The sequence below is a fragment of the Pelatocladus sp. genome (genome assembly GCF_059505505.1).
Map to the genome: position 1 here is coordinate 1 of NZ_JCACKS010000224.1, position 43,344 is coordinate 43,344.

The window sequence follows — 43,344 nt, forward strand, 5'->3', positions numbered from 1 at the left end:
CCTCGTAACATCATTTGAGAATCCCTGCGGCTTTAGTCCAGGGAGTACGTCAATACCTGAAATACTTCAGGAGAACTAGGTTGAGATAACTGGCTAACGGTGTCTGGAGTTAATGATTTAACATAATGCCAGAGAAAGTTTTCGGTTTCTGACTCACCGTTAAAAAATTCTGAGACTTTATTAGATGGGTTATTCACGTTTTTCCTCCTGTACTACCACAACAGCAGGCAAACTGAATTTCTATCAAACTTTAATCACAGATTATGAATTATCTGTTTAACTTTAACTATTGCTGTTGTGTGCTTCTGCAAACTAATGTAACAGGCTGAAGTTGTGTTGACAGTGGGTGTAACCGTACCAAAGAAAGCGGAAAATATCACCATATTCCTTAGTAGGAGCAAAAGAAAAGGCCGTTCGCTCTCAATACTGCTCGGATAAGACAAATCGATTGGCATTTAAACCCACCAGAGACGTTGCAGTGCAACGGCTCTACATACCCAAAATTATGACGAAAATCCTATCCCTTGCAGTATTGCATTCGCTCCTATTAACTTGCTAAATATTCATTGATACTGAGTTTAGATTTGCGAAGTTTACTTAGGGCTTCCCGTTCGATTTGTCGCACTCGTTCGCGGCTGATGTTTAGTATTTCGCCGATCTTAGCTAGAGTCAGGGCGTGTCCATCATTTAAACCAAAGCGTAAGGATATCACTTCCCGTTGTTGTGGTGTGAGATCTGCCATGAGAGCTTCTAAGTCACCAGATAATGAAGACTGGGTGACGAAATCTTCTGGAGATGCTCCTGGATCTTCTAGCATTTCTCCTAGTTCAGTATCATAATTATCTCCCAAGCGTATATCTAGAGATAGAGGAACACGTGCTTTTTCTAGATACTCTCGTACTTGTTTGGGGGTTAATTCTAATTCTTGTGCTAATTCTGAAACTGAAGGAGCGCGTCCTAATTTTTGGGATAATTGGCGTTGTGCTTTTTTGATTTTATTTAGTTTTTCGGTAATGTGAATCGGCAGGCGAATAGTCCGGCCTTTTTCGGCGATCGCACGAGTGATGGCTTGACGTATCCACCAATAAGCATAGGTAGAAAATCTGTAGCCTTTGGTAGGGTCAAATTTCTCTACACCGCGCTGCATCCCAATGCTACCTTCTTGGATTAAGTCCAGCAAATCGACGTTGCGCTTAATATACTTTTTCGCCACAGAAACCACCAGTCGCAGATTAGCTTCAACCATCCTGCGTTTAGCAATTTCAGCCTCAGCGATCGCTTTATCTAATTCTGTGAGTTCTAAATGCGTCGCTGTCGCCCATTCTGCTAGCGTTGGTTCACGACCTAACTGGTGCTGAAGTAACTCTCTAACCTCACGTAGAGCTGCTGCTCGCTGCACCTGTTTGCCATAAAAAATCTCTTCCTCGTGTGTTAACAGTGGTACGCGACCAATTTCACGTAGGTAAGTCCGCACTAGGTCTGTAGCTGTCTGAGCGGTCTTCATGGCACTACTCTTTAGTAATTCTTAGTTTGGAAGTGGTGTATTTGATAGATGTCAGTGGTTGGGTGTTTACCCAATCAATCGATTTTGGATTTACGCTGCTATTGACACGCCCGGTAAGATGAGGACGACTGGTAGTTTTGATTGTTCTGAGTTATTAAAGGCTACAATCACTTTATTTTTATGCACAAGTATCCACAGTCATAAAGATGGTGTTCTGTAAAACATTTTGCGACTGTTACATTATTAAGCATTGTAACATTTATGATAATTTTTTGACTATAGTACAGAATAGAATTGTGTGTTATTTTTATTAACTTTAGCTAAGTGATTTTTTTGAAATCGTATCTAGAAGCTTATTCCATAACTTTAGCAAGGGCAAGAAATTTTTCTAATCTTTCTTAATAAAACTCAATAATAACTAATAAATTTGTACTTCTTTGTACTTAGTTGGGTAAAGTTTGGGCTTTTAAAGCCCCCACTACATCTGTACCGAGTATCTCAACAAAGTTAAAAACAGAGCGATCGCACTTGTTGATACAAGAGTGCGATCGCTCTTTCTCTTTCTATACTGTCAAAAGCTAATCATAAATCGCAAAAGAACAGTTAATCGCACCTCGATTTTGAGAAGTGCGATCGCCTTTCCATAACTTTAATTCAAACTTTCATCTGCTTGACAATCAAACATAACCATAAGGTTACTTTCAGGTGAGATCTGGCGCAAACGTTGCATGTGTCCGTCAGCGTCAGAGCGACTACGGAAGCGAGCAATAATCTGACGCTCTGTATCAGGGAGTAAACGGGCAATTACCCAGGAATTTAGACGATTTTTGTAGGCAACAGTCTGGGTACTGGTCTTCGGCTCGTTGTATTGTGTATTTTGTGTCATGATTAAGTTATCGATAAAGTGTTTAACAAAGGGCGTTAGTGACTCTCTTGGCGGGGATGCACCGGCGCCTTACTTCTTTGAAGAATTTAACCCCATATCACAAGAATTGTCAATTGTCAATTATCACCATCAACTTAGGCAGTGCGTACAGTCAGAGAAAACGCGCAGGAGTTGTGAAATATTAAAGTAGCAGTTAGACTAAGCACACCTGATATTAAAAATAGGGTTTAGGTGGTCAAGGCTTACAGACTAAGTATGAGAGATTTCATACAGTCTGTTTGTGATGTATCACATTAGTTGTTCGTCTTTAAAATACATAACCAAGATATAATAAGCACACGGAAAAAGAGGAATAAAATTCCATCTCTATTCTGTGAGCCTAATTTATGGGCGTCCATTTTTATATTCCTAGTCGGGAAAAAGATTCAGGAACACCCAAGCAGAAAATTTGGTTCGTATTTCCGCTTACGTGATTTGTATCAAAGCACAGAATTTGGACTAGTGCAAGTAGTTCCTAAGTTATTATGAACTAGAAATATGCCACTTTATAAACTGCCCTTTTTTGTCTGAGTGTATGGGCGTCTCTAAAAAACTATCATTAAAGTTTCTACGAAAATCGCAGAAAACTTAAGGTTATGATAGCTTTTCATGATTTTTTAAAAGCATAAACTCATAAAGTTTCTCATCAAACAAGCTTTTTAAGCTCCTAAAGCAATTATTGCAAATATCTCTACAATCCAAATCATAACCTTCATATCCACAGTTTTGGCAAAATGGCAACTCAAGTAATTTAATGCCACTTATGATGTAATGAAGCTTTCCAGTGAAATGGCAGCGCAGGCTCAAACAAACTTCCACAAGCATGATTTTTCATGCTGTGGAATTTTTCAGAATTTAAAGCAAAAATATGGGAGAAGAAATAGCAATTTCCCTAAAAAATATCTCAAAGTGCTTTAAATGCTATATTCATCCTGTAGATAGGCTCAAAGAAATTTTTCTATCTGGTAAAAGCAGAGCTAGTGAATTTTGGGCATTACGAGATATTAATTTAGAGATTCCGAAAGGTGAAACAGTAGGAATTATTGGTAAAAATGGCTCTGGGAAGAGTACTTTACTACAAATTATTGCTGGCACTTTGACACCAACAACAGGTGAAGTGATAGTGAATGGTCGTGTATCGGCGTTATTAGAATTAGGTAGTGGATTTAATCCTGAATTTACTGGAAGACAAAATGTATTTTTTAATGGCAGATTATTAGGATTAAATCAGAAACAAATTGAAGATAAATTTGACGCGATCGCCAGTTTTGCTGATATTGGAGATTTTATTGATCAACCAGTTAAAACTTATTCTAGTGGGATGTTTGTTCGCTTGGCTTTTGCGGTAGCAGTAAATGTCGATCCAGAAATTTTAATTGTTGATGAAGCGCTAGCAGTGGGAGATATAGTTTTTCAACATCGCTGTATGCGCCGGATGCGAAGTTTAATGGATTCTGGAGTTACCACATTGTTTGTATCTCATGATTCTGGAGCAGTTAAAACATTATGTAATTCAGCAGTAATGATTCATGAAGGTCAAAATTACTTTTCGGGAACGCCTAATGCTGTCATTATTAAGTACATGAAGCTGGTTACAGAAACAGAATTAGGAATAGGCACTAAAAAAGAAGAAAATTCATCTCATAACCAGCACCATTCTCAGCAATCTTTAGTAAAGTCCCAGCCTACTCGCAGAGGTAATCGGAAAGCATTAATCAAAAATATTCAATTACTTAACAAAATTGGAGAAAAATTAGGAGAAACACCGACTATAGGATTTAATGAACAAGTTAAACTAATTGTCGAACTCGATGTCTATGAAACTTTAAAAGCATGTATAGTTGGTTTTTTTATTTGTGACAAAAATGGAAATGAATTAGTTGGTAGTAATACATTTGAAGAAAATTATCCGATTGATAAATTAGAGCCAGGAGAACAGTTAAAAATAGAATTTATATTTCATTTACCATTACGCCCAGGCTCTTATAGTTTGACTGTAGCGGGTGCAGAAAACTATACAGCAATGACATTTGACTGGATTGACAATGCAATGGTATTCCAAGTACTTCCCCCTGATACAGGTAAGCGTATCCATGCTTGGGTAGATCTGCCAATAAGTGTTCAGGTTGAGGTGTCACCTCAGAAATTACCAATGATCAAATAAGAATAGTGTGTTTGTATGATTATTACATCAGAAAAAGATTATCCTTTATTGCCAAGTATAACTATAGAAGAATTAGATGAAAATAGTAGTTTAAAAAAAATGCTCCATTGGATAGGAGAAAATAAACGTGTCATTGATTTTGGCTGCGCTACAGGTTATTTTGCTAGGTTATTAAGTAGCAAAGGTTGTCAAGTTACTGGAATTGAAATTAATCCCAAGGCTGCCAAAATCGCTGAAGAATATTGCGAAGAAGTAATTGTTGCTGACTTAGATTTTGTGACTTTAAGGGATATTTTATCAGGACAAACTTTTGATGTAGCTGTATTTGGAGATATTTTAGAACATCTGCGAAATCCTTGGAGAATACTAGAAGAAATTAAGCAAATATTGCAGCCAGGAGGATACGTAGTTGCTTCTATTCCTAACATTGCTCATGGAGCAATTCGACTAGCTTTATTGCAAGGAAAATTTGAATATACAGAACTAGGTATTTTAGACAATACACATTTAAGATTTTTTACTCGTCAAACAGTTACACAATTATTTGAGCGTTCTGGATATTTTGTTGATACGTATGAACAAATAAAATTACCAATTTTTTCTGGCTCAGACTGGATACCTTATATAGATAAAAATAAAATTGATATTAATATCATTAATACTATTGAACAAGATGAAGATGCTGATACATTGCAGTTTGTCCTGCGAGCATTTCCATTAAGTTTGGAGGGTAAATATTCATCTTTATATCAACAATATTCTCAACTGTCTGAGGAATATAATTATTGCCAAAATCAGCTAAAAGAAATATATGCTGAATTTAAGCGATCGCAGTTTGATTTAGAAGATAAACAAATTCAGTTAGAAAAAACTCAAACTCAATTAGAACAATCTCAATCTCAACTACAAGAAATTCAGCAGCAATGGCAAAATACACAAACCCAGTTACATCAAGCTCATACAGCCTGGGAGCATTGTCAAAACATAATCAAAGCAATGGAAAGTAGTAAATTTTGGAAACTTCGTCAAGCTTGGTTTAAACTCAAAAAAGCTTTTATTTTGCAAAGAGGAAGTCAGCAATGATTAAAGCAAAAGAACACTCTCAATTAATATTGAATCAAAGCAAACTTAACTCTCGCCACTCAGAATTATTAGCAAATCAAACAGACTTAAATACTGAATATATACAAACACAACTAATTTTAAAGTATCATCATATTCATCCTGAAAAAACTTTTTATAAATCCACACAATTAGAACCACAACCCGTCAAAATAAAAGAATCAAATTTAACTATAGATGAAAAAAGACTATTATATATATCTCGCTTAAAAGCCGCAAACTTATGTGAAAAAATGGGTAGTTCTCCGTGGAATTTGAAATCAAATTCTGCATATGATAGGTGTAATAAACCATGTATCTCGGTGATCATTACACTTTATAACTACTCAGAGTATATTTATGAATGTTTAGAAAGTGTTGCGAAAACAGACTTAGCTAACATACCAGGAGGTATTGAAGTCTTAGTTATTAATGACTCTTCAACAGATAACTCAGCTAATTTAGTCGCAGAATATTTGCAACAATCTCAAATACCAATCTGTTTAGTTAGTAAGTGGTTTAATACTGGTTTAGCAGATGCTAGAAACGTAGGATTGAGACTTTCTCGTTCTCCCTATGTTTTTATATTAGACGCAGATAATTGGATTTACCCAAATTGTTTACCTGTTCTTTATGAAACGATTAAATCTTCTCGATGTGCTGCGGTATATGGTGAAATACAAAGATTTGATAACCAAACTAGACAAGAAATTAATCGTATCTCTTGCTATGACTGGGATGTACATAAGTTAGTTAAACAGCCATATATAGATGCTATGGCTCTGTTTAATAAAAATATATTACTCAAACTAGGTGGATATTCTACAGAATTAATTGAATATGGTTGGTTTGGATGGGATGACTACGATCTCTGGTTAAAAATTGCTCAGTCAAACTATTCTTGTAAACTTGTCCCAACAGTACTTAGTTACTATAGAGTGCATTCAGAATCCATGATTCATACTACAAATAAATATGCGCTTAATATAGCTAAATATTTTTGTCACAAATTTAGAAAATTAGCTAATAAATATTATAGCTCAGATATGTGGTTTGGATTTCCTAAGAGTGAAATTTATCTCGAACTAAACCTATCTAGTCAACCAAATCAAAATAATTTAATATTGCAAGAACTGCAATATGCTTATGCTCAAATTGCAGCAATGGAATCAAGTAAGTTTTGGAAATTGAGAAATCAGTGGTTGAAAGTGAAAAAAATGTTAGGTTTAGCAAAAAACATTGAGATTAATTAGTTCTTTGTAATGAGTGCTTTAGTACTATAAATTTAAATGAAAAACTATAAAATTGCAGTTTACATAACCGCTTATCAAGAAAAAGAAGCTCTTCAGAAAACTATTACAGCTATAACAAAACAGTCATCCCCAATTGAAAAAATATTTATAGTTGATAATTCTAAAAGTCAAATAATCGCCAATAATCATCAGGAAAACATAATTGTAGATTTTCATCCCGAAAATATTGGAGTTGCTGGAGGGTTAAAAATTGCTGTTAGTTGGGCTATCCAAAAAGGCTATGATTTTCTTTGGCTGTTTGATCAAGATAGTGAACCGGATGATGATGTTTTAGAAAAACTATTAACTAATTATCAAGATTTATCTCAAAATCAAAACATAGGGATAATTGCTCCTGCAATATTCGATATTAATACAAAACAAGAATTTCCTGGTTATATTTTTTCAGATTATAAGCTTGCGCCTATACCAGGGCTTGCTAAAATTAAAAATATTTATCAATGTGATGCTGTTATTACATCGGGATCTCTAATCAACATCAATGCAGCCAAATATGTCGAACTACCAAGAGTAGATTTATTTTTAGACGCTGTAGATTATGCTTACTGCATGAATTTCCGAAAAAAAGAATATAAAATTATTGTTATTAAAAATGCGATGATGAAACATCGTATCGGAAATTATTCTCAAGTGAAAGATAGATTTAAAAAATATACAAACACATTTAGTACTTTTATTTGTTCTCCTTCTCGCTATTACTATGCTTGTAGAAATCATACTTTTTTTGAAACCAGACTTGTACAAAAAAAATTCTTATATCGTTCAATAGCTTACAGAATCAAAATTTTACTGACGATGATGGAGAGAATTATTCGTTACGAACCAGATTCCGTATTAATAAAATTATGGGCTTGTATCGTGGGAACTTTTGATGGTTTTCGTGGCAAGCTGGGTAAGACTTGGTAAATAATATTTATAGTAAATACTCTAGATGACAAACTAAAGTTACAAGAATGTTTGTAAAATTAATACAGCGATCGCACTTAATCGTAAGCGATCGCTAAAATTCCTCCGTTGTTAAGTAAAGCCAGCAGCACGATCATAATCGCTGTCATCAGATAGAAATGAAAAATTTGAAAAATTTTGATTTACTCATTCCACAACCAGCAACATTGCATGTCCATCAGGGTCTTTAACTAAACAACCCTGCCTGTAAGTAAATGGGCTATCTGCAAGCTGTACAATTCTTGGTGACACAAACTGAACCCCGTTTTGCCGTAGCTTATCCACTAGCTGCTCAAGATTATTTACAACTAGCTCAATTTGCATGTGTGAAATATCGGAACTTTTCCAATCACTCGGTATTGGGCGACCTTTTCCAGGCAAAATATAGTCCAGCATTTCAATTCCTACACCATCTTGAGTTGGTCGCAGATCTGTAATTCGGACTTCGGCTCCTGGTAAATTATCCAGGCGAGTTTGGGTAGGACGCCAGTTGAAACTGCGGCTATCAATTTGCATTCCCAGGAGATCGCGGTAAAAATGTAGACTCTGGTCGGTTTGAAAAACTGCGATCGCACTATGATCAATTCCCAAAAACAAGCGATTCGTGTTTTGATGCCATTTATCTTGTCCTTTATCAGGCGGAAACCAAATTAACTCTAAATCATGACCGTCAGGATCTTTAAACTTGAAGGCGCGGACACCAGCAGATGCTTCATTCCCAGATGATATTGTCTGTGGTTCAACCGATATGGATTCAATTGGAAATGAATGCAAATGAGCATAGGCGCGATCCATATCACTAACCACAATTGCCAAATGTTGAAACCACAGGTCATTACTTTGTGAATCACTGGGGATGGGTTTTCCCTCTACATTGAGATACTCCATTAACTCGATGAGTTCATCTTGTAATCGCAAGCTGACAATGCGAATTTTTGTCCCAGTTACGCCTTCCAAGTCGCTGTAATCCTGTCCTTCAACAGTGATGTCGGAAACGAACTCAAAACTAAGCGCTTGTGTATAAAAATCCAAAGAGCGATCGCAATTTGTGACTGTTAAGCCAATAGCTCTAATTCTTTGTACCTGTACATTGGTTTGACTAGCCATATTAGACACCCTTTGTACTTACTATTTTGATAATAATATTCCCTTGTGGAATCTGGGCGCTTGTACCATCAAAGAAGTATCGGTCAATCCAAAATCGCAAATCGAAACTTCCTACCTATGGCTCGTACAGGTTACACTCTACCAGTATTTGCAGTGGCTGCTGCTAAGGCTGCTTTGCTACATCTAAGTAGCAAGATAAACTCACAGGTATCCGTTGAGATTGATCTGCTACCCACAAAAGCAGAAATTCCCATCTCTCAAGTAGCAATGCTAGAACTGCATAGCGCCCTAGCCATAACACACAGTGATCCTGGTGATAATTTAGACCTAACAAGAAATACACCTATTTGGGCTTGGGTGAGATTGTCACAACGACAGTCTCAAGCTTTGGTTTTGGAAGCTGGTGAAGGTTTGGGAAAAACAGCTGCTGGGGAAGCAGCAATCTATAGCTATGCTCGTCGTTTGTTTGATGCGAATTTACTACCCCTGATTCCTCTAGAGCAAACATTAACAGTATCAATTATTCTTCCCGAAGGTCGCCAATTGGCACAACGCACTTCCAATGAAGCTTTTGGTATTTTAGAGGGACTGTCATTGTTGGGAACTAGTGGTATTTCTCAACCCTTGTCTGTGGCTGATCATCTAGAAGAATTTCGCCAATCATTGCAAACTAAACTCAGGGATTATACTGATTTGGCATTTTGTATAGGTAGTAATGGTATGCAAGTTGCTCAACGTTTAGGTATACCAGAATCAGCGATCGCACAAACTGGTAACTGGATTGGCGCCATGCTTGTAGAAGCTGGACTATACCATGCAACTTCTGTTTTGTTGTTGGGATATCAAGGTAAACTAATTAAGCTAGCAGGAGGTATTTTCAATACTTCCAGTCATTTAGCAGATGCCAAATTAGAAATAATTAGCGCTGCTGTAGTAGCCGTTGGTGGTGATTTACAGGCTGTAGGCGCAGTTTTAGAAGCCAAAACCGCCGATGCAGCACACAAAAAATTAATCGAACTAGGGTTGTCAGAATTAGTATTTGGGAAACTGGCTGAAAAAATTAGTCAGAAAGCCACAGCTTATGTGCAGAAATATGCAAATGTCAGCTTGAAAGTTGGTACTGTATTGTTTGACCGTAAAGGTGAGATTATTAGTCAAGATTCACAAGCAACCGAATTGCTGGATCGGGGATTGGGGGTTGGGGATTGGGGATCGCGGACAAGGGGAGAATAACTAATGACCAATGACAAATGACTAAATGAAACGTCTTCTGATTCTTGGTGGAACGGGTGATGCTGCTGAGTTAGCGGCTAAAGCTTCGGTTATTGAGCAAATAGAGGTGATTACGTCTTTGGCAGGTCGCACTCGTAATCCGCAAGCGCCTACGGGAATGGTGCGGATTGGTGGTTTTGGTGGGGAAGATGGTTTGGTTGAATATCTGCGTGAGGCGAAAATAGATTTGCTCATTGATGCTACTCATCCGTTTGCAGCCCAAATATCTTGGAATGCGGTTAGTGCTGCTACAAGTTGTAATATCCCTTATTTGCTGTTTATTCGTCCCACATGGCTACAAGTTCCTGGGGATGAGTGGATAGAGTTTGATAGTGTGGAAGCTGTTGCGAGTGTGTTACCTGAATTTGCCAAACGGGTATTTTTGACTATCGGTAGACAGCAACTTGCACCTTTCGCCAGATTAGATAATATTTGGTTCTTGATGCGATTAATTGATCCACCTGCGGCTGATGCATTAGTTCCACCAGGGATGATATTGTGCGATCGCGGCCCTTTTTCTCTAGACAACGAACGCCGACTGTTAGTCGAACATCAGATTGATACTCTTGTGAGCAAGAATAGTGGTGGTGATGCGACTTATGCCAAGATAATTGCAGCGCGGGAGATGGGGGTTAAGGTGATAATGGTGAAGCGTCCACCGACTCCACCAGGAGAGAAAGTCAGCGATGTGGAAAGTGCAATGCAGTGGTTAATTAATCAGGTGTGCTAATAGAAGATCTGTGTTCGATAAACAAACACTATTTTTTTGCCTAACTTCCAATGTCCTGCTACAAATTAGCCTTAAGTTGTCGCAATTGCTTCTTCAAATTATCCAATTTACTTTCCCATTGATGTTTTTTCACAGGTGTTGGAATATCTGCTGGTAGTAAAGCTGAATTAAGATTGCGGTAATATTCCCAAATTTCCCAGTAGGGACAACCTGGTTGAATGCAAATACCTGCCCAATGTAAATATTGTAAGGATTGATTTACTGTTGGATCAAATAGCACATGTTCCTGAGTTTGAAAATTTGGAGTTCCCGCCCAATTTCCTGGCGCTTTCTCCTCACGACGAACTATATTAAAACGACGAGGAATGCGCTTGAGAAGCATATAGTTGATAATTGGTTGGTCAGATGTTTTTTGAGAAAAATCAAAGTATTCAGGATGAGCAGCACATTCGGCAAAGGTTTCATACAAATCTTGTTCTGAAATTAGGTTTTTCTTAGAACCCCAGAAACCACCATTAAAAATATCTTTAAGTTGATTTTCAGTAAAGATTTTTTCTTCTAATATTTTTGATGTAAAGACATTCTGAATACCGCCAAAATGTTGATAGTCACAACAAATGAAATCTACTTGATTGAGATATTTGAGGTTATCTATAATTTTTTCAAAAACAACAATATCTGTATCAATGTACAAAAATTCATCAAAAGGGCCAAGCCAACAAGCTTGTTTGCGAAATTGATTCGGTCGCGCGAAGAATTTCCCGCCGAAACTTTCATGTAATTTATGAGATAGTCGGTCAATAAACTCTAAATCTTCATAGATTCCAACTTGATAATGTTTGTTGAGTATGTTGGCAATGTTGTGATAATTGTCATCATAAGGAATCATGACAATTGGTGTTTCTTGGTCATACAATCTGATGCTATTCAGGAGTGCGATCGCATGATCAATCACCTGATCATTGGCAATAATATAAATTCCCCGATTCATGAAATTATACCTCAACTTTGATGCCTAATTTTCTAAAAATCCTTATCGTTAAACTTGGTGGGGCGTTGTAAGCTCTAGCTTTAGTGGTAAACTTGGGTCGTTGTTCTGGCTGATGCAAATAGCGATAGTGTAAGAACAGATCGCGATAGGGAAAATCAATATTTTCACCATCACAAACTCGATTAAAAAACTTGGAAGATAAACCAATATAATGTAAATAAGTTAATCTATTTCCGTGATCATAAAGAACATAATTTCGGTTTTCAAAATGCGGAGAAGTCACACAACAGCCAGTGGCTTTGTTTGGAGGTAAGTTGATCGCAAAATTATAAAATGAGACGTTTGCTCTCATTCTCATATAGTTGAGAACAGATTGATTCGGAGCAGACATATATAAAACATCTGATTCCCCTGCATTTAATTTAGACAGTAACCAATCTCTTTGTTGTGCAGTAAATATACCTCGTTTAGAAGCGTAAAAACCAGAACAGAAAATTTCTGAATCAATTTTTTGTTGACTAAATACTTCTAAAAGCTGAGGAGATTGTAAGTTGTAGATATGAGCAGGGTCTTTATATTGAAAATCATAGACAACAAAATCATGATGTTCTAACTGCTCAAAAATAAAATCTAAAGGCTGCATTACTAACGTATCAGCATCTAAATAAATAAAATTTTCAAATAGGCTATCAGAATCAAACGCGCAGTAACGGCGATTTTCACTTACTCTATAAAATTTTTTTATCCCTCTTTCTTCCCAACTTTGAATAGCAGTTGGATGAGATTGCCATACTTTCAAAGAAAACTCTTCCCAACGAGCAAAAATATCAGATTTTTCTAATAAAGTGACATTGTTTCGAGATGCAACTTCGGCACGAATTCTGTCTATTTGATCATTATATGCAATCACACATACAGGCAAATCCTTACCAGCATTAACTTCTATACTATTTAGTAATGCTACTAATTGGTTATAAACTAAATCATTTGCTAAAGTATAGATTCCATTTTTCATATTTTTATCCTTGCTTGTTCACAAAGTTTGATAACCAGTTGAGCAAATTTAATTCATGTAAAATAATTTGACGAGCTTCAGCTATAGCGTCTTTGGCTTCATACCAAGCATCAGGAGTTTTAGTTATTTCTCGAATATAACTAATACCTTTTTCATCCAAGCTAGGTAAGCGCAAAAAACTACCGGGTGGTAATAACTTATCAGCTGCCGAACCTCCATAGTAAATTGGTAAACACCATGCTAAAAGTGCATCCCATAATTTTTCACTGACATACCAATTATTGCCGCTATAATTTTCAATTGCCAGATTGTAATAGTACGGAGCTATACCATACCATTTGTTACTTAATTCACCTGAAGATTTTACCCAATTTGGTAAATCTCGTCCGTATAAATCAACTAGAATTCCACTAGTTTGTAAAGCTTTCAAAAAATCTAAACGCTGACGATGGTTAGCAGTACGGCTAATTCCAGAAGTAATCCAACTACAATTGGAAATCTTTACTGGCGCTGGCATTTCATTCAAATCTCGAAAAGAATTGGTATGATACCAAATTGCAGGCATATAATCAGGAGTTGGAGCAAAATCATCAGGCCCCGATACATAACCGCAATACTTTTGAGCTTCTTGATAAGCTAGTTTATGTTTTTCGACAACTTCCTCTAGAGGTGGTTCACGTAGTAAATAAATAATTCTATCTTTGGGAAGTTGACGTAGCAAAGTATCAATCTTAATTTCAGAAGTTTGTGGTTTGCGAAAGTTATCTAACAAAGATTTTTTTTCAGTGGGTTTAGGAAAATTAAACTGATACATTAATAAAAAATCTGGCTTAGATGCTAATGATTTTATTTGCATATTTCCCCAAACACCAAACGGTTGTGGTGTTTGTTGCCATAGCCAATCGGCTTGTTTTTCTAATGCGTGATAGCTGCTAATCATGCCAATTGTTTTCATAATAATTAGTGGTTAGTGTTTAGTTGGAGTCTAAGCCGATTAATTCAGGATGTAAAGATTCATCAACATAACTAAGGATTTTGGCGGCGCGATTTTCCCAAGAAAATTGTTTAACAAACTCTAAAATTTCTGGATATCCTGCGACTTTCCGAGGATAATTTTCTATTACTTGCTTTAATGCTTGGGCAAATTTAGTCGGATTATCTGGTTCACACCAAGCAGCGATCGCATTAGTATTTTTAAACTCCATTAATGAAGGAATTTCTGTTGCTACAATCGGATTACCAGAGGCTAAGTAATCAAATAACTTCATCGGTGATGTAAAAGTTGCAGCTGCACCAGAACAGTGAGGATGAGCTAAAACATCAGCTGATTGTAATAAAGATGCTAAATCTTCGTGCAAGATATAGCCTAAAAAGCTGATGTTACCTACCTGTTTTTGTTGTGCTAATTGCTGATAATAAGCAACTTCTTTTGGTTCGCCACCTGCACAAACAAATTCAACATTTACTAATTGTTTGGCAACCTCGATTAAAATATCAATTCCTTTAAATTGTCTTAAGGCTCCTGAATAAATTACTAGTTGTTGACGTCCATTTTTCAGTAGATGTTGCCGCCATTCTATAGCTTTTTCTGGTTGCCTTTCCATAAAAAAACGATTGTAGCCATTATGCAATTTAATCACTTTTTCTGGTGGCATTCCTTTAGCGATCATCCCATCTCTAACTGTGTGGGCAACTGTCACAGCTACTTGAAATAAGGGATGATTTACGATTTCTGGCTCAAAATATTTATCTTCATGGTGATGGTGTTCATAAATAACTGGAACGCCATGTTTGATAGCAGCTTTAATAAAATTCCAGTTCCAAGCATGAACAAGTTTTGTTTGAGAAAGAATATGAAATGGTAAATAATACTTTGTGGCGATGGTATTAGAATTAGTCAACTTTCCTTTGATATAATCAATAGGCCAAGGCATTGGTAAAGGTGCTACTTTTAATTTGTCTTGCAGGTTGTAGTATTTCACAAGTTCTGCTGATGCTTTTATTGGTTGAAAAGGACGAACTAAATTTAAAGGATTAAGTGCAGATAATCCTTTAGAGGGATAAGCTAAAACAGTTGAATAACCTAAATTAGCAGCTCCATTAGCTGCGTTTGTAGACTGAACTAAACTTGCTCCTGGTTTGGGTATTTCATCTATCAAACAAAAGACATAATGTTTTTGAGGAAAAGAAATTTTCATATTTAATTCAGTTTAATACTATCTTCAAAAGTTTCTAAATAATTAAGTAACCGGATGGCAGATTGTAGCGCCTGTTGAATAAATTCATTTTCTTGCTGAGGATCATCTATTGAGTTATTTACAAGTAAGCGCAAATAATTAATGATTTCGTTAATATCTATGTGAAACTTTTTTGCGGTATTAATCAGGTTGGAGTCTTGAGGATTTATGTTCTGATTTGCTTGGTTAAGAGATAGATTTTTCAATGTTGTTTCCATGTTCACGACATCCTCAACAACATCAACAATATTGAGAATTTTCAAAGCAGATTTGTAAGCATCTACAACTAAATCCTGTCTTTCTTGAGGATTATCTGCTAAGTTATCAACTAATAACAGTAGCAAGCCAATCATTGAGTTTAAGCGTGTGCGAAATTCATGAGAAATCCTAATTAAGCCTTCTTGATGTTTGCTGGTATATGCTTGCTGTTCGCCAAATTGCATTAAGTACAAGCGAGAATAATGACCATTTTTTTGTAAGAGTTCTTCATGAGTTCCCACCTCTACTACACGGCCTTGATCTAAGACGGCGATTTGGTCAGCTTTTTGCACAGTAGACAAGCGGTGTGCAATTACTAAGGTGGTGCGATCGCGGCTGAGATCATCTATCGCTTCTTGTACTAAGCGTTCAGAAACTGTATCTAAGGCGCTGGTAGCTTCATCTAATATGAGTATGTCTGGATTTTGTAACAAAGCTCGTGCGATCGCAAGACGCTGTTTTTGTCCACCCGATAACATGACGCCGCGATCGCCAATCAATGTATCGAATCCCTGGGGTAATTTAGTGATAAATTCGTAAGCATTAGCCTGCTGAGTTGCAGTAATAATTTCATCATCTGTAGCATCAGTACGTCCGTAAGCAATGTTGTTTCGTACTGAATCATTAAACAAAAACGTGTCTTGACTAACAATTCCCATCCCTTTGCGTAGAGATGTAATTTCAAACTCCCGTATGTCAATTCCATCAATGGTAATAGAACCGGAAATCGGGTCATAAAATCTCGGTAAAAGGTCTGCTACGGTTGATTTACCCGCGCCAGAAGTACCGACTAAAGCTAATGTTGTACCACGTGGTAGAGATAAATCCACATCTTTGAGTACCATTTTTTCATGACCAGGGTAAGCAAAAGAAATATGGTTAAAACTAATACTTTTATTTAGATTTGTGTAAGTAACACTGCCATTTTTCATTAAAGGCTTATCATCCCGGCGCAGAAAGTCAGCAGTTACTTCTACACTGGTGGTTGCATTTGCAAAGCTATTGCGGAGAGTATTTAACTGAGCAATTAACGGTAATAATCTCAGTAAAATTAATAAATATGTGAGTAATACTGTTGAAAGTGAAGTGATTTCTTGTTTAAAAAATGTGCGGCTTAAAATGACTATTAATAATAAAGAAACAACTCCCATCACCTCACTGATTGGTGCGATCGCTTCCGAATTTATTTGAGAGCGAAAATCAGCTTTTTCACGCTCTCGAATAAATTGTTGAATGCGTTGATATTCTCTTTCTTCGTTACCTGTTGCTTTGACTAACCGAATACCACTGAGAATTTCTAGAATTGCAACTGAATATGCTTTTGACATTTCACTCAGCAGTTTACCAAAAATACGAGAGCGAGCAATTACATACTGATTAATTAACGTTACGAAAGATAGCAAAATAGTAGCGGCAATTGTTAATTGCCAAGAAATCGATATTAGTAAACCCACAAAAACTAAGATAGTAATTCCTAGAATTACTAATTTAACTGTGTTGCTAATAGTAGTTGCAGACCGACCAATTTCTCCACCTAGTCGATTCATTAAGTCGCCAATTTTTATCTTGGCATAATAATCTATATCTATTTCTAGTAATAACTGTACACCTGCTTCCCGCATGTCAGAAGTCAAGCGACGTGATAAATAACTAGATGTTAAAGCACTAGCATAACTCGCTATATTTTTTAAAAAAATTATTAATATAATTGCCCCAGACATTAGCCATAAGCGGTTATTTTCTGACATATTCTCAAACGGAGCTATAATCGCTTTGAGAATAGGAGGAGCGCTGCTAAAGTCTACTTCTTGTCCCACAATTTTTAAAATTACAGGCACAATTAAGGCTGTACCTACTCCATTAAATAAAGCTCCAGAAAATCCTAATACTATTGTTAAAAAAATTAGACCGGGATAGGGTTTAGCAAATCTGAGTAGTAGTTTCCGAGTAGACATTGGAAAATGAAATCAAAATATACTCATTCTTAACATGATTATTGGCTAAATGTTTGAAATAGCTAAAAGTGATGTTTGGAAAAATTAAATAGTTGTAATTTTGCTATCCCGTGTTTTTACGGTTGCATATTTATGTAATTATTGATAACTCCAAATATACTCAATTTTGAGAATATATATTATCAAGACTTACAACCGATCAATTACTGATTTTAAACTAGATGCCATCGCTTCTAGACTATATTTTTCTACGCACCTTTCTCTAGCTCTTTTCCCACATTCATTTGCTGCATCTAAATCTTTAAAAATCAGTTGAATTTGCTTGGCGATTTCTTCTGGAGAATCAGGTTCAGCTAAATATCCTGTTCCACCTAAGATATCGGGAATATCTCCTACTTTGGTTGATAATACAGGTTTAGCCATTGCCATTCCATCTGTTAATTTCAGAGGGAATTGAGCGCGAGTTTCTGGTGTGTCTCGTTGGGGAACAACAACAATATGAGCCGCAGCTACTACATCTGGCATTAAATCAGCTGAAAACTTGGGTAATTTAATTATCCAATTTCCCCATTCTTCTTGAAGTTGACGGTCATAATCATCGTAGGGACTACCACCCACAATCACAAGTTTTAAATCTGGCTGATTGATTTTTTCGAGTGCGATGAGAATATCTTCTAGACCTTTATAAGGTCTTGGCGCACCGGGAAACATCAAGATTTTATATCCTGATAAACCATAACGAATTCTACTAGCATTACTGTCATATCCAGAGGGATCAAATAAACAGGTATCTTTGCCATTGGGAACAAATATACCTCCAAAGCGCTGCTGTAAAAATTGATTATGTACAGTCACAGCATCAGCCTGATTAATTAAACCTTCCATCCATTTCAAATACAAAGGATGATACGGTGATCTTAAAGCACCATTTGATTTAATCAAATCTCTAGCTAATTGTTTGAATGTGGGACGATAACGCCAATCATCACCACCGTACCAACTCATTTCCCAATCATCAATATCTACAATTACAGATCGGCGAGTATATAGTTTCTTTAAAAGCGCAACTCCAAAACTCGCTGGTTGAGGCTTAATTGCATAAATAATATCTCCATCAATATGTTTTAAAATTTGACCTATTGATTTAAAAAAATCTGGATATTTTTTACCTTCTATAATATAAATTTTGGTATCATCCGGAATAGCTGCATACAACTCTTTACCAAATAAAAATCCTAATATTTCTACTTCAAATCCTAATTTTAGTAATGCTTTTTGTAGTAAAGATGCTCTAATATAACCGTCATTGGTTGACAAATTCCAAACTAGTATTGATATTTTTAATTTTTCTTTCATAAATATTCATTTTCCACGCCAGGGATTAGTAATTTGATTAGGGATAAAAACTTGAGCAAATTTATCAAATACCTTTGTGTATACTGAATTAGTAATATTTTTGGCGTATTGGGGTCTGTAGGCGTATGTACAGTGAAGTACTTTAATGTCTTCTTCAATTTGATAGCAGTCTTTCCATTTACTCAAATAGTTATAGGTAGGTGGTAATACCTTAATTTCAGGACGCACAGTTTCAATAGCAGATGCAAAAGCTCCTTGATCTCTTAATAAAAGCTGATCTTGATGATTTTGAATAATTTGAAAATACTTTTGAAATTCCGCAAAAAATTTTTGAACTATTTCATTTTTGCGAAAAGCGATAAAACCACTATTATATTGAATACTAGTTTCTTGCAGTGGTAGACCTACAGATTGTAATATTTGCAAAACCTTGGGTAAATTTTCTTGCTGATTACCTCTGAGTAAATTTGTCGCTTTGGCAATAGCAGGCTGAACATCTTTTGTTAACAACAAATCAAATTCATCTAAATCATCAAATACATCATTGATATTAGTAAGTAAACAAATATCTGAATCTAAAAAAATAGTTTTATTAAATTCAGACAATGAACACAAAGAAACTTTTGCCAACCGCGATGCTAAAACAGTATTTTCATTGCTTGGCGCTGGTTTTAAAATTACATTTTTAAAGGCTGTGAGTAAGGGATACAAAATTTTAGGAACACGATCAACAAGAATAATTATTGGTTCTTGATGAAATTTTCTAATGGCAGCTAAAAAATGAATGCAATCTTGAAATGAGTATAGACCTGTTAAAATAGTGATAAATCCTCTTGTTTTATTTTCCATAATTTAAATTAATAGAATATATTTCTTCGGGGATAATTATGCTCATGGTTATTTCATTCTTGTTTAGTCCGCCAAGAATAAAATAACCATGCTCAAAATTTACCAATGAACTAATCTCAAACGCCCTGTTTGTATATAATCAAATACACGATTAATTTGGCGGCGTCCTCTTTCATCCATTTCATCGTTCGTAAATACGTGAGATGTGAGTAATGCATAATCTTGACGACTCATTTCTCCTGATGTAAGAATCCGATTTACAATTGTTTCTATAGTTAATTCAGATTTTTTTTCAAGAGTTTGGTAGATGGAATTGTTATTCATTTCTATTTGATGGATGCAAATTAATTTCAATATTTACTATTTTTTTATCAACGAAATATAGCCATTAATAACATAATAAAACTATGAATATTAATAGATAAAAGCAAATATTGATTGTGCTTTAGCAATTTTTTTTGTTTTGATTACGCAAAACAACCAACATAAATTTAACTGTATCTTTGCTTTTACACCCAGAGAAATTTTACTGATAAATTGGTACAGTGTTTCTAGTACAAAAACTAATTACCGTAAAATTACGGTTGTTGATTTCCATTTTTTAAAGATTATTCGGGCTATAATGACAGAAATATAAATAGTTTATATAGCTTGTGCTGATCGCCTCAAGCTTTTGTTAGGTATAGGAACCACAGTTAATGCAAGTAATCCGTCTAGAGGCACTTTCAGACAACTACATCTTTCTGTTATGCGATCGCCAACAAAATATCGCTGCTGTTGTCGATCCCGCCGAAGCAAAACCTGTTTTAACAAAACTTCATGAACTTCAAGTAGAACTCGTAGCAATTTTTAATACACACCATCATTTAGATCACGTCGGTGGTAACAAAGAATTGATCCAAAGATTTCCACAGGTAACAGTATATGGTGGAGTCGAGGATCGGGGTAGAATTCCAGGACAACAAGTATTTTTGCAACCAGGCGATCGCGTCGAATTTGCAGATAGAGTCGGGGAAGTGATCTTTGTACCCGGACATACCCGCGCTCACATCGCCTATTATTTTCCTCCTCAGAATCCAGACGAAATTGGAGAACTATTCTGTGGTGATACTCTGTTTGCAGGTGGATGCGGTCGGTTATTTGAAGGTACGCCCACACAGATGGTAGACTCGCTGAGTCAGTTACGTTCTTTGCCTGATTCTACGCGAGTATGGTGCGCTCACGAATATACCTTAAAAAATTTGCAGTTTGCTCTGACTGTAGACAGTAATAATCCTGATTTACAAACTCGTTATGAACAAGTGAAAACCTCTCGCACCAGAAGAGAAGCAACAGTTCCTTCACTTTTGGGCGTTGAAAAACTGACAAATCCCTTTTTACGTTGGGAACAGCCAGCACTACAATCAGTAGTCAACAGCCATGATCCGATACAAACCTTTGCAAGTCTGCGGGGAATGAAAGATAGATTTTAGTTATTTGTCATCGGTGAAAAAACTATTAACTCTGGAAGCTGGACACTTGACAAATAACTAACGACTTTTTCACAACTATGGCTTGCGATCGCACCCTGCATTTCGCTAGGATCTGTAGGCTTATTGGCTATAAGCAAAAGCTTGTTGGGGATAAAGCTACACTATAATTGTGAACTATCTTGCTGAAACCCCAAGAGATTGAGATTTTAAAGGCAACAACAGAAAAAAGAAAAACAATGGCGAAACGCGTACAGTTAGTTTTAACTCAAGATGTCAGCAAGTTGGGTAAATCCGGCGACTTAGTAGAGGTAGCTCCCGGCTATGCTCGTAATTATTTACTTCCCAAAAGTATGGCAACTTTTGCCACTCCTGGTATTCTCAAGCAAGTAGAACGCCGTCGGGAAGTAGAACGCCAACGACAATTAGAACTGAAGCAACAAGCACAAGATCAAAAAGCAACATTAGAAAACGCTGGTAGCTTCAATATTGCAAAACAAGTTGGTGAAAAAGAAGCTATTTTCGGTACTGTCACAACTCAAGATGTAGCCGATGTCATCCAACAAACCACAGGATTAGAAGTGGATCGCCGTGGTATTTCTATACCTGATATTAGCATGTTGGGTACTTACGAAGCAGAAATTAAGCTACACACTGAAGTCATAGCGAAAGTCAACATTCAAGTTGTAGCAAGCTAAATCAGTGAACAGTTATCAGTTATTGCTGGTAACTGCGAAATATATCTTTTTGGTGTGAAGACGTTGCATTGCAACGTCTTTATGCATTCAACAGGTCAAAATTTTGGACTATAAGAGAATATAGTCACAGTCACATTAATCTAATATCTAAAATTTTATATGTCTGAAGAACTAAATTTTCAAGCAATAGGTAGCGATCGCCTACCTCCGCAAAATATTGAGGTAGAAGAAGCGATATTGGGAGGAATTTTGCTCGACCCGGAAGCAATTAGTAGAGTGAGCGATCGCTTAGTTGCAGATTCTTTTTATATTAACGCCCATAAAGATATCTATAAAGCTGCTGTTGTTCTGCACAATCAAGGTAAACCAACAGATTTACTGTCAGTAACCAGTTGGTTAGCTGACAATGACTTATTGAATCGTGTTGGTGGTAGAAATAAATTAGCTTCCTTAGTCGATCGCACAGTTTCAGCTATTAATATTGACGCCTTAGCCTCATTGGTGATGGAAAAATATATGCGGCGTCAGTTAATCAAAGCTGGTAATGAAATTGTGCAATTGGGTTATCAAACAGAAAGCGAATTACCAGTAATTCTCGATCAAGCAGAACAAAAAATATTCGCGGTTACTCAAGAACGTCCTCAATCAGGTTTAGTTCACATTTCTGATAGTTTGGTTAATGCTTTTGAAGAAATCGAAACTCGTCATCAAGGTGTTTCATTACCAGGTATTCCCTGTGGATTTTATGATTTAGATGCTATGACTAGCGGCTTTCAGCGTTCTGATTTAATCATTGTTGCTGGTAGACCGTCAATGGGGAAATGTCTCGGCTGTGATTCTGAAATTGTTTTGGCAGATGGACAAATTACAACTATTGAACAATTGTATAAACAACGTCGTGGCTCGTTATTGACGTTGAATGATAATTGGAAATTTAGCTTTACCCAACCATCTGCATTTGTAGATGATGGCATCAAACCTGTTTTCCGCGTCACAACTCGCTTGGGTAGAACAATTGAAACAACAATTACCCATCCATACTTAACTATTAAAGGCTGGCAAAGATTAGAAAATTTGCAAGTTGGTGATCAGATTGCTGTACCCCGCAAAATAGATGTATTCGGCACAAAAACCATCCGCGAATGTGAAGTTAAGTTACTAGCTTATTTAATAGGTGACGGCGGTTTAACTAATAGCACTCCACGATTTACAAACAGTAATCCATTGCTGCAAACAGATTTTTCTCAAGCGGTTGCTGATTTTGGTGGTTTGACTGTGCGATGGGAAACTTCTCAAGGACAACGCACACCATCACTTTGTGTTCGAGGAGATTTAGAATTTATTACTATTCAGAGACAGCTGTTTTCTCAACGCTTAAAAACTTTAGTTCAATCTCAAGGTTTATCGGTTAGAAAATTAAGTCTTGAACTCGATGTAAGTCCAGCTTTATTTTGTATTTGGCAACAAGGACAGTGTGTACCCAATGGTGATAGTTTTAAACAATTGTGTACGCTTGTACAAATTCAACCAGAAGAATTTGCACCTTATGGGTTTCCTAGCATCAGCAAGACTAGCCGCAATGCTCTGACAATTTGGTTAGAAAAATTAGGTTTATGGGGTAAAGATGTCCATACCAAAACAATACCAGAAATTGTTTTTCAATTAGAGCGATCGCAATTAGCTTTATTTCTCAATCGTCTCTTTGCTACAGATGGATGGGCAGCATTACTTACCAGTGGTCAATCACAACTAGGTTATGCCACAGTCAGTGAGAAATTAGCAAGACAAATTCAACATTTGTTATTAAGGTTTGGAATTATTGCTAGGCTGAAAAAACGTGCTGTAAAATACAATAATACTCGCAGACAAGCTTGGCAATTAGATATCACTGATGCTTTATCAATCAAAACATTGATCTCAGGAATTGGGATTTTTGGCAAAGAAGCTGCATTAGCAAAAGTTGCACAAGCAATCTCGCAAAAGAGATATCAAACTAACCGTGATCTAATTCCCGTAGAGATTTGGGAACAAATATCATTAGCTAAAGGTAGTGAATCTTGGAGTAATTTAGCCAAGCGTGCTGGGATTCAAGGATATACAAATATGCATGTTGGCAAACGTGCTTTAAAAAGGGAGCGCCTCTGGATTTTAGCAACTGCTTTAGAAAATTTACAACTACAAAATTTGGCTACTAGTGATATATATTGGGATGAAATTGTTTCTATTGAATCAATAGGTTATAAGCAAGTTTATGACTTAACAATTCCCAAAACACATAATTTTGTTGCTAATGATATTTGTGTTCACAATACAGCCTTCTGCTTGAACCTTGGTTATAATGTCGCTGCTTTATATAAACTACCAGTTGCAATTTTTAGTTTAGAAATGTCTAAAGAACAATTGGTACAGCGATTAATCGCGAGTGAAGCAGAAATCGAATCTGGTTATTTGCGGAGTGGGCGCATCAGCCAAGCTCAATGGGAACCTTTAAGTCGTGCAATTGGTTTGCTTTCAGAAATGCCAATTTTTATTGATGATACACCGAATATTACAGTTACAGAAATGCGTTCTCAAGCACGACGTTTGCAAGCTGAAGTTGGTTCAGATTTAGGATTAATTATAATAGATTACTTGCAATTAATGGAAGGAGCAGGTGATAATCGTGTGCAAGAATTGTCGAGAATTACTCGTAGTATTAAAGGTTTAGCTCGTGAATTATCGGTTCCAGTCATCGCTTTATCTCAGTTGAGTCGAGGAGTAGAAGCGCGGACAAATAAACGCCCTATGATGTCTGATTTGAGAGAAAGTGGCTCCATAGAACAAGACGCAGATTTAGTAATCATGTTGTACAGAGATGAATATTATAACCCCGACACTCCTGATCGAGGTATTGCAGAAGTTAATATTACCAAACATCGAAATGGACCAACTGGAACTATCAAACTTTTATTTGATCCACAATTTACGAAGTTCAAAAATTTAGCTAAACCGAATTATTAATTGTTAGTGGTTAGGAAGTACTCCCACTTCTCCCTTTGTTCCTCACCTCTTCGCTTGATTTATACTTCAGGATTTCCTCTAATTCATTAGGGTTTATACGCTGCGCTTTATTGCTGACGATAGCAAACCACATTTCATCAAAAGAAATTCCACGCTTTTTGGCTAGGTATTTTACATGCTCTTTAATTGTTGGTTCTTGCTCTTGTAATTTTAAACAAAGCAGGCTTTTTCCATGCTGAACCTTGGTCTGATCGTTAATCCATGAATCTACACAAAGTAAGTCATCGTAATATTCTCCAAGAGCCGGAATAGCAAGCCTTTCATCCTTTTTGGGGTTCATATGCTTAATCTATAGTTTTTATCTTGAGCGCTTTCTATTTTTCCAAAATTGCCCCATATTTGCCTCATCAACACAAATATTTACAAATATTTAACCCATATTTGGGTACGAAGTGTCCCAAAGATGCCCATAAATGATAGTATTCAAATGGGATTAACCAACTTGAACAAGAATTTGGTGGAGAATGGGAGTTGATTGCTACATACGATGTTGGAGTAAGTAGTCCAGAAGGTTCACCCTGGCCAAGCACTCCTCGATATAGATGTGTTTTCAGGAAGAAGTAAATTAGGAGTAAGACATGAATACTGAAACATGGACTTGGTATTCTTGTGCAATGAAGTTTTATCAAGATGGGAAAACACACATACCATACATGGATGGGATGTTCAGTACACTAGACCCGAATAACTTGGAATTTGGTTTCTCTAATCTTTTAAATAGTTATTACAAACCTACAAGGTATATAGAAGCTGAAAACAAGTTTATTTATCAAGGAGTACGTATAGCAAGAACTCCAGAGACAGAAGCTGAATTTGAAGAAGTTGAACAAAGTAGAAAAGAGTTTGAAGCTACTGATAGGCTCTTAGAAATTTGGCGCTACTCATTTAAGATCAATACTAGTGAATGAAATCGAAACCAATAACAAGTTTGCAAACTTAAGAGTACTGTACAAACGAGTGGTTAGTGGTCAGTTGTTGGGTATTTAAAACCAACAACCAACCACCAAAAATTAACTAACTTTTAATAACTCCACATCAAAAATTAAGGTGGCGTTAGGAGGAATAACACCGCCAGCACCACGAGCGCCATAACCTAACTCAGGAGGGATGATTAACTGACGACGACCACCTACTTTCATAGTACTGAGTCCTTCATCCCAACCTTTGATGACTTGTCCCTGACCAATTTTAAACTTGAAAGGTTGGTTGCGATCGCGTGAACTATCAAACTTTTTACCGTTTTCCAGGGTACCAGTGTAGTGAACTGTAACTGTTTGTCCTGGTTGAGGAGTCGCCCCACTCCCCTCTTCTAACTCAATGTACTTCAACCCAGAAGGGGTAGTAACGACGTTAGCATCAGAGTTAGCATCAGCCATAAAATCGCTCGCAATCAAAGTATTGTTCTCAATCATTGTAGTGGGTGCTGGTGTGTCGTCTTTGAGTTGGACAGCGATCGCAGACTCTTGTTTACTACCGCCAATTTGCGCTAATACCAAAACAACAACACAGACCAGCATGAAACCCACGCTGAGTAAAATTGCTTTCAAAATAAGCCCTCCCTACTTAGCTTGTTTGAAAATTTAGCACAATCAGTAGGATAAAACTCAGTTTAAACCAGAAAGCACACCGAGAGAGAATCTTAGATTTTAGAATTTTAGATTTTAGAACTTGGATTTTAGATCGCCAATTTGCTAAATTATTAGTTTTTAATTGCACCATTAACCATTAGCAATGAGGCTCTAACGCCAGAGTTTATTTTCTAAATCTCGTATCTGACGCTCCAATCGGTCAATTCTACCCCGTAATTCATCCACTTCTGATTGACGCGCAACGCCCAAATCTTGCATCATATTTCGCATTTGTCGTTGCATGTTAGTTTCCCAGTTACCTTGCTCAGATTTTAACTGGTCTACCATATCATCCATCACTGCTTTAGCTTGCTCAGGATCAAGTTTTCCATCCTTGACTAACTGATCGCTCACTTGTTTCATTTTATCTGCGACCAAGGATGTTGTACCAATACCAAGCATTAATAACTGCTGCATCCAGTTGTTGCTGTCCATACCTGATTCCTATTAATCTTTATCTCACTAGAAACAAGAACCTTACTTTTGCATCTAGCCATTAACCAATGCTGCAAGGATAATTACTCTAGACTATAGCTCTATTCTGACAAACGTACATAGGGATTCAAAGGAGTGATTATCGAACTACTGCGGGTGAAAGTACCACCTGAACACCGAGAACAATACATCCAAAAGGACGCCGAAATTTGGACAGCAGCACTTGCTGGTTATCCTGGTTTCCTTGGGAAAGAAGTTTGGATTAATCCCCATGACACAAGTGAGGTTATTTTAATAGTGCAATGGGCAACAAGGGAACAATGGAAAGCTATACCTCAAGCTGAAATAGATGCTATTGATGAAAAATTTAATCAAGAATTTGGATTTCAGTCTCAAATAGTAGAGTTGTATGAGTATCAAGTGCGAAAATTTCCACAAAATTAAATATTTTCAGCTTGTTTTAATTGATACCTACAAAATACTTGGGATAAGTAGGTAGGTGTAATTAAAGATAAAATAAAACCTCACCCTGCCTCCGGCTTCCCTCTCCTTACTAAGGAGAGGGATTGAGGGTGAGGTTTTATATTTAATTTGACCCACTTACTTACTCCCTATAGATTAGCTTCATTGGCTTGCTGTAATCGCTTTCGTTTTAATAGCATCCTCTGTGTAATATCTTCAATCAGGATAGTTAGATAAATTTTATTTTCTTTTTTCCTAGATTTTCTAAAAATATATATATCAATATATATCTCAGCTTTTTGTTCTGAGAATCGATGAATCTCTTCTAATATAAACAGTTTTTCATGACCTTCTAAAATTGATAATAGTAAATCTTCTAGACCAACAAATTCAGGGAAAGCAAGCCGCACATCTTTTCCTGGTATCGCGTCTTGAGGACAATAAGCAAATCTTTTTACTTGTTCAGATGTATCTGTGATGTAAAAGTTTTTATCTACTTCCAAACTTGCAAATCTAGTTGAAAGTTTTTGTTTGTAAAAAAAAAGATCTAACACCTGGTATTTCATTACGATTCGGTTGTAGATATGGCTTTCCAGTGAAAGTTGTGAATCTGGATAATTTTGCTGTCTATAAAACCCTAATAGTTAAAAATCTCAGATTAAAAAATATTCTATAGTAAAAAATAATGTATTATTTTTTACTTATGACTTGGTATTACTACTTCTGATATTACAGCCACAATTGAAAGAATGTAAACATTCACAGGGAATAGGGGAGCGTCGCCCTGTAGAGGGATGGGGTATCTCGCGGAGGTAAGATGAGAAAATTCTTTGCAATTGAGAGTTTGAAACACTTTGGGGTTTATGATTCAAAGAAACAGGCTTTTTGTGTGATTGCAACACAAAGCAGACTATTTGAGCAACTTTACTGATGAATACGGCTGTAAATAATACTCCAGGATTTGCTTCGCGCTTGGTAAATGGAGTACTGGCAATTAAGCCATTGTACAACCTTGCCAAGCGCCAAGCCCGTCAAATGATGATTAAACGGGCAGAGAAAATTGGAGTGCCTTGGAGAAAACAAGTACAGGCACTGCGATCGCATAATTGGGAAAGGGAACTAGCAAAAGTACAAAATCCCCAGTTCAAATACCCAAAATACTACGTCACTTCATTTCACGCCTACGACAAAGGCAATCTCAGCTGGGATGCAGCCCTAGAAGTAGAAGTTGCTGCTTACGCAGTTCACGCTAATATCTGGGCTGGTGCAGGAGCAAAAGGTGATAGCCAGCTACGTCAGAGTTACCATGATATTCTCAAGCAGCAAATTCTCACCCCACCACAAAATATCCTCGACTTGGGGTGCAGTGTGGGTATGAGTACTTTTGCCTTACAAGAAATGTACCCCCAAGCCCAAATCACTGGTTTAGACTTATCTCCTTACTTCTTAGCAGTTGCCAACTACCGAGCGCAACAACAACAACGCCAAATCAATTGGGTTCACGCAGCTGCTGAATCAACTGGCTTACGTGACGCCTCTAGTGATTTAGTCTCCATTTTCTTGATGTGTCACGAATTACCCCAGTTACCAACTCGGCAAATTTTCACAGAAGCAAGACGTTTACTGCGTCCTGGTGGACATTTGGCAATCATGGATATGAATCCCAAAGCGGAAGCTTATCAAAAAATGCCTCCTTATATTTTGACACTGCTCAAAAGTACCGAGCCATATTTAGATGAATACTTCACTCTGGATATTGAGCAAGCAATAGTAGAAGCGGGTTTCCAAATTCCTACGATTACTCGCAACAGTCCCCGTCATCGCACTATTATTGCTCAGTTCATTGGGGAGTAAATTTATATTAGCTCACGGTTTGATGTTCTGGTTAAGATGGAAAATGTTCTCAGGATCATACTGCTTCTTGATCTGTACTAAGCGATCATAGTTAGCTCCGTAAGCTCCTGCGATGCGATCGCCTTCTTCTTCGGTCATGAAGTTCACATAGGCCCCAGCAGATGCGTAAGGTGCAGAAGCTTGGAAAAACTCCCGCGCCCACGCAATGCATATCTGATCCTGTGCGGCGTCATCCCATCGTCCATGCACGTTAAGCACAAACTTTGCATCTCGATGATAATATGCTGTAGCATCTGCCGAGACGCGGTTGGATGTCCCGGCAATCAATCCTATGAAGATTTCGCATTGGGGTGAGGGTAATTTGCCTACAAATTCTGCGATCGCATCCAGCGCTTTATCCTGCAATTCTGTAAAATTATGAGATTTCCAGTAGTTCCTAGCACCGCGTGTTAGTAAGGGGTCAAATGCTTGCTGCCATGCTACATAGGGTTGAGCAGCGATGTGTTCCCCATAGGCATCACCAAAACTGCGGAGAGGTTCAATCAGTTTCTCACCCTCTGCAATATCACCTGCATAAAAGACAGCCAGCACGACGACCTCTTGGCCATGCACATGCTCAGGTAGAAAAGGCAATGGTGGAGCTTTGCGAAGTACCACCCACACATTTAATTCTTCGGGGGCTGATTCAACAAATTTCCGATACTGTGTTAGCACCTGTTTAGCCTGACTAAACGGAAAAACAATCAACCCAGCCAATATTTCCGGCCCTACAAGATGCAGATCGAATTCAAACTCAGTGACTACACCAAAGTTACCGCCGCCACCGCGAATCGCCCAGAAAAGGTCAGGGTTTTCGGTTTCGCTGGTTCGGATCTTATTCCCGTTTGCCGTGATCACTTCCGCAGAGATAAGATTGTCGATGGTCATGCCGTACTTACGAGTCAACCAACCAAAACCACCACCCAAGGTAAGACCTGCTATGCCCGTCGTGGAATTAATTCCCACTGGAGTCGCTAACCCATGTATCTGTGCCACTTGATCAAAATCACCTAGTGTAGCACCTGGTTCGACATACGCACGCCTGTTTTGAGCATCAACGCGAACATTCTTCATATTTGACAAATCAATCATCACGCCGCGATCGCACACAGCGTTCCCAGCGATGTTATGTCCAGCGCCCCTAATTGATATTTCGAGTCCGTTCTCTCGCGCAAACAAGATTGCATGAGAAACGTCCGAGGCTTCTGCACACTGGACGATGACAGCAGGTCGCCGATCAATCATTGCATTCCAGATTTCGCGGACTTCGTCATAATGCGGATTGTCAGGAAGTACCACATTACCCTTCACATTGGTCTTCAGCTTCCCAAGCGTCTCATTCAGCAATTTTGTCATGATATTTCTTCCTACTAGTTTAAAAGTTATGCATAGGTCAGCAATGCAATCTCTTATCTTTCATGCAGTGTCAAACTTTTTGTCTCCAAGGTTTTCTGTGATTTTCTCAATGGTGTCGAATATCTAAGGCAATCTAAATTTTTTTTGTAAAGACAATTAGCTTGACCAATGATTCTACAAGCCCTCGGATTGATCCGTGGAATAAATCGAAAATCCAAAATCCTGTTAGAGGATGACCTGATTCTGTCTAATCCCGGATTTGTTGTGCTATTGGCATCACCAAGCTTGGCATATAAAAGCACGAACAGTCGTTTTTATGTGTCAATATTGATTATTACGACCGTTCGTGCTATTGTCAAGCCATGAGTAATATTTCGTCATTAAAAACCAGTTTGGAAGGTAGCAAGCCTCGCCGCTCAAAAGGTCAAGCCAGTCGTGCTACTATTTTGCTTACTGCGGCGAAGTTGGCAACAATAAAAGGACTGAATGGTTTGTCGCTTGGGACTCTAGCTGCTGAGGTTGGGATGAGCAAGAGTGGACTCTACGCGCACTTCAAAGACAAAGAAGAACTAGAGTTGGCGACGATCGAAACAGCAGCCATAATTTTTGAGAGTGAAGTACTCCAGCCTGCGATGCAAGCACACGCGGGAACTGAGCGGCTGAAAGCAGTGGCTAATTCATTTCTTTCTCATCTCGAACGCAAAGTTTTTCCAGGTGGGTGTTTTTTTGCCGCAGTCGCTGCGGAACTCGACACACGCCCCGGAGCAGCCCGCGATCGCGTCGTCGAAGTACTAGACAAGTGGTTTTCATTATTGAAGCAATGTATCCTTGATGCACAGGTTCTCAGCGAAATAGATCCCAACGCGGACGTTGCTCAGACAGTTTTTGAAATCGAAGCTATGCTTTTGGCTGCAAATTCCCTGTTTGTGATGAGGAATGACCCGATTTATCTGACCCAAGCGCGCAGGGGGATAGAAAATGTATTAGCACGACTCGCAGTTAACGCGGAGTCGAAAAGTTGAATGTGGAAACCCGGCCAGGTATATTTATATGCGCTGTGGTTGCTGTTTGATCACCAGGGCGATGCCACTGAGGACTGCAACCGTTGCTAACCCTAACCGCAAAGTCATAGATTCATTCAGAAATATAATAGCTCCGACAGCCGCCAAAATCGGCACACTCAGTTGCACTGTAGCCGCCTGAGTCGCTTGTAAGTGCGGTAATGCACGGTACCAGATGGCATAGCCAATCCCAGAGGTAATCGCTCCGGAGGCGATCGCATAACCAACTCCAGGTAAATCTAACGTCATTTGTGGATAAGTGATTACACTCAAACCGATTGCAAACGGCACCGCCCGCAGGAAATTGCTGGCGGTGATCTGGGTTGGATTTGCAACCCCTTTGCCCAACAGAGAATAAATACCCCATGCGACTCCAGCTACCAGCATCAGGAGTGAGCCTTGTAGTAGTGGCGTTGTCAGTCCCGGCAGCAACAACCCAATTAATCCAGCCACAGCCAGGATCAGCCCGATGCTCTGTAATCGTCTTAATCGTTCTCCTGTCCACAACCCATAGCCAATCATGGTGATTTGTACTGAGCCAAACAGTAGTAAAGCTCCTGTTCCGGCTGGCAAACTGACATAGGCGATCGCAAAGCAAGCGGCGTAGGCAAACAGAGCCATTGCTGCCAACCAACTACCTGCCTTGGCGTTTGTCTCTCCCCGCAGTCGGACAATCAGCCACAGCATTAAAGCACCGGAGATCAAGCGAAAGGAAGTAAAGCTAGCAGCATTGATGCTGGTGTGTTTTAGTGCCATGCGGCACAGCAGAGAGTTACCAGCAAAAGCAAGCATGGCAAAAATGATCAGCACTATTGTGCGTGGAGGAGACATGACAGTTGGACTACTGGACATACTTTTGGACTATCTCGTCAAACGATTACTTGGACAACAGGCTGGCGGATCGTTCTTTTTAAGCTGACGGCTGAACAGGTGTTGAGGGCTGGTAGGTAAAATCACCATGAGATTTTGGTAAAGTGGCAGGGTTACTGATTGAAGATTGGACAGTTTAAGTCAACAGCCTACCCCTACCCTCTTATACCTTTTTTACCGAGTGCTTGATATATCTTTATTTCTGTGGGCAGTTGTATCCCCTTTGTTGCTTTTGATTTTCTATTATTGGCGCTTTGCCAATAGCCCATCCCTGATGCGACTGCTGTTATTTTTTATATTTGGGGCAATATCTGGTTTTATAGCTTTGAGTTTAGAGTGGCTTGTGGAAACACAACTCAACTCGTTTGCAGCTTGGCGACAAATTAGTCATACTCTTACGGGTGTTGCCCTGCGACAATTGTTAGAGGTAGGGCCGATAGAAGAAGGTTGTAAGTTAGCAATAGTTGTTGCTTTGGGTTGGTATTTTCAGCGTCGTCAATATCGCTTACGCCCTAGTACAGTTTTCATCTCTACCATAACCGTTGCTCTGGGATTCACCGCCGAAGAAAACTGGATTTATTTTGTTAACGATACAGCATCAATTTTAGAACGGGCGATCGCAACACCAGTTCACGCCATGTTCTCTGCACCCTGGGGCTATGCCTTAGCATTATCGTTTGGAAATAACACTCGCTTACGCCGATCTCACCCGAGTGTTACTAAAGCTTGGCTCAATTCTGTGATTTGTCATGCTATAGTCAATATTCTATCTACTGCTTGGCGTTATCCACAACCGTTGTCTTTCCTCAGCTATGCTTTATTTCCCTTTTTGTTGTGGATGTTTTGGCGATTAGAATATTTACTGCGAAAAGTCCAAAGAATATTAACCATAACTTTGATTAGTGGTTACACATCACAACAGCGTTTTTGGCAGAGGGGTTTGGTAGTATTTGCCCTGATGTTGGGTGGTAATGCACTTTTTGGATTATTTCTCTTGCTAAGAAGTCTTAATTATCTGAGTTCTACACAGTTTTTTGAACTTAAGATCTTGTGGTTTATACTTAGTCGCTTCTTACTTAATCTTCTTTTCGGACTATTAGCGTGGAAAATTTATTACTACTTGCGAACTCAAGTTCGTAGTAGGCGCTTTAGCGCTTATATATTTAAGGATTAAAGTCCTTACTACGAACCTAGATTAAGCTAAATATGCGCTAAAACTGGCTGATTTTCTGCAATATTGACAGTGTTGGATTCTGTTTGTGTGCAGTAAATTTCACAAGAATTATTCGGACTTTCAATTAATTTGATTTTATAAAGTTTGGCTCCCAATTTCTGAATAGGCGATCGCAATAAATTACTGATGTGAAGTGCAATATTTTCAGCAGTAGGCACAATTTCTGAAAAATAGGGAATATCTTTGTTCAAGAAGGTGTGATCAAATGGCTCAACCACATAGTCTTCTATGACTTGATTCAAAGCACCTAAATCCACAATCATGCCAGTGCGTGGATCTATTTCCCCTTGCACTGTCACTTCTAAATGATAGTTGTGTCCGTGACCGTTGGGACGAGCACATTTACCATAAATCTCAAAGTTATCTTGTTCGCTAAGATCTCGATGCGCTAACCTGTGAGCAGCGCTAAAGTGAGTACTGACACTGAGATAAGCTTCCATTCCGTTTCCCATATAGTCTGCCCAAAGTTCAGGATTTTCAAATAGCTGCACACGGACTAGAGGTAAATGAGGTGCTAGCTTCTGCCAAATCACCCTTGCAATATTTTCTGTAGTAGGCAGAATTTGCTGAAATTCTGCCCACACATCGTTGAGATAGGAAAAATCTAGTTGGTTAGTTACTTCTTGCCTAATCACATGTTTGACATCAGACAAGTTCAGCACCATGCCATATTGATCTAATTCCCCAATCAGGGAGACAAATAAGACATAATTGTGTCCATGTCCCGGAAAGCCAGAGCAAGCACCAAATTTCTTTAAATTCTCAGCTTCACTCAATTCTGACAACCAATAGCGATGACTGGCCGAGAACTGAGCGCGGCGATTAACAATGCATTGCATGAGTATAGTGGGAGCATTATTTAACATTTCTTAATATTTTAACGCTTCCAGTGTCAATAATTTTGCGATGAGAAGCTATCATTGCCCAATCTTTTTGCCAAAAGTTGGAGTTATTACCTTTTATGGCTGCTTAAAGCTAAATAAACTTATGTAAATCATATTGAAGTATGTAAACTGTAAGCGCAGTTTTCCAGGTAGTTTAAAAAAGGCAAAAAACTATGTAAAGCAGAGCGAAATTGTTGAGGTCCGTGACTGAAATGACAAGAAAAATTTTGCTTGTTGACGACTGTCTAGAAGACCGAGCAATCTACCGTCGCTACCTATTGCAAGACAAGCAACACACATACAATATTTTAGAAGCCCAGACTGGGGAAGAAGGACTTCAATTGTGTCAGCAGCAATTTCCTGATGTGATTTTACTCGATTATCTGCTGCCAGACATGGACGGATTAGAGTTTTTAACACATTTGAATACTCAGTTGGGTCAAACAAACCTTCCAGTGATTATGTTAACGGGTCAGGGAAATGAACAAATAGCAGTACAAGCGATGAAAAAAGGTGCTGCTGACTATTTAGTTAAAAGCCATACAACAACAGTCAGTCTCAGTCTCACTATTCAAAATGTATTAGAAAAAACTAGCCTAGTTGGACAACTAGAGGAGAGTGAAGGATTTTTTCGAGCTACATTCAACCAAGCAGCAGTTGGTATCGCTCACGTAGGAATAGATGGACAGTGGTTGCTGGTTAACCAGAAACTTTGTAGTATTGTGGGTTACACCCATGAAGAACTAAATCGGCTAACTTTTCAAGACTTAACACACCCCAATGATCTCAATTCTGATTTAGAGTATATTCGCCTTTTGTTGACTGGGGAAATCCAAACTTACTCAATTGAAAAACGTTATATCCGTAAAGATAAAACTCTGATTTGGATTAATTTGACTGTTTCCCTAGTCCGTAAACCCTCTGGTGAGCCAAAATATTTTATTTGCGTTGTTCAAGACATCAGCGATCGCAAGCAAATAGAACAGCGATTGCAAGTTGCTCATGACCAATTAGAAAGACGGGTATCGCAACGAACTGCTGAACTTGAACAAGCACAAACCAAACTCAGCCATATTATCAACAGTGCGATCGCTGCCATTATTAGTTTTCGGGTTTTTGCTAATCGCGATTGGGAGTATGAATATTTTTCTACAGGCTGTGAAACCATCTACGGCTACACTCCCCAAGAATTTATGGCAGACAAACACCTCTGGATGTCGCGGGTGCTACCAGAAGATAGAAAAACAGTTATTATACCACTTTTTGAGTATTTCTTTGCTGAAGGCTCGACTAAAATAGAGTATCGATTTTGTCATCAGGATGGTTCTATACGCTGGATTGCCAGCACTTATACCTCTCGTCGTGATCAAGTTAAAGATTGCTGGATCATTACGGCTGTTAACACTGATATTAGCGATGCCTTACGGCAAGTCGCTGCGCGTCTACGCAAACAAGCAGAACAGAAAATTCGTGAACAAGCTGCTTTGCTTGATGTCGCATCGGATGCCATTTTTGTTCGCGATTTACAACACAATATTTTCTTCTGGAACCAAGGCGCTGAACGTCTTTACGGTTGGCAAAGTGCAGAAGTACTGGGTAAAAAAGCGAATGAGCTTTTTTCTGAAGAGAGTTTCCCTCAAGTTGGATCAGCCATGAAGACTTTGATGGATCAGGGTAAATGGCAAGGTGAATTAGAACATACTACAAAAGATGGTAAAAAAGTCATTGTCCAAAGCCGTTGGACACTAGTGCAAGATTACACCGAACAACCAAAATTTATTCTCACCGTTAACTCTGATATTACTGAGAAAAAGCAACTTGAAGTTCAATTTTATCAGGCGCAACGCCTAGAGAGCCTCGGTACCCTAGCAAGTGGTATAGCCCATGACATGAATAATATCCTGTCGCCGATTCTGACAGTTGCTCAACTGCTACCACTGAAACTTCCCAATCTAGATGATAAAAATCGCCAACTACTGAAAATATTAGAAGATAACTCAAAACGTGGTGCTGAACTAGTTAAGCAAATTTTGTCTTTTGCACGGGGAGCAGAAGGTAAGCGGGTTCCTCTACAAATAAAACACCTAATCAAAGAACTTGAGCGGATTGTCAAAAGCACATTTCCCAAATCAATTGAAATTTGCACCAAAATACCACAATCTCTTTCTACAGTTTTGGCAGATTCCACCCAAATACATCAGGTGTTGATGAACTTATGTGTAAATGCTCGTGATGCCATGCCCCAAGGAGGTACTATCACTATTTCTGCTGAAAACTTCTTCGTTGATCAAAACTATGCCAGGATGAATCTGGAGGCAAAAATAGGTAACTACGTAGTAATTACCGTATCAGATACAGGATGCGGTATACCAAAAGAGTTATCGGAGCGAATTTTTGAACCCTTTTTCACAACCAAAGAGCCAGGTAAAGGGACAGGATTAGGACTTTCCACGGTTATTGGTATCATTAAAAACCACGATGGTTTTATAAACTTGTATAGCCAAGTGGGTAAAGGGAGCCGATTTAAGGTGTTTTTGCCAACTAGTGAACAAGCCGTAACACAGGAAGATGATCACTCGCAAAAGCCAAAAGGTAATGGCGAATTAATTCTGATTGTGGATGATGAAGCATCCATTCTAGAGATTACTAAAACCTCACTCGAAGACTACAACTATACAACTCTGATTGCTCGTGATGGCGTTGAGGCGTTTTCACTCTACGCTCAACATCAAAATGAAATTCGTCTTGTATTGATGGATATTCAAATGCCGTGGATAGATGGGTTAAGTGCTATTCGCGTTCTGCAACAAATGAATCCTTCTGTTAAGATTATTGCCGTCAGTGGACTTGCATCTAACCGTCAACTGTTAGAAGCTAATGGTATCAATGTAGCAGAATTTTTACTGAAACCCTATACTCTTGAGGAATTATTGGACACGATTAAATATGTATTGCAAAGATAAGGAAACAAGGGAAGGGGGACAAGGAAAACAAGGTAGACAAGTCTTTTTTTTCAGGCTTTTGGGCTGTTTTAAACGGTCTGTTATTTACGCGCCCAATGTACTAGTTAGTTAGCTTTATTTTGCTGACTTAACTTACGTTTTCCTTTCAGAGCAATTGCACCTAAGCCAAAAAATAGTATTGAACCCAGATAAGTTGAAGGTTCAGGTGCTGCAACTTTGACTTGGCTTTTTCTCACTGCTACTAAAGTGAGATTTGTTTTATTCTCAAAAGAGCGTTTATAATAACCATTAATACTAGCAGTAGCTGTTTCTTGATTTCCAGTAAAAGATGTATCTAATTTATTTACTAGGCTAACATTTTGACTGTTTTCATATGTGAGAAAGTCATCATTGCCAGCAGTGTTAATATTACCAATGAGTGAGAAGTAATCTAAGGGATCTTTGTTAATTATCTGATTTCCAGATAATATATCAGCTACAAAATTAGAGATATTTGATCGCTCAATATCACTCGTATCAAATAATAAAAATGAAATATCTCCAATCGCTTTAGCATTTTCTTGTGGTGGATCATCTATTGATGTTCCCAAATTTAAATAAGCTGTGAAATCAAAAGAAAACGATTCACCAGCATTTATGTCAAAATTACCGACTATTCCCCCAAGAGTATCTGCTGTTCCAAAGTAACTTGTGCCTTGTCCACTAGCAAGACTCAAACCTACTTGAGTATAAGCTTGTGGTGGAGTAAATGTGAAATCTGTTTGTACTTGTCTATTGATAGTTAATACTGTTGCATCATCAGTAAAAGTAGAGGCATTGGTATTAGCTTGATTTTGTCTGTCAATGATGCCAAAACCTTGACTAAAGTTGGTAAAATTCAACTCTTCTTGAGCAAAAGCTAGACTAGCAGCCTGACTGGGTGAGCTTGCTAAAACAGAACTAGCTACTATCGGAGTCACCATCAGTACAAATTGTTTAGCAAATCCCAGATACAGATATCGTTTCATGTTTTCCTCTTTTTTGTACTGGCAGTTAAGCGATAATACGTAATTTAATATGAAAATTCAACCAAAAAAATCACAATATTTGTAAATAATAAGTAATTTATGTCAAGTAGCCTCGCAATTTGAGAAATTAAGCCAATAGTTTAGATCCATCTGGCTTTCGGCAATTTATAATCTACGAAAAGTTAAAACCGAGAGATGAAACTGTGGATGCACTCTTAGAGCGATCGCACCAACTCAAGCAAGCGTTAATTGATTTTATCTTGGATGCAGACGATGAACTGGCAGAAGCACTGGAAACTTATGCAGCAGCACAGTTACGTCGTGGATCTGGTGATACAATCCAACAAGAGTTAACAATAGACAGCTTTGCTATCGAAGGTAAACTAGAGGATAAATCACCAGTAGATCTGTTTATACAAACTCATTCAGAATTGTCACCAAGCGATCGCCAATTGCTGAATAGTTGGCATCGTAGTTTTATGGGGTTATTTGCGATCGCTAAAATCTTAGATGATGGCTTTGAGTTAATGAACTGGCTAACAGCCAAAAACTATATTGTTAAATTCAACAACGCTAAAACCCAACAGGAAATGTCGCGTTTAAAAGAAGGAGAAATTCTACTCACTCGCATTTCTCCTATCACAGAATCCTACTGGACATTTTCTGGCCCTTATACACAAATGGGTAAACTGGGTAAACCAAAACTAGCAGTAGCAATTGGTAATTTTAAAGAAAATTACAAAAAGCATCTTTATAGTGATGCACCTGACTTGTTAGAAGAAGCTTGGCAATCAGTGCTAACATATCATCAACAATTTATTGAGTTTTTTGGTAGTGATGAAATAACAATGCCAGGATACCAACTCAATAAAAAAATAACTGAACTCCAAGAAATCACTACCGAAAAAAGTTTAGCCGCAGCAGGAATAGATTCCTCAAAATCACTTGCAGAAATTGCCCAAGAAGCAGGAGTTGACGAAGAAGAAATCCAAGCCGCAGCCGAAGATATGGGTGCTGATTCTAAAGTAGTATCGCAATTGTTGAATAACAAAACTACCACAGCCAAAATGGTAACATCAAAAGTAGAATTGCCTGCTGATCTCAAAAAAGCAGAAGCTGTTACAGCTTTTTCTCATCCCCGTTGGGGACAGATGTTTTTACCAACGTACACCAAAATCAAAACGATTTTAGCAGCAGAAGATTGGCAGAGTATTGAAGGATATGAAAAACTAATTCGCCACTATTTAGAAAGTAAAGATATCAATGCTTTTATCTGGTATCGCCTCGCGACAGAAAATCCAAATTCATTAGAAAAAATATTGCAAACAGTTCTACAAAGTCCAGACTTTAAATTACAAAATGACTTAGATACACTGTTACAAGAATATCATAAACCTCTAGAGCCAGAATTACCAGAGATCGCTAGCGTACCAATACATTTACATAATTTATTCCAAGAAGCTTTAGGAGAAGTCCACAAATCTAAATCGAAAACCAAGGGACAAAAGAAATCAGCAAAAGGCTTTCAAACACTGTAACAGTTATCAGTTATCAGTTGTCAGTTGTCAGTTATCAAATGTGGTAGGTGCGTTATGGATATTAGTCCTAACGCACTGGAAATCTGGGGTAATTAAATCCTTTGTGTGTAAACAGTTGATTTTTAATTGGAAATATCTTCATTCGATTATTCTGGTAATCTTTGTACTTGTAGCAAATCTAATCCCCTGGCAAATATTTCATCAATTGGTAACATTTGCCCCTCATTAGTCATAAATTTATGATCTTTTGTAGCTCGAATTAATGAACCATCTTCTAAAGTATATTCAAATACTTCTTGATAACCACGATTATGCCACTGTGCGATCGCTTGTGTATATACATAACCATTTCTATCAACAGTGTAAACAGTACACTCAATTCTTTTTTCGACTATTTCTCCGATTGGCAAAAATCCATATTCTACAGTCAAAACTTCAGTGTCATAACTCAAGCAATATTCGGCAAACTTTAACATTTGCTCAAATAACGCTTCTGCAATTTGTTGCTTAACACCATTTTTGGCTGCACCATCCATAAATTTTTCTCGCTGCTTCTGCATCTCGGAAACTTTCTTTTTACCCATCGCCCGACGCAGCAAATCAGCTTGACCTAAAGAATATCCAGCCATATCCTGAGCAATTTTCATAATTTGCTCTTGATAAACCATAATTCCATAGGTTTCATCTAAAATTGGTTCTAAAATAGTGTGTTCATAATCAATATTTTCCCGCCCGTGTTTGCGGTTAATAAATTTCGGAATTAGCCCTGCATCTAATGGGCCTGGTCGATACAATGCCAAGATAGACGAAATATCTTCTATATTAGAAGGCTTCAAATCACGTACTATCTGACGCATTCCAGAAGATTCTAACTGAAATACTCCTTCTAATTCACCTGCTTCTAATAATTCGTAAGTCTTTTTCACATCTGGGGGAAGTTTCGCACCTTCTCCACCTTTTGCTAATATTTTCTGTGCTTTTCTTTCTTGAGCAGTAATTACATAGGGGTCAATCTTAAATCCATGATTACTTTCAATTAATTCGATGGTTTTCTGAATCATACTCAGATTTTTCAAGCCCAGAAAATCCATTTTTAACAAACCCAGTGATTCTAAATCTTCCATAAAATACTGGGTAATTACGGAACCATCGTTATTTTTCTGAAGTGGCACAATTTCATCTAATGGATCAGCAGAAATAACTACACCTGCTGCATGAACACCGAAAGTTTTGTTAGTTCCTTCGATGCGAATTGCCATATCCACCCAATGGCGGACTCTTGGATCATTATCATATCTGGCTTTAAATTCTGGTTCAGGAGTGTCATCAGAAATCATCACTTTCAACTTGGCTGGTTTTCCTCGTGAAACGGGAATCAATTTCGCCATTTTGTCTGATTCTGCATAAGGAATATTTAACACTCTAGCGACATCTTTTAAAACTGCTTTGGAAGTCAGACGGTTAAAAGTGATAATTTGGGCAACTCTTTCTGTACCATATTTTTCTGTTACATATTCTATGACTTTATCTCTTTGAGAGATGCAGAAATCCGTGTCAATATCCGGCATAGATTTCCGTTCTGGGTTGAGAAATCTTTCAAAAAGTAAGCCATGATGTACAGGATCTATATTGGTAATTCCCATAGTATAGGCTACCAAAGAACCTGCGGCAGAACCACGACCTGGACCAACTGGAACATCATTATCTCTGGCAAATTTAATGTAGTCCCACACAACTAAAAAATAGGTGGAGAAACCCATTTGCTGAATCATTTTTAATTCATATTCCAGCCTTTCTTTGTAAGCTAAATCGATTTCGTGGCGGGATTTTCGATTTAGTTTTTGTAATAGTCCTTGCCAAGCAATTTCCTCAACATAAGTATCAGCAGTATGACCAGAGGGAATCGGATAATTGGGAATCCGAGGCTCACCCAAAATATTGTATGGTTCGATTTTCTCTGCTACTTCTACAGTATTGGCGATCGCTTCTTCAATGACATCATCCGGTAAATGATCACGAAATAGCTGTTTCATCTCTTCAGCAGATTTTAAATACTCTGTACCGCTATAACGCATCCGGTTATCTTCAACTATTAATTTCCCTGTTTGAATACACAATAAGGCGTCGTGTGCTTCGACGTCATAACAGGAAATATAATGAGAGTCATTGGTAGCAATAATTTTTATGTCTAATTCCCGCCCAATTTTGACAATTTCGACATTGACAATTCGGTCTTCGGGAGAACCATGATCTTGAATTTCTAAATAATAATCTTCACCAAATACATCTTTATACCATTGAGCAATTCGGCGGGCTGCATCTAGTTTTCTAGCGAGAATTGCTTGGGGTATTTCTCCACCCAAACAGGCACTAGTAACTATTAAATCTTCATGGTATGTTTTGAGTAATTCTTTGCTAATACAAGGACGAGAAAAAATACCTTTGCCTTGTACACCTTGGAGATGAGAAATAGTTGTTAATTTAACTAAATTTTTATAGCCTTTAGTATTTTTTGCTAAAACAATTTGATGATAGCGAGGACGGCGTTCTTGTTTAGTAATATCGCCGTTGATAATATACATTTCATTGCCAATAATTGGCTTAATATTTTTGTTGCGACAAATTTTTATAAGTTCGATCGCACCATACATAACACCATGATCCGTCAGAGCGATCGCTTTAATATCCAGATCGATAGCACGATCTACTAAATTTGGTATTTGACTAGCACCATCCAACAGACTGTAGTCACTGTGAATGTGCAACGGAACAAAAGACATATATGTTTATTATTTAGGGAACAGAAAATAGGAAACAGGGAACGGTTATCACACTGATAACTGACACTGAATCACTGTCAAAAGCTACGGTATCTTAGGATAGCTCAGTTTGCCAATATTAAGAGTTATATTTTTTTGAAAAATTATCTTGGCAAAGTATTGTTTTTATGGTGACATCACCAGCTTATTCTTGAAAAAATGAAAGAAATAGACAGCATTGATCAACCGGAAAAAAACTAGAGCGGTAAAACTTGCTAGAGGAGCATACTCTCAAGACTAGCCAA

At 37.9% G+C, this 43,344-nt stretch carries 38 protein-coding genes and 1 pseudogene; 17 read left to right on the forward strand and 22 right to left on the reverse strand.

What is annotated here, in order from left to right; all coding sequences use genetic code 11:
* Positions 1 to 50 precede the first annotated feature (50 nt).
* From AC5JMK_RS20880 to AC5JMK_RS20890, 3 genes and pseudogenes are all read right to left on the reverse strand, one after another.
* Positions 51 to 197: pseudogene (locus tag AC5JMK_RS20880) on the reverse strand (DUF760 domain-containing protein); the annotation flags it as partial.
* A gap of 350 nt (positions 198 to 547) precedes the next feature.
* Positions 548 to 1,504, reverse strand: a complete 957-nt coding sequence (locus AC5JMK_RS20885) for an RNA polymerase sigma factor, RpoD/SigA family (RefSeq protein WP_096676827.1) — start codon at positions 1,502 to 1,504, stop codon at positions 548 to 550.
* Positions 1,505 to 2,153: 649 nt separating this feature from the next.
* A complete protein-coding gene (locus AC5JMK_RS20890) occupies positions 2,154 to 2,390 on the reverse strand; it encodes a hypothetical protein (protein ID WP_096676826.1) in 237 nt (78 codons plus the stop codon).
* A gap of 907 nt (positions 2,391 to 3,297) precedes the next feature.
* On the opposite strand from AC5JMK_RS20890, the gene AC5JMK_RS20895 reads away from it, so the two are divergent.
* Genes AC5JMK_RS20895 through AC5JMK_RS20910 form a run of 4 tightly spaced genes read left to right on the forward strand, consistent with a single transcriptional unit; the run spans position 3,298 to position 7,913 of the window.
* Positions 3,298 to 4,593: an ABC transporter ATP-binding protein gene (locus AC5JMK_RS20895; RefSeq protein ID WP_096676825.1), complete on the forward strand. Its 1,296-nt coding sequence runs from the start codon at positions 3,298 to 3,300 to the stop codon at positions 4,591 to 4,593.
* Positions 4,594 to 4,608: 15 nt separating this feature from the next.
* On the forward strand, positions 4,609 to 5,676 hold the full coding sequence (locus AC5JMK_RS20900) for a class I SAM-dependent methyltransferase (protein WP_096676824.1): 1,068 nt from the start codon (positions 4,609 to 4,611) through the stop codon (positions 5,674 to 5,676).
* Complete coding sequence (locus AC5JMK_RS20905; protein WP_096676823.1) at positions 5,673 to 6,947, forward strand: glycosyltransferase family 2 protein; 1,275 nt, start codon at positions 5,673 to 5,675, stop codon at positions 6,945 to 6,947. The genes AC5JMK_RS20900 and AC5JMK_RS20905 overlap by 4 nt, the downstream gene beginning before the upstream one ends.
* Positions 6,948 to 6,983: 36 nt before the next feature.
* Positions 6,984 to 7,913, forward strand: coding sequence for a glycosyltransferase family 2 protein (locus tag AC5JMK_RS20910; RefSeq protein WP_096676822.1), 930 nt, complete (start codon positions 6,984 to 6,986; stop codon positions 7,911 to 7,913).
* A 186-nt stretch (positions 7,914 to 8,099) separates the two neighbouring features.
* Here the strand turns inward: AC5JMK_RS20910 and AC5JMK_RS20915 are convergent, their stop codons facing one another.
* Positions 8,100 to 9,059: a VOC family protein gene (locus tag AC5JMK_RS20915; protein ID WP_495910941.1), complete on the reverse strand. Its 960-nt coding sequence runs from the start codon at positions 9,057 to 9,059 to the stop codon at positions 8,100 to 8,102.
* Between the two features lie 117 nt (positions 9,060 to 9,176).
* Between AC5JMK_RS20915 and cbiD the strand changes: the two genes are divergently transcribed.
* Positions 9,177 to 10,292 carry a cobalt-precorrin-5B (C(1))-methyltransferase CbiD gene (gene cbiD, locus AC5JMK_RS20920; RefSeq protein ID WP_495910942.1) on the forward strand — a complete coding sequence of 372 codons (1,116 nt, stop codon included), beginning with the start codon at positions 9,177 to 9,179 and terminating at the stop codon, positions 10,290 to 10,292.
* A gap of 25 nt (positions 10,293 to 10,317) precedes the next feature.
* Entirely contained in the window at positions 10,318 to 11,061 is a 744-nt protein-coding gene (locus AC5JMK_RS20925; RefSeq protein WP_495910943.1) for a cobalt-precorrin-6A reductase, read from the forward strand.
* 58 nt (positions 11,062 to 11,119) lie between these two features.
* On the opposite strand, the gene AC5JMK_RS20930 is transcribed toward AC5JMK_RS20925, so the two are convergent.
* The 8 genes from AC5JMK_RS20930 to AC5JMK_RS20965 all read right to left on the reverse strand — a co-directional run bounded on the left by AC5JMK_RS20930 (position 11,120) and on the right by AC5JMK_RS20965 (position 20,046).
* Entirely contained in the window at positions 11,120 to 12,052 is a 933-nt protein-coding gene (locus AC5JMK_RS20930) for an Npun_R2821/Npun_R2822 family protein (RefSeq protein WP_495910944.1), read from the reverse strand.
* Positions 12,053 to 12,056: 4 nt separating this feature from the next.
* Positions 12,057 to 13,067 (reverse strand): Npun_R2821/Npun_R2822 family protein, encoded by a 1,011-nt coding sequence (locus AC5JMK_RS20935; RefSeq protein WP_096676817.1) that lies wholly within the window; start codon positions 13,065 to 13,067, stop codon positions 12,057 to 12,059.
* A gap of 4 nt (positions 13,068 to 13,071) precedes the next feature.
* A complete protein-coding gene (locus AC5JMK_RS20940; RefSeq protein ID WP_096676816.1) occupies positions 13,072 to 14,022 on the reverse strand; it encodes a glycosyltransferase family 10 domain-containing protein in 951 nt (316 codons plus the stop codon).
* A 19-nt stretch (positions 14,023 to 14,041) separates the two neighbouring features.
* Positions 14,042 to 15,265, reverse strand: a complete 1,224-nt coding sequence (locus AC5JMK_RS20945; RefSeq protein ID WP_096676815.1) for a glycosyltransferase family 4 protein — start codon at positions 15,263 to 15,265, stop codon at positions 14,042 to 14,044.
* 2 nt (positions 15,266 to 15,267) lie between these two features.
* Positions 15,268 to 17,517, reverse strand: a complete 2,250-nt coding sequence (locus AC5JMK_RS20950) for an ABC transporter ATP-binding protein (RefSeq protein WP_096676813.1) — start codon at positions 17,515 to 17,517, stop codon at positions 15,268 to 15,270.
* Between the two features lie 189 nt (positions 17,518 to 17,706).
* Positions 17,707 to 18,873, reverse strand: a complete 1,167-nt coding sequence (locus tag AC5JMK_RS20955) for a glycosyltransferase family 4 protein (protein WP_096676811.1) — start codon at positions 18,871 to 18,873, stop codon at positions 17,707 to 17,709.
* A gap of 6 nt (positions 18,874 to 18,879) precedes the next feature.
* The gene (locus AC5JMK_RS20960) at positions 18,880 to 19,722 is read right to left on the reverse strand and encodes a putative nucleotide-diphospho-sugar transferase (protein WP_096676809.1); all 843 of its coding nucleotides are present in this window, start codon (positions 19,720 to 19,722) and stop codon (positions 18,880 to 18,882) included.
* Between the two features lie 99 nt (positions 19,723 to 19,821).
* Complete coding sequence (locus tag AC5JMK_RS20965) at positions 19,822 to 20,046, reverse strand: hypothetical protein (protein ID WP_096676807.1); 225 nt, start codon at positions 20,044 to 20,046, stop codon at positions 19,822 to 19,824.
* Positions 20,047 to 20,420: 374 nt separating this feature from the next.
* Here AC5JMK_RS20965 and gloB point away from each other — a divergent pair, with 374 nt between their 5' ends.
* Positions 20,421 to 21,194 carry a hydroxyacylglutathione hydrolase gene (gene gloB / locus AC5JMK_RS20970; protein ID WP_495910945.1) on the forward strand — a complete coding sequence of 258 codons (774 nt, stop codon included), beginning with the start codon at positions 20,421 to 20,423 and terminating at the stop codon, positions 21,192 to 21,194.
* On the opposite strand, the gene AC5JMK_RS20975 is transcribed toward gloB, so the two are convergent.
* On the reverse strand, positions 21,191 to 21,331 hold the full coding sequence (locus tag AC5JMK_RS20975) for a hypothetical protein (protein WP_495910946.1): 141 nt from the start codon (positions 21,329 to 21,331) through the stop codon (positions 21,191 to 21,193). The genes gloB and AC5JMK_RS20975 overlap by 4 nt on opposite strands.
* Positions 21,332 to 21,430: 99 nt before the next feature.
* Here AC5JMK_RS20975 and rplI point away from each other — a divergent pair, with 99 nt between their 5' ends.
* Together rplI and dnaB are read left to right on the forward strand one after the other, a co-directional pair.
* Positions 21,431 to 21,889: a 50S ribosomal protein L9 gene (rplI, locus tag AC5JMK_RS20980; protein WP_096679083.1), complete on the forward strand. Its 459-nt coding sequence runs from the start codon at positions 21,431 to 21,433 to the stop codon at positions 21,887 to 21,889.
* Positions 21,890 to 22,048: 159 nt separating this feature from the next.
* Positions 22,049 to 24,889 (forward strand): replicative DNA helicase, encoded by a 2,841-nt coding sequence (gene dnaB, locus AC5JMK_RS20985; RefSeq protein WP_495910947.1) that lies wholly within the window; start codon positions 22,049 to 22,051, stop codon positions 24,887 to 24,889.
* A 10-nt stretch (positions 24,890 to 24,899) separates the two neighbouring features.
* Here the strand turns inward: dnaB and AC5JMK_RS20990 are convergent, their stop codons facing one another.
* A complete protein-coding gene (locus AC5JMK_RS20990; protein ID WP_495910948.1) occupies positions 24,900 to 25,229 on the reverse strand; it encodes a hypothetical protein in 330 nt (109 codons plus the stop codon).
* 298 nt (positions 25,230 to 25,527) lie between these two features.
* Between AC5JMK_RS20990 and AC5JMK_RS20995 the strand changes: the two genes are divergently transcribed.
* The gene (locus tag AC5JMK_RS20995) at positions 25,528 to 25,857 is read left to right on the forward strand and encodes a hypothetical protein (RefSeq protein WP_495910949.1); all 330 of its coding nucleotides are present in this window, start codon (positions 25,528 to 25,530) and stop codon (positions 25,855 to 25,857) included.
* A gap of 102 nt (positions 25,858 to 25,959) precedes the next feature.
* On the opposite strand, the gene AC5JMK_RS21000 is transcribed toward AC5JMK_RS20995, so the two are convergent.
* Positions 25,960 to 26,496 carry an FKBP-type peptidyl-prolyl cis-trans isomerase gene (locus tag AC5JMK_RS21000; protein WP_096676797.1) on the reverse strand — a complete coding sequence of 179 codons (537 nt, stop codon included), beginning with the start codon at positions 26,494 to 26,496 and terminating at the stop codon, positions 25,960 to 25,962.
* Between the two features lie 192 nt (positions 26,497 to 26,688).
* A complete protein-coding gene (locus AC5JMK_RS21005; RefSeq protein WP_096676795.1) occupies positions 26,689 to 27,012 on the reverse strand; it encodes a phasin family protein in 324 nt (107 codons plus the stop codon).
* A gap of 135 nt (positions 27,013 to 27,147) precedes the next feature.
* On the opposite strand from AC5JMK_RS21005, the gene AC5JMK_RS21010 reads away from it, so the two are divergent.
* On the forward strand, positions 27,148 to 27,456 hold the full coding sequence (locus tag AC5JMK_RS21010; protein ID WP_096676793.1) for a TIGR03792 family protein: 309 nt from the start codon (positions 27,148 to 27,150) through the stop codon (positions 27,454 to 27,456).
* Positions 27,457 to 27,623: 167 nt separating this feature from the next.
* Here AC5JMK_RS21010 and AC5JMK_RS21015 read toward each other — a convergent pair whose 3' ends face one another.
* Positions 27,624 to 28,040: a hypothetical protein gene (locus AC5JMK_RS21015; RefSeq protein WP_495910950.1), complete on the reverse strand. Its 417-nt coding sequence runs from the start codon at positions 28,038 to 28,040 to the stop codon at positions 27,624 to 27,626.
* A 364-nt stretch (positions 28,041 to 28,404) separates the two neighbouring features.
* Here AC5JMK_RS21015 and AC5JMK_RS21020 point away from each other — a divergent pair, with 364 nt between their 5' ends.
* Positions 28,405 to 29,328 carry a class I SAM-dependent methyltransferase gene (locus tag AC5JMK_RS21020; protein WP_495910951.1) on the forward strand — a complete coding sequence of 308 codons (924 nt, stop codon included), beginning with the start codon at positions 28,405 to 28,407 and terminating at the stop codon, positions 29,326 to 29,328.
* Between the two features lie 12 nt (positions 29,329 to 29,340).
* On the opposite strand, the gene AC5JMK_RS21025 is transcribed toward AC5JMK_RS21020, so the two are convergent.
* Positions 29,341 to 30,666 carry an FAD-binding oxidoreductase gene (locus AC5JMK_RS21025; protein ID WP_495910952.1) on the reverse strand — a complete coding sequence of 442 codons (1,326 nt, stop codon included), beginning with the start codon at positions 30,664 to 30,666 and terminating at the stop codon, positions 29,341 to 29,343.
* Positions 30,667 to 30,891: 225 nt separating this feature from the next.
* Here AC5JMK_RS21025 and AC5JMK_RS21030 point away from each other — a divergent pair, with 225 nt between their 5' ends.
* A complete protein-coding gene (locus AC5JMK_RS21030) occupies positions 30,892 to 31,089 on the forward strand; it encodes a hypothetical protein (RefSeq protein WP_495910953.1) in 198 nt (65 codons plus the stop codon).
* On the forward strand, positions 31,086 to 31,745 hold the full coding sequence (locus AC5JMK_RS21035; protein ID WP_096676788.1) for a TetR/AcrR family transcriptional regulator: 660 nt from the start codon (positions 31,086 to 31,088) through the stop codon (positions 31,743 to 31,745). The genes AC5JMK_RS21030 and AC5JMK_RS21035 overlap by 4 nt, the downstream gene beginning before the upstream one ends.
* Positions 31,746 to 31,769: 24 nt before the next feature.
* On the opposite strand, the gene AC5JMK_RS21040 is transcribed toward AC5JMK_RS21035, so the two are convergent.
* Positions 31,770 to 32,636, reverse strand: a complete 867-nt coding sequence (locus tag AC5JMK_RS21040) for a DMT family transporter (RefSeq protein ID WP_495910954.1) — start codon at positions 32,634 to 32,636, stop codon at positions 31,770 to 31,772.
* 199 nt (positions 32,637 to 32,835) lie between these two features.
* On the opposite strand from AC5JMK_RS21040, the gene AC5JMK_RS21045 reads away from it, so the two are divergent.
* Positions 32,836 to 33,828 (forward strand): PrsW family intramembrane metalloprotease, encoded by a 993-nt coding sequence (locus AC5JMK_RS21045; protein WP_495910955.1) that lies wholly within the window; start codon positions 32,836 to 32,838, stop codon positions 33,826 to 33,828.
* 26 nt (positions 33,829 to 33,854) lie between these two features.
* On the opposite strand, the gene AC5JMK_RS21050 is transcribed toward AC5JMK_RS21045, so the two are convergent.
* The gene (locus tag AC5JMK_RS21050; RefSeq protein ID WP_096679077.1) at positions 33,855 to 34,727 is read right to left on the reverse strand and encodes a 6-carboxytetrahydropterin synthase; all 873 of its coding nucleotides are present in this window, start codon (positions 34,725 to 34,727) and stop codon (positions 33,855 to 33,857) included.
* Positions 34,728 to 34,984: 257 nt separating this feature from the next.
* Between AC5JMK_RS21050 and AC5JMK_RS21055 the strand changes: the two genes are divergently transcribed.
* Complete coding sequence (locus tag AC5JMK_RS21055; protein ID WP_495910956.1) at positions 34,985 to 37,735, forward strand: hybrid sensor histidine kinase/response regulator; 2,751 nt, start codon at positions 34,985 to 34,987, stop codon at positions 37,733 to 37,735.
* 104 nt (positions 37,736 to 37,839) lie between these two features.
* Here AC5JMK_RS21055 and AC5JMK_RS21060 read toward each other — a convergent pair whose 3' ends face one another.
* The gene (locus tag AC5JMK_RS21060; protein ID WP_495910957.1) at positions 37,840 to 38,742 is read right to left on the reverse strand and encodes a hypothetical protein; all 903 of its coding nucleotides are present in this window, start codon (positions 38,740 to 38,742) and stop codon (positions 37,840 to 37,842) included.
* Positions 38,743 to 38,945: 203 nt separating this feature from the next.
* Between AC5JMK_RS21060 and AC5JMK_RS21065 the strand changes: the two genes are divergently transcribed.
* Positions 38,946 to 40,280 carry a hypothetical protein gene (locus AC5JMK_RS21065; protein ID WP_495910958.1) on the forward strand — a complete coding sequence of 445 codons (1,335 nt, stop codon included), beginning with the start codon at positions 38,946 to 38,948 and terminating at the stop codon, positions 40,278 to 40,280.
* A 146-nt stretch (positions 40,281 to 40,426) separates the two neighbouring features.
* Here the strand turns inward: AC5JMK_RS21065 and AC5JMK_RS21070 are convergent, their stop codons facing one another.
* The gene (locus AC5JMK_RS21070; protein WP_495910959.1) at positions 40,427 to 43,060 is read right to left on the reverse strand and encodes a DNA polymerase III subunit alpha; all 2,634 of its coding nucleotides are present in this window, start codon (positions 43,058 to 43,060) and stop codon (positions 40,427 to 40,429) included.
* Positions 43,061 to 43,344 lie beyond the last annotated feature (284 nt).

Coding starts and splice junctions, on each gene's coding strand:
- gloB (WP_495910945.1), top strand. CDS start 20,421: ATGCAAGTAATCCGTCTAGAGGCACTTTCAGACAACTACATCTTTCTG.
- dnaB (WP_495910947.1), top strand. CDS start 22,049: ATGTCTGAAGAACTAAATTTTCAAGCAATAGGTAGCGATCGCCTACCT.
- AC5JMK_RS20940 (WP_096676816.1), bottom strand. CDS start 14,022: ATGAAAACAATTGGCATGATTAGCAGCTATCACGCATTAGAAAAACAA.
- rplI (WP_096679083.1), top strand. CDS start 21,431: ATGGCGAAACGCGTACAGTTAGTTTTAACTCAAGATGTCAGCAAGTTG.
- AC5JMK_RS20910 (WP_096676822.1), top strand. CDS start 6,984: ATGAAAAACTATAAAATTGCAGTTTACATAACCGCTTATCAAGAAAAA.
- AC5JMK_RS20990 (WP_495910948.1), bottom strand. CDS start 25,229: ATGAACCCCAAAAAGGATGAAAGGCTTGCTATTCCGGCTCTTGGAGAA.
- AC5JMK_RS20935 (WP_096676817.1), bottom strand. CDS start 13,067: ATGAAAAATGGAATCTATACTTTAGCAAATGATTTAGTTTATAACCAA.
- AC5JMK_RS21060 (WP_495910957.1), bottom strand. CDS start 38,742: ATGAAACGATATCTGTATCTGGGATTTGCTAAACAATTTGTACTGATG.
- AC5JMK_RS21035 (WP_096676788.1), top strand. CDS start 31,086: ATGAGTAATATTTCGTCATTAAAAACCAGTTTGGAAGGTAGCAAGCCT.
- AC5JMK_RS21005 (WP_096676795.1), bottom strand. CDS start 27,012: ATGGACAGCAACAACTGGATGCAGCAGTTATTAATGCTTGGTATTGGT.
- AC5JMK_RS20995 (WP_495910949.1), top strand. CDS start 25,528: ATGAATACTGAAACATGGACTTGGTATTCTTGTGCAATGAAGTTTTAT.
- AC5JMK_RS21050 (WP_096679077.1), bottom strand. CDS start 34,727: ATGCAATGCATTGTTAATCGCCGCGCTCAGTTCTCGGCCAGTCATCGC.
- AC5JMK_RS20890 (WP_096676826.1), bottom strand. CDS start 2,390: ATGACACAAAATACACAATACAACGAGCCGAAGACCAGTACCCAGACT.
- AC5JMK_RS20950 (WP_096676813.1), bottom strand. CDS start 17,517: ATGTCTACTCGGAAACTACTACTCAGATTTGCTAAACCCTATCCCGGT.
- AC5JMK_RS21020 (WP_495910951.1), top strand. CDS start 28,405: ATGAATACGGCTGTAAATAATACTCCAGGATTTGCTTCGCGCTTGGTA.
- AC5JMK_RS20895 (WP_096676825.1), top strand. CDS start 3,298: ATGGGAGAAGAAATAGCAATTTCCCTAAAAAATATCTCAAAGTGCTTT.
- AC5JMK_RS20945 (WP_096676815.1), bottom strand. CDS start 15,265: ATGAAAATTTCTTTTCCTCAAAAACATTATGTCTTTTGTTTGATAGAT.
- AC5JMK_RS20905 (WP_096676823.1), top strand. CDS start 5,673: ATGATTAAAGCAAAAGAACACTCTCAATTAATATTGAATCAAAGCAAA.
- AC5JMK_RS21030 (WP_495910953.1), top strand. CDS start 30,892: ATGATTCTACAAGCCCTCGGATTGATCCGTGGAATAAATCGAAAATCC.
- AC5JMK_RS21055 (WP_495910956.1), top strand. CDS start 34,985: ATGACAAGAAAAATTTTGCTTGTTGACGACTGTCTAGAAGACCGAGCA.
- AC5JMK_RS21015 (WP_495910950.1), bottom strand. CDS start 28,040: ATGAAATACCAGGTGTTAGATCTTTTTTTTTACAAACAAAAACTTTCA.
- AC5JMK_RS20955 (WP_096676811.1), bottom strand. CDS start 18,873: ATGAAAGAAAAATTAAAAATATCAATACTAGTTTGGAATTTGTCAACC.
- AC5JMK_RS20885 (WP_096676827.1), bottom strand. CDS start 1,504: ATGAAGACCGCTCAGACAGCTACAGACCTAGTGCGGACTTACCTACGT.
- AC5JMK_RS20965 (WP_096676807.1), bottom strand. CDS start 20,046: ATGAATAACAATTCCATCTACCAAACTCTTGAAAAAAAATCTGAATTA.
- cbiD (WP_495910942.1), top strand. CDS start 9,177: ATGGCTCGTACAGGTTACACTCTACCAGTATTTGCAGTGGCTGCTGCT.
- AC5JMK_RS20915 (WP_495910941.1), bottom strand. CDS start 9,059: ATGGCTAGTCAAACCAATGTACAGGTACAAAGAATTAGAGCTATTGGC.
- AC5JMK_RS20930 (WP_495910944.1), bottom strand. CDS start 12,052: ATGAATCGGGGAATTTATATTATTGCCAATGATCAGGTGATTGATCAT.
- AC5JMK_RS20925 (WP_495910943.1), top strand. CDS start 10,318: ATGAAACGTCTTCTGATTCTTGGTGGAACGGGTGATGCTGCTGAGTTA.
- AC5JMK_RS21070 (WP_495910959.1), bottom strand. CDS start 43,060: ATGTCTTTTGTTCCGTTGCACATTCACAGTGACTACAGTCTGTTGGAT.
- AC5JMK_RS20960 (WP_096676809.1), bottom strand. CDS start 19,722: ATGGAAAATAAAACAAGAGGATTTATCACTATTTTAACAGGTCTATAC.
- AC5JMK_RS20900 (WP_096676824.1), top strand. CDS start 4,609: ATGATTATTACATCAGAAAAAGATTATCCTTTATTGCCAAGTATAACT.
- AC5JMK_RS21040 (WP_495910954.1), bottom strand. CDS start 32,636: ATGTCCAGTAGTCCAACTGTCATGTCTCCTCCACGCACAATAGTGCTG.